This window comes from Streptomyces sp. NPDC048436 (assembly GCF_043200355.1).
Classification (GTDB): domain Bacteria; phylum Actinomycetota; class Actinomycetes; order Streptomycetales; family Streptomycetaceae; genus Streptomyces.
In genome coordinates, this window is sequence record NZ_JBICXP010000009.1 from 1 (window position 1) to 56,583 (window position 56,583).

The window sequence follows — 56,583 nt, forward strand, 5'->3', positions numbered from 1 at the left end:
TTTCCGACTCTATCAGACTCTTTCGTGTCCGATTTCCTCGGTGCCTTTCCGGTTCCCGCTCCTGCCTTTCGGCTTTCGCGTTTCCCTTTCCGGCGAGTCCGACTCTATCAGATCCTTTCGGGCCTGATTCCCAGTCAGCGGGCCTTTGTCTTCCCGGCTGTTGGGCCGTTCCGACGAGTGAGACTTTAGCGGAATCCTCGCTCCCCGGCTAATCGGGGGCGTCCTTTCGAACGCGGATTCCTCATTTCGCAAAAGCGCATGAAAACGAGCAGACGACGGGGCATCGAAGATGACACGGCATCGATCGCTTGAATGGTTGTGCGGAATGGCTGCCCGGGGACCGACCAAGGGTCGACGCTCACGTCGGGCAACTCGGAGAACAGTACGGAGGCGGTCAAGGTGTGTCAACCCGAGTACACGGAGGGCCCTGCGAGCTACTGTAGGAGCCGTGACTACGCATGCGCACACCCAACTGTGGTGGGCCGCCTGACGGCGGCCGTACACACGCATGTACCCAACGGCCGCCGACTCGGCGGCCGTTCTTGTTTCTCCCCCAGGAGGACCCGGAGCCCGGCCGTCGGGCCGGCGGGCCTGACCAGGAGGCGGAGAGATGACGAGGATCTTCAGCGGGATCAAGCCGACGGGGCACCTGACCCTCGGGAACTACCTGGGCGCCCTGCGCCAGTGGGCAGAGGTTGATCAGCACCGGGCGGAGTCGCTGTTCAGCATCGTCGACCTGCACGCCCTGACCGTGGACCACGATCCAGGCCGGGTGCGCAGGCTCAGTCGGCAGGCGGCGACGCTGTTCCTCGCGTCGGGGATCGATCCGGAGCGGGCCGTCGTGTTCGTCCAGAGTCATGTGGATGAGCACGCCCGGCTCTCGTATCTCCTTGAGTGCATCGCGACGGACGGCGAGATGCGGCGGATGATCCAGTACAAGGAGAAGTCCGCGCGGGAGGCCGCGCGGGGCGGCAGTGTGCGGCTTTCGCTGCTCACCTATCCCGTCCTTATGGCGGCGGACATCCTGGCGTACGGGGCGGACGAGGTGCCGGTCGGGGACGACCAGGTCCAGCATGTCGAGCTCACCCGGGATCTGGCGGTGCGGTTCAACCAGCGGTACGGGCACACGTTCGTGGTGCCGCGGGCCACGTTTCCCAAAGTGGCGGCCAAGGTCATGGATCTGCAGGACCCGACGTCGAAGATGGGGAAGTCCGGCGACACCGGGGCCGGGATCGTCTATCTGCTGGACGAGCCGGATGTCGTACGGAAGAAGATCATGCGGGCGGTGACCGACAGCGGGTCCGAGGTCGAGTACGACCGTGAGGCCAAGCCGGGTGTATCGAATCTGCTGGAGATCCTCGCGTCCTGTGAGGGTGGGGATCCCGAGGGCTTGAGCGGTGAGTACGAGACGTACGGGGCCTTGAAGAAGGACACCGCCGATGCCGTGGTGGAGGTGCTGCGGCCCTTGCAGGAGAAGCACAAGGAGCTGGTCGCCGATCCCGCGTATGTGGAGGACGTGTTGCGGCGGGGGGCCGAGCGGGCGCGGGAGATGGCCCGGCCGACGGTGGACACCGCCTATCGCGCCATCGGTCTGCTGCCGCCGGTGAACGAGGCGCGGTAGGCGCGGGGGCTGGTGGTGAGGCGCGAGGCGAAGTGCTGGCGCATCGTGACCTCACTGCCGAAGCCCGCGCGGCGTGCCACTTCGGGCATGGGCAGGTCGGTGCGTTCCAGGAGCTTCTGCGCTGCCGCCAGGCGCTGGTCCAGGAGCCAGCGCAGGGGGGTGGTGCCGGTGGCCGCCGTGAAGTGACGGGCGAAGGTGCGCGCCGACATGCCTGCCCGGGTGGCGAGGCCGGCGACGGTGAGCGGTTCGTGGAGGTGCCGGAGGGCGTATTCGCGTACGGAGGCCAGCGCGTCGGCGTCGCGGTCGGCGTGCGGGGTGGGGTGCTCGATGAACTGGGCCTGGGTGCCGGTGCGGAAGGGGGCGGTGACCATCGAGCGGGCGACGGCCGCCGCCGCTTCGGAGCCGTGGGCCGTGCGGACCAGGTGCAGGCAGAGGTCGATGCCGGCGGCGGTGCCCGCGGCGGTCCAGATGTTGTCGTCCTCGATGAAGAGGGCGTCGGGTTCGACGGTGACGCGGGGGTGATGGGCGCGGAGCAGGTCGACGAGGCCCCAGTGGGTGACCGCGCGGCGGCCGTCGAGGAGGCCTGCCTGGGCGAGGGTGAAGGCGCCGCCGCAGAGTGCCGCGATGGTGGTGCCTCGGGTGTGCGCCTTGCGCAGGGCTTCGAGGACGGGGGCCGGGGCGGGGGTGACGTGGTCGTCGAGGCCGGGGACGACGATCAGGTCGGTGGTCGAGAGGCGGGTCAGCCAGGCGAGGGTTCGGTCGGGGGTGAGGGTGAGGGCGCCGCGCATGGGGACGGGTGCGGGGTCGGCGGCTACGCGGCGGAGGTCGAAGGCGGGTACGCCGCGGTCGGTGCGGTCGGTGCCCCAGACCTCCGTGATGACGGAGACGTCGAAGGCGCGGATGCCGGGGAAGGCGAGCAGGGCGATGCGCTGGGGGGTGGGGGCGAGCGGTGGCTTGGGCACGGTGGCAGTAAACCATCGGTCGATGGCTTTCTTCCCTCTGGGCCGTGGGGAGGTGTGGCGGCAGCATCGTCTTCATGGACATCGCAGAGAACGCAGCGCTGGTGGTCGTGGACGTACAGAAGGGTTTTGAGGAGGAGGGGTTCTGGGGAGCGCGGAACAATCCGGAGGCCGATGAGAACATCGCGTCGCTCATCGACGCCTGGCAGGCCACGGGGCGCCCGGTCGTCTTCGTACGCCATGACTCGTCCCATCCGGCGTCGCCGCTGCGGCTCGGGTATGCGGGGAACGACTTCAAGGAGTACGTCGAGCAGCGGCGCGGGAAGGGCGCGGGGGCGGAGCTGTTCGTGAAGAAGACCGTGAACTCGGCCTTCTACGGGACGCCGGATCTGGACGCGTGGCTGAAGGCGGAGGGGATCTCGCAGTTCGTGGTGGCCGGGATCCAGACGAACATGTGCGCGGAGACGACGGCGCGGATGGGCGGGAACTTGGGGTACCGCGTGCTGTTCGCGCTGGACGCCACGCACACGTTCGACCTTGAGGGGCCGTTCGGCTGGCGGCGCACCGCGGAGGAGCTGGCGCAGGCCTCGGCGGTTTCGCTGCACGGCGGGCGCTTCGCGGAGGTGGTGACCACGGAGGCGGTCGTCGCCGCGGCGGTGGCCGTATAAGGGGCGCGGCCTGTGCGCGCCCCTATGCCCATCGGCGACGGTCAGCTGTTGCCGGAGGCGAGTTCGCGGCTGCGGTCGCGGGCGGCTTCCAGGGCGGCGATGAGGGCTGCTCGTACGCCGTGGTTCTCCAGTTCGCGGATGGCGTTGATGGTGGTGCCGGCCGGGGAGGTGACGTTCTCGCGGAGCTTGACCGGGTGTTCGCCGCTGTCGCGGAGCATCACGGCGGCGCCGATCGCGGCCTGGACGATCAGGTCGTGGGCCTTGTCGCGGGGCAGGCCGAGGAGGATGCCGGCGTCGGTCATGGCCTCGACCAGGTAGTAGAAGTACGCCGGTCCTGAGCCGGAGAGTGCGGTGCAGGCGTCCTGCTGGGTCTCGGGGACGCGCAGGGTCTTGCCGACGGCGCCGAAGATCGCCTCGGCGTGGGCGAGGTGGTCGGCGGTTGCGTGGCTGCCCGCGGAGATGACGGACATGCCTTCGTCCACGAGGACCGGGGTGTTGGGCATGACGCGGACCACGGGGGTGCCATCGGCGAGGCGTTCCTCGATGAAGGAGGTGGGGATGCCTGCGGCGGCGCTGATGACCAGGCGGTCGGGGGCGACGTGCGGGGCGAGCTCGTCCAGGAGGCGGCCCATGTCCTGCGGCTTGACGGCGAGGATGAGGGTGTCGGCCTGCTTGGCGGCTTCGGCGTTGCTGACGGGGTCGACTCCGTAGCGGGTGCGGAGTTCCGCGGCGCGGTCGGAGCGGCGGGTGGTGACCAGGAGATCGGCGGGGGCCCAGCCGGCCCGGATCATTCCGCTGAGGAGGGCTTCGCCGATCTTGCCGGTGCCGAGGACTGCGACGGGCTGGGGCATGGGTGGGTCACCCTCCAGGTGCGGGTCAGCGGGACGTTCTGGTCCGGCCATCCTCGCATTGGCGGGTCAGGCCGTGCGGCGGCGGAGGGTGGCGGCGCCGAGGGCGAGGACGAGTACGGCGCAGGCGGCGACGATGACGGCGTCGCGTACGAAGTCGCCGGTGACGGAGGGGTGGCGGAGGACTTCGTTCATGCCGTCCACGGCGTACGACATGGGCAGGACGTTCGAGATCGCTTCGAGGACCGGCTGCATCTTGTCGCGCGGGGTGAACAGGCCGCACAGGAGCAGCTGGGGGAAGATCACGGCCGGCATGAACTGGACGGCCTGGAACTCGGAGGCCGCGAACGCGGAGACGAAGAGGCCGAGCGCCGTGCCGAGCAGGGCGTCGAGCAGCGCGACCAGGAGCAGCAGCCAGGCGGAGCCGGTGACGTCCAGGCCGAGGACCCAGAGGGCGAGGCCCGTCGCGAGGACGGACTGGACGACGGCGAGGGCGCCGAAGGCGAGGGCGTAGCCCGCGATGAGGTCGCCCTTGGCGAGGGGCATGGCGAGGAGGCGTTCGAGGGTACCGGAGGTGCGTTCGCGGAGGGTGGCGATGGAGGTCACCAGGAACATCGTGATGAGGGGGAAGATGCCGAGGAGCGAGGCGCCGATGGAGTCGAAGGTCTGCGGGCTGCCGTCGAACACGTAGCGCAGGAGCAGCAGCATCACGCAGGGCACCAGGATCATCAGGGCGATGGAGCGCGGGTCGTGGCGGAGCTGGCGCAGGACGCGGGCCGCGGTGGCGAGGGTGCGGTGGGCGTTCATCGGGGGCTCCTGGCGGGGGTCGCACTTCCGGTGTCGCTGTCGCTCTGGGTCGCGTTCGCCTCCTCCACGAGGTGGAGGAAGGCCTCTTCTACGGTTTCGGAGGCGGTGCGGGTGCGCAGGGCCTCCGGGGTGTCGTCGGCGAGGAGTTCGCCCTCGCGCATGAGGAGGAGGCGGTGGCAGCGTTCGGCCTCGTCCATGACGTGCGAGGAGACGAGGATCGTGGTGCCCCGGTCGGCGGCGATGGAGTGGAAGAGGTTCCACAGATCGCGGCGGAGTACGGGGTCGAGGCCGACGGTGGGTTCGTCGAGTACGAGGACTTCCGGCGCCCCGAGGAGGGCCACCGCCAGGGAGACGCGGCTGCGCTGGCCTCCGGAGAGGTTGCCCGCGAGGGAGTCGGCGTGGGCCGTCAGGTCGACGTCGGCGATGGCGTGGGTGACGTGGTCGTGGCGGCGGTGGGCGGCGGCCCCGCGGCCGGGGTCGAGGACGGCGGCGAAGTAGTCGAGGTTCTGCCGGACGGTCAGGTCGTCGTAGACGGATGGATCCTGCGTGACGTAGCCGATGCGGGACCGGAGGCCGGGCGAGCCGGCCGGGTGGCCGAGGACCTTCAGGGTGCCGGTGACTTTGGCCTGGCTGCCGACCACCGCGCGCATCAGGGTGGACTTGCCGCAGCCCGAGGGGCCCAGGAGGCCGGTGATCTGCCCCTTCGGGACGGTGAAGTCCAGGGCGCGGAGGACTGTGCGGGGGCCTCGGATGACGGTGAGGGCCCTCGCCTCGACGGCGGGTGACGTCTCGATATTCATCATGTGATGATTATTGCGCCCAGGGCGCGGAGGACGTCAAGGGCTTGCGTCCCTCCCGGGCCCCTCAGCCCTTCCGGTTCTTCCTGGAGGGATTGCCCGCGCGGCGTGCCGTGCGCTTCGCGTACTGCTCGCGCGCCGCCTCGTACTCCTCGCGGTGGAGCGTCTCCCCCGGGGCCTCGGTGAGGGAGCGGAAGAAGTAGGCGAGGAAGACGCCGACGAAGCCGATGGTCAGGAGGCCGCGCATCGAGGACTGGGACGCCGGGTCGTGGCGGCGGGTGAACCCCTCCCAGGTGCGGCGGAAGGCGATCGCACTGCAGATCGAGAACATGATGAGGACCAGGAAGTTCACGAACGTCCCCACGTCCGCGATCGCCATCCCCTCATACGCGAAACGCAGCACGAAGCAGCCCGCCGCCGCGGCAAGCAGTGAGCCCGCCGCGACACCCACGCGGCGCGCGCCGTAGCCGTTGTCGTGGCCGACCCAGGTCGTGCCGAAGAAGCGGAGGGGCTCGGGCTGCGGGCCGGGGGCCGTCGCGGCTGTCGAGTCCGTGCGGTCGGGGGTGCTGGAATCTGCGCTCACCCGTCGAGTATCGCCCGCGGTGGCCCCGGACCTGACGCACATCGACACCGGGCAGGCGCGCCCTATTCGTCCCCCGCCTTGCCCTGCCGTACCACCCGGCGGCTAGTTTGGGTGGCAGGACAGGCAAACGGGCCCAGGTGGAAATCGGTGCACGGGGGAACGGGGAGGTCGGAGAGTGTCGCTCCGCGGAGGTGACCCAGCTGAGATCGGCGGCTATCCGCTCGAGGCGCGCCTCGGCTCGGGCGGCATGGGCACGGTCTTTCTGGCGCGTACGGCTTCGGGGCGACCCGTGGCCATCAAGCTGATCCACCAGCAGTTCGCCGGGGACGAGGAGTTCCGTATCCGCTTCCGGCAGGAGGTGGCCGCGGCGCGGCGGGTGAGCGGCGCGTTCACCGCCGCCGTGGTCGACGCCGACCCGGAGGCCGAACATCCGTGGATGGCGACCGCCTATATAGAGGGGCACACGCTCGCCCAGCGCATCGCCAAGACGGGCCCGCTGACCGGCGCGGAGCTGCGGATACTCGCCATCGGTCTGACGGAGGCGCTGCGTGACATCCACCGCGCGGGCGTCGTGCACCGTGACCTGAAGCCCTCGAACGTCGTGCTCTCGCCCGAGGGTCCGCGCGTCATCGACTTCGGCATCTCGCGCGCCGCGGACCAGCAGACGCTGACGATGACGGGGCGTGTCATCGGTACGCCGCCCTTCATGTCCCCGGAGCAGTTGCAGGCGCCGCGTGGGGTGGGGCCGCTGTCCGACGTCTTCTCGCTGGGCACGCTGCTGGTGTACGCGGCGACGGGGCAGGGGCCGTTCGACGCGGACAGCCCGTACATGACCGCGTATCAAGTGGTGCACGAGGAGCCGTCGTTGGGCGACGTCCCGACCGCTCTGCGCGCGGTCGTCGAGCCGTGCCTGGAGAAGGATCCCGAAGCGCGCCCCTCCACCGACGAACTCCTCGTACGGCTGCGGGACCTGCCCACCGACCTCGGCGGCACCCCCGCCGGCGGGGTCCACGCGGGCCGCACCCGGGACATGAAAACCCAGCATCACCTCACGACGGCGGACACCCCGCCGCCGACGGCCCTGACCGGCGTCGATACCGGCACCGGCACCGGCGCCGCCATCGGCCGCCGGCTGCGCCGCCGCTGGCGCCCCGTGCTCGCGGCCGCGGTCGCCGTGGCCGCGATCGGCGGCGGTGTCGCGGCGGTGACGTCCGGCGGACCTGATGAGCCGGGCACTGCGGGGAAGGGCGGCGGGAGCGACAAGGGCAGCATCGCCGCCGCGCCGGGTGCCGCGCTGCCGGACGGCTTCGAGCCCTGGCGCAAGACCGTCCGGGGCGGACGCGAGGACATCCCGGACGAGCTGCGCTGTGTCGCGCGCGGCGACGCGCTGTTCTGCGGGGGCGGCGGCGTCGTCGCGACCCGGGTCAGGGCCTCCGACGGCTCGCGCGTCTGGACGGAGAACAGCCCCGGCGTCCCTGTCCAGGGGATGCATCTGGTGGGCGCCACGAACGACACCGTGTTCGGCTACCGTTTCGCCGCCGAGGACGCGCCGGGCGGTCCCGCGACCGAGGTGGTGGCCCTCGACGCGAAGCACGGCACGGAGCTGTGGTTCGTGCCGTCCGGCGCCCAGTCGACGGCCGTCACGGGCCGGACGCGGGACGCCGTGGTGATCGGCTCCAGCGTCATCACGGTCGACGCGTCGAACTCCCGCCTTGAGGCGCGGGACGCGCGCAGCGGCAGTGTCACCTGGAAGACGCCTTTCCCGGCGGGCACGCGGTGCTCCCCGGTTCCGGCGGGTGCGCGGCTCTACGCGATGTGCGCGCCGGGCGCGGAATTGGAGGCCAGTGCGGTGCGCAACCCGACCCTGCACGTGGTCGACCGCGTCAAGGGGACGCTGGGCAAGGCCATCGCGGTCAAGGGTCCCGTCGTGCCGATGGGCGTCGCCGGCGACGCTCTCGTATTCCTGCGGCAGCACATGGAGGGGCCTGCGTCGGCCGGGTACGACGGGGTGGCGCGGGTCTCGTTGACCTCGCCGAAGGTCTCGTACTCACGGTTCGCGAAGACGTACGACGGGACGCCCGGCATGGGCGGCGGGGCCGTCTATCTGAGCGGGCAGACAGGTCTCGTCACGGCGCTGGACCCCGCGACCGGCCGCAAGAAGTGGTCGCGGCAGACGAGCGTGGAGGGCGCGTCGGGTCCTGTGGCGGCAGCCGGGGCGCTGTACTTCAGCTCGGCCAGCGGCCGGGTCGTCGCACTGTCGCCGCGAGACGGCGAGCCCCTGTGGACGACGGATCCCCGGGCCCAGGGCCTGACGGGCGAGTTGGGCGCGAGTCCGCGTGTGACCGTCGCCGGGCGCGCGGTGGTCGTGGCCGCGGCCGGGAACACCCTGTTCGCCTTCGACGCGGCGAAGCCGCCGAAGTCACGCTGAAGCCGCCGAAGTCCGGCTGACGGCCGGGCCTCGACGGCTCCCCTGCGCTCACCCCTGCGCTCAGTTCAGAGGCCTCAGCAGCGCGGCGCCACGTAGCCGTCGCTGCCCGTGCGGACGTACGTGTCGGAGATGTAGCGCCCGCTGCCGATGCGGTCCCACAGCTTCGAGGTGCCGGTGGGTCCGGTGACCGTCTCGCCCGGCTTCTGGCAGTGGATGGTCACCCGGGAGCCCGCCGATACGCGGCCCACCTTGTCGTACGACGTACCCGGTCCTGAGCGGACGTTGACGTCCGCGGCGACGGCGTACGTCTTCGCCGCGGTGGTCTCCACGACCTCCGCGGCCTCCGCGACCTCGGGCACGATGACGTTCTCGCTCATGCTTCTCTCCCCCGTGAAGCGGCGGCTCGGGCCGCCCTTGGCATGTTCGTCACTGGGTGGACGCGTGAGCGAGGTGGGGTGGTTGCGGTGGCCGGGTTCCTTTCCCCGGCCCCGCACCGCCGGAAGCCGGGCGCTAGCCCAGCAGCGACACGTCCCGCACCGCGCCGCGGTCCGCGCTCGTCGCCATCGCCGCGTAGGCGCGCAGCGCCGCGGAGACCTTGCGTTCGCGGGCCTTGGGGGCGTAGACGCCGCCCAGGGCCTCGCGGCGGCGGGTCAGCTCGGCGTCGTCGACGAGGAGTTCGATGCCGCGGTTGGGGATGTCGATGCGGATGCGGTCGCCGTCCTCGACCAGCGCGATCGTGCCGCCGGACGCCGCCTCGGGCGACGCGTGGCCGATCGACAGGCCCGACGTGCCGCCGGAGAAGCGGCCGTCCGTGACCAGGGCGCAGGCCTTGCCCAGGCCGCGGCCCTTCAGGAAGGAGGTGGGGTAGAGCATTTCCTGCATGCCGGGGCCGCCCTTGGGGCCCTCGTAGCGGATGACGACCACGTCGCCTTCCTTGATCTGCTTCTTGAGGATCTTCTCGACGGCGTCCTCCTGCGACTCGCAGACCACCGCGGGACCCTCGAACGTCCAGATCGACTCGTCGACACCGGCCGTCTTCACGACACAGCCGTCCACGGCGAGGTTCCCCTTGAGGACCGCGAGGCCGCCGTCCTCCGAGTACGCGTGGGCCGCGTCCCTGATGCAGCCGCCGGCGGCGTCCGTGTCCAGGGTGTCCCAGCGCTTCGACTGCGAGAAGGCCGTCGCCGAGCGCTCGCAGCCCGGGGCCGCGTACCAGAGGTCGACCGCCTCGTCCGACGGTGAACCGCCGCGCACGTCCCACGTCTCCAGCCAGTCCTTGATGGACGGGGAGTGGACCGTGTGCACGTCCTCGTTCAGGAGGCCCGCGCGGTACAGCTCGCCGAGGATGGCGGGGATGCCGCCGGCGCGGTGCACGTCCTCCATGTAGTACGTGCCGCCGGGCGCGACGTTCGGGGCGACCTTGGCCAGGCAGGGGACACGGCGCGATACGGCGTCCATGTCGGCCAGGGTGTAGTCGAGCTCGGCCTCCTGGGCCGCGGCAAGCAGGTGCAGGATCGTGTTGGTGGAGCCGCCCATGGAGATGTCGAGCGCCATGGCGTTGTCGAAGGCGGCGCGGGTGGCGATGTTGCGCGGCAGGACCGACGCGTCGTCGCCGTCGTAGTAGCGCTTGGCGATCTCGACGACCGTGGCGCCCGCCTTCTCGTACAGCGCCTTGCGGCCGGTGTGCGTGGCGAGCATCGAGCCGTTGCCGGGGAGCGAGAGGCCGATGGCCTCCGTCAGGCAGTTCATGGAGTTGGCCGTGAACATGCCGGAACAGCTGCCACAGGTCGGGCAGGCGTTCTCCTCGATGCGCAGGATGTCCTCGTCCGAGACGCTCTCGTCCACCGCGTCGCTGATCGCGTTGACCAGGTCCAGTTTGCGGACCGTGCCGTCGACCAGGGTGGCCTTGCCGGCCTCCATCGGGCCGCCGGAGACGAAGACCGTCGGGATGTTGAGGCGCAGGGCAGCGTTCAGCATGCCGGGGGTGATCTTGTCGCAGTTGGAGATGCAGATCAGGGCGTCCGCGCAGTGCGCTTCCACCATGTACTCCACCGAGTCGGCGATCAGGTCGCGGGACGGCAGGGAGTACAGCATTCCGCCGTGGCCCATCGCGATGCCGTCGTCCACGGCGATCGTGTTGAACTCGCGCGGGATGGCGCCCGCCGCGGTGATCGCCTCGGAGACGATGCGGCCGACCGGCTGGAGGTGGGTGTGGCCCGGCACGAACTCGGTGAAGGAGTTGGCGACGGCGATGATCGGCTTACGCCCGATGTCCGCGCCGGGTACACCGGAGGCACGCATAAGGGCGCGTGCGCCCGCCATGTTGCGGCCGTGGGTGACTGTGCGGGACCTGAGCTCGGGCATCGTCGCTCGCTCCTTCGGGGATCGGGAGAGACATAAGGATCGACTGTCCTCGAGCGTACGCCGACGCTCCACGATCTGGACAGCGTGTCCGGATGGCGGGACGGCTGTCTCGGTGAGCGGTTCATTCCGGGGGCCGGCTCAGGGGCCGGTCAGATGCCCCTGCACCACCGGCGCGAGCCGCGCGATGATCACCTCCGGGTCGGCCGACGCCAGCGGCTCCACCTGGATCACGTACCGCAGCATCGCCGTGCCCACGAGCTGCGCGGCCGCCAGCTCCGCGCGCAGCTCCGCGTCAGGACGGTCGACGCGGCGGGCCACCCTGCCGAGCAGCTGCGCCACGATGAGGCGGCGGAAGACGGCCGCCGCCGTGTCGTTGTTCACCGCCGAGCGGACGATCGCGAGCAGCGGGACGCGGGTCGCGGGGTTCTCCCAGACGCCGAAGATGAAGCGGGTCAGGCGCTCGCCGACGCCGTCGAGCGGGCCCGCCTCGATCGCCGACGACGCGTCGAGCGCGGGCGCGAAGGCCACCTCGATCGCGGAGGCGAAGACCTGCTCCTTGGTGCCGAAGTAGTGGTGCACCAGCGCCGAGTCCACCCCTGCGGCCTTGGCGATCCCGCGCACGGAGGTTTTCTCGTACCCCCGTGCGGAGAACTCGGCGCGGGCCGCCTCCAGGATGCGGTCCCGCATCGCCGGACCCTCGGCCGACTGCGTACGCGAAGGGCGCCCCCTGCGGCGCGGAGCCGCACCGCCCGGCGCCGGAGCCGTCACGAGCGGGGCACCTGAAGCGCGGACGCCAGATGCAGCCGGGTGTAGGCGAGGGCCTCGGCGAGGTCGGCCTCGCGTTCGGCGCTGGACATCGCGCGGCGCGTGTTGACCTCGATGACGACGTGCCCGTCGAAGCCGGTCGTCGCGAGGCGCTCAAGGAGTTCGGCGCAGGGCTGCGTGCCGCGCCCTGGCACCAGGTGCTCGTCCTTGGCGGAGCCCTTGCCGTCGGCGAGGTGGACGTGGCCGAGGCGGTCGCCCATGCGGTCGATCATCTGCATCGCGTCCGTGCGGGCGGTCGCGGTGTGACTGAGGTCGACCGTGAAGTGGCGGTAGTCGTCCTTGGTGACGTCCCAGTCGGGGGCGTAGGCGAGCATCTCGCGGTCGCGGTAGCGCCACGGGTACATGTTTTCGACGGCGAAGCGGACGTCCGTCTCGTTGGCCATCCGCCAGATGCCCTCGACGAAGGCGTTCGCGTACTGCCGCTGCCAGCGGAAGGGCGGGTGCACGACGACGGTCGACGCGCCCAGCTTCTCGGCGGCGGCCTGCGCGCGCTGGAGCTTGATCCAGGGGTCCGTGGACCAGACGCGCTGCGTGATCAGGAGACAGGGGGCGTGAATGGCGAGGATCGGGATGCGGTGATAGTCGCTGAGTCTGCGCAGCGCCTCGATGTCCTGGCTGACGGGGTCGGTCCAGACCATGACCTCGACACCGTCGTAGCCCAGACGTGCGGCGATCTCGAAGGCCGTCGCCGTCGACTCCGGATAGACCGAGGCCGTCGACAGGGCGACCTTCGCATCCGGGATGCGCACCACTGGTTCTGCCACGAAGGACAGGGTACGGGCCTCGCCCAGGCGCGCGGGAGGTGGTCTCCCCCACACCTGGGCCGTATGTGACGTACGTCTACGCACCGTCGCCCGTGGTGGCCGCCTGGGCCGGCGGAAGGTGGTCGAGGCGGCGCAGGATGACGCCCTCGCGCAGCGCCCACGGGCAGATCTCCAGCGTCTCGACGCCGAAGAGATCCATCGCGCCCTCCGCGACGAGCGCCCCCGCGAGGAGCTGTCCGGCCCGCCCCTCGGAGACTCCGGGCAGCTCGGAGCGTTCCTGCGCCGTCATCGCCGCCAGTTGCGGAACCCAGTCCTCCAGGGATTTCCGCTTCAGCTCACGCTGTACGTAGAGGCCTTCGGCGGAGCGCGCGGCGCCCGCGAGCCTGGCCAGCTGCTTGAACGTCTTCGACGTCGCCACGACGTGGTCCGGTGCGCCGAAGCGGCTGAACTCGCCGACCGTGCGCGCGATCTGGGCGCGCACATGCCGCCGCAGCGCCTTCACGTCGGCCGGGTCCGGCGGGTCCTGGGTGAGCCAGGCGCCGGTCAGCCGGCCCGCGCCGAGCGGCAGGCTGACGGCGGCGTCCGGCTCCTCGTCGATGCCGTACGCGATCTCGAGGGAGCCGCCGCCGATGTCGATGACCAGGAGCTTTCCCGCCGACCAGCCGAACCAGCGGCGGGCGGCGAGGAAGGTCAGGCGGGCCTCTTCGGCGCCGGTGAGGACCTGGAGGTCGACGCCGGTCTCCTCCTTGACCCGGGCGAGGACCTGATCGGCGTTGCTGGCCTCGCGGACCGCGGAGGTCGCGAACGGCGCAAGATCCTCCACGCCCTTGTCCTCCGCCGCCTCCATCGCCTCCCGGACGGTGGCGACCAGGCGGTCGATGCCCTCGGGGCCGATCGCCCCGGCCTCGTCGAGGAGTTGAGCCAGGCGCAGCTCGGCCTTGTGCGAATACGCGGGCAGCGGGCGCGCGCCGGGGTGGGCGTCCACCACCAGCAGGTGCACCGTGTTCGAACCTACGTCGAGGACACCGAGTCTCATGTACGGAACGCTACTGCGCGTACGGCGCCCGCTGGTCCTCGGACCGGGTAGTGCGCGCATACCCTGGAGTCGTGCCAAAGACGAAAAAGGCGAAGACCGACAAAACGAAGCCGAAGACGAAGTCGGGGAAGCCGGGGAAGGCGGGAAAGCCGGAGAAGGCCCTGCCGGACGAGAAGGGCCTCGACTTCGCCCGTGCCTGGGTGGAGTTCCCGGATCCGGCGGACGACGAGCAGGTCTTCCGCTGTGATCTGACATGGCTGACCTCTCGGTGGAGCTGCATCTTCGGCAGTGGCTGCCAGGGCATCCAGGCGGGCCGGGCGGACGACGGCTGCTGCACGCTTGGCGCGCACTTCTCCGACGAGGACGACGAGAAGCGCGTGGCCGAGTCCGTGGCGCGGCTCACGCCGGACGTCTGGCAGCACCACGACATCGGCACGGTGAGCGGCTGGGTGTCGACGGACGAGGACGGCGAGCGCCAGACCCGCCCGTACAACGGCTCCTGCATCTTCCAGAACCGCCCCGGTTTCGCCGGGGGCGCGGGGTGCTCGCTGCACATCCTGGCGCTGAAGGAGGGCCGCGAGCCGCTGGAGACAAAGCCGGACGTCTGCTGGCAGCTGCCGGTCCGGCGGACGTACGAGTGGATCGACCGGCCCGATGACACGCGCATCCTCCAGGTGTCGATCGGGGAGTACGACCGGCGGGGCTGGGGCCCCGGCGGCCACGATCTGCACTGGTGGTGCACGTCGGCGACGTCGGCGCACGGCGCCGGTGACCCGGTGTACGTCTCCTACCGCCCCGAGCTGACGGAGCTGATGGGCAAGGAGGGCTACGACCGGCTCGCCGAGCTGTGCGAGGAGCGGCTTGCTTCGCAGCTTCCGTTGCTCGCGCCGCATCCGGCGGACCCGGCGCGCTAGCAGTTTCCTTTCGCCACCCCGCTCATCCCTCACTCGGGGCTCGGGTCACCGCTGCCGCTCGGCGGCGGTGACGAGTTCCCGGGGTCCGAGGGGGTGGGCGTCGGGTCCGATGGGGTCGGGTCCGGGTCCGGCGGCGTGGGCGTCGGGTCCGGGGTCGAAGGTGTCGGCGTCGGCCTCGGCGGCTTGGTGGTGGGCCTCGGGCCCGGAGTCGTCGGTCGTCCCGAACCGTTTCCGTACCCCTCGATCGAGATGATCGCCCCGGACGGCGCGATGGAGACCCGCGCGCTCCAGTGCCCCACCGGCTCACGGCCGTGGTCGACGTACACGCGGATCGTGAACGTTTCTCCTGGCGCGAGCGTCCCGGACGAGCGGCTGAGGTAGAGCCAGGAGGCTCCCGTGCTCGCCGACCAGCTGACCGGTTCGCCGCCGGACGCCGTCAGTGTGACCAGCGTCGTCCCTCCGCTCGGCCGTGCCTCTACGGTGAGGCGCCCGGCCCCGGTGCCCGAGCGGGACGGGGGCGATCCCGGGGAAATGACCTCTACGGAGACGTCCGGTGAGCGGCTGCCCGCGGTGAAGCGGGGGTCGGGCGGTGTGTGGGCGTTGCCCGCGTTCTCGTAGTCCTCGCGTCTGCGATCGCCGTTCAGGCCGTCGGGGTCACCGGTCTCGCTGGCGCTGACCGAGCGGCCGTCCTGGCCCTCTCCGATCAGGGGCGCTCCCCGGTAGGCGGCCCAGAGGGCGAGCACCGGGGCGGCCACCACGGTGGCGACGACCGTGGTCGTCACGGCACGCGCGCGTAGCCGGTCGCGGCGTGCGGCGTGGTCCTTGGGGTCCATCGGGAATCCGCCCCGGTCGAAGCGCGGACCGCCGCCCCGCGCGCGCGGGACATGCGCCATCGCCCTGTGCACGGCGGCCCGCGGGGCCTCGATGACGGGCAGCGCGGCCGGGGACGCGGCCGTGCCGGGCCAGGCGCCGGAACCCGCGCGCTCGGCGGTGCGGCGGCAGCGGGGGCAGTCGTCGACGTGCCGGACGAGTTCGCGGCGCAGGGCCGTGCCGAGGAGGAGCTGGTTGTCGCCGGTGAGGCGGGCGACGATCGGGCAGGTGCCGGTCTCCACGACGGCGAGCGCGGCCCGGGTGCGCTCGACCTCGCAGGCGGCGGAGGCGAGGAGCTCGCGGGTCCTCGCCACGTCCATGCCGATGACCGCGGCGACTTCCTTGGGGGTCAGCTGGTGGCGCACGGCGAGCTCCAGGGCCTCGCGCTGCTCCGGTGTCGTCCCGGCGGCCTCGGGCCAGGCCAGCTGGGCCAGTTCACGGCGCCGCCGCCGCTCGTCCTCGTCCGGTGGATCGGCGGGCTCGGGCGGCTTCGGGGCGCGGGAGGCGGCTGGGGAGGCGTGCGCGCCCTGGCGTTTGCGCTTGGCGTCGGCGAGGGCGCGCAGGCAGACCCAGCGGGCCAGTGCGTACAGCCAGGGCTTCAGTTCGGCCTCGGTGTCGGGGGCGCGTGAGCCGCGCCGCTCGGCGATGGCGAGTACGTCCCCCAGGGCGGCGGTCGCCGCCTCGTGGTCGCAGAGCACGGACAGGCAGTACGTGAACAGGCCGTCCAGACAGGGCTCATAGCGGGCGGGCGGCGCCTGCGGCACCGAGCGGGGCACAACGCGCTGGCGCGCGTCACGATGCGCCCGGTGTGCGCCGGTTGCTTGCGTGGGGGTTTCCGGCCTGCTGCTCATCACCCGTGCGAAGTTAGGCGGATGATGCCGGGCCCCTCCGCCAACTTGAGCACATTTAATCCTTACGGGTGAACAGATCCCTCAAAAGGGGACAGGAGCCCATGATTCCGTGACGCGCGCCCCCGGCCCGGAGGGGGTCGCCTCCCGCGCCGTCGGTCGTTGTCAGTCCTGCCCGCTACGGTTCGGTTCATGGCCACCCGTACGAAAACCGCCAAAGACCGGCCGTCCTACCGCTGCACCGAATGCGGCTGGCAGACGGCCAAGTGGCTCGGCCGCTGCCCCGAGTGCCAGGCCTGGGGAACGGTCGAGGAGTACGGCGCGCCCGCGGTCCGCACCACGGCCCCCGGCCGGGTCACCTCGTCCGCCCTGCCCATCGGCCAGGTCGACGGCCGCCAGGCCACCGCACGCTCCACCGGAGTCCCCGAGTTCGACCGCGTCCTGGGCGGCGGCCTCGTCCCCGGCGCCGTGGCGCTGCTCGCGGGCGAGCCCGGCGTCGGCAAGTCGACGCTGCTCCTGGACGTCGCGGCGAAGTCGGCGAGCGAGGATCACCGCACCCTGTACGTCACGGGCGAGGAGTCGGCGAGCCAGGTCCGCCTGCGCGCCGACCGCATCAAGGCCATCGACGACCACCTGTACCTCGCGGCGGAGACCGATCTCGCCGCCGTCCTCGGTCACTTGGACGCGGTGAAGCCGTCGCTCCTGATCCTCGACTCGGTCCAGACGATCGCGTCACCGGAGATCGACGGGGCGCCGGGCGGCATGGCCCAGGTCCGCGAGGTGGCGGGCGCGCTGATCCGCGCCTCCAAGGAGCGCGCCATGTCGACGCTCCTGGTCGGCCATGTCACCAAGGACGGCGCGATCGCGGGCCCCCGCCTCCTTGAGCACCTCGTGGACGTCGTCCTGTCCTTCGAGGGCGACCGCCACGCCCGCCTGCGCCTCGTCCGAGGCGTCAAGAACCGCTACGGGACGACGGACGAGGTCGGCTGCTTCGAACTGCACGACGAGGGCATCACCGGCCTCGCCGACCCCAGCGGCCTCTTCCTCACCCGCCGCACGGAGGCCGTCCCCGGCACCTGCCTGACCGTCACGCTCGAAGGCCGCCGCCCCCTGGTGGCCGAGGTCCAGGCGCTCACGGTCGACTCCCAGATCCCCTCCCCCCGCCGCACCACGTCGGGCCTGGAGACCTCCCGCGTCTCGATGATGCTGGCCGTCCTCGAGCAGCGGGGCCGCATCACCGCACTGGGCAAGCGCGACATCTACAGCGCGACGGTCGGTGGCGTGAAGCTCTCCGAGCCGGCGGCCGACCTCGCGATCGCCCTCGCCCTGGCCAGCGCGGCGAGCGACACCCCGCTGCCCAAGAACCTGGTCGCGATCGGCGAGGTGGGCCTGGCGGGCGAGGTCAGACGGGTCACGGGCGTCCAGCGCAGACTGGCCGAGGCGCACCGCCTCGGCTTCACGCACGCCCTCGTCCCGTCCGACCCGGGCAAGATCCCGCCCGGTATGAAAGTCACCGAAGTCGCCGACATGGGGGACGCGCTGCGTGTCCTTCCTAGGTCGCGTCGCAGAGAGGCCCCACGGGAGGAGGAAGACCGCCGGTAGACTTTGCCCTGGTCTCGCCCATCCGTACGAAGTGACGTATGGACCGGGGCTTGGACAACCCGCGACCCGAGGAGTGCAGTGGCAGCCAACGACCGGGCGTCAGCTCCCGGCAAGCCCGGCGGAAGCTCCGCTGCCGAAGGGCTGATGCGCGCCTCCCTGAGCGCGGTCGCGCCCGGTACGGGCCTGCGCGACGGACTCGAGCGCATCCTCCGCGGCAACACCGGAGGACTCATCGTCCTCGGCTGGGACAAGACCGTCGAGTCGATGTGCACGGGCGGCTTCATCCTGGACGTCGAGTTCACGGCGACGCGGCTGCGCGAGCTGTGCAAGCTCGACGGCGGCATCGTCGTCGACAAGGACATCACCAAGATCCTGCGGGCGGGCGTGCAGCTCGTCCCCGACCCGACGATCCCCACCGAGGAGACGGGCACCCGGCACCGCACCGCGGACCGCGTGTCCAAGCAGGTGGGCTTCCCCATCGTCTCCGTCTCCCAGTCCATGCGCCTCATCGCGCTCTACGTGGACGGACAGCGCAAGGTCCTGGAGGACTCGGCGGCGATCCTGTCCCGCGCCAACCAGGCGCTCGCGACCCTGGAGCGCTACAAGCTCCGTCTCGACGAGGTGGCGGGCACGCTGTCGGCCCTGGAGATCGAGGACCTGGTGACGGTCCGCGATGTCACCGCGGTCGCCCAGCGCCTCGAGATGGTGCGCCGCATCGCCACGGAGATCGCCGAGTACGTGGTGGAGCTCGGCACCGACGGCCGTCTCCTCGCCCTCCAGCTGGACGAGTTGATCGCGGGCGTCGAGCCCGAGCGCGAGCTGGTCGTCCGGGACTATGTGCCCGAGCCGACCGCCAAGCGCTCCCGCACGGTGGAGGAGGCGCTCTTCGAACTGGACGCGCTTTCACACGCGGAGCTGCTCGAACTGCCCACGGTGGCCCGCGGCTTGGGCTACACCGGCTCTCCGGAGGCGCTGGACTCCGCCGTCTCCCCGCGGGGCTTCAGGCTCCTGGCGAAGGTGCCGCGGCTGCCCGGCGCCATCATCGACCGCCTGGTCGAGCACTTCGGCGGACTGCAGAAGCTGCTCGCCGCGAGCGTCGATGACCTTCAGACGGTGGACGGGGTGGGCGAGGCGCGGGCCCGCAGCGTCCGCGAGGGGCTCTCCCGCCTCGCGGAGTCGTCGATTCTCGAGCGGTACGTCTAGCCGTCGGCGGGGCGGGGGAACCGCCCCGCGGCGTCAGCCCTCTTCCAGTACGAACGAGGCTCGCGCCGACCCCAGGCCGGGCGACTTGGCCTCGACGAGATACGTCCCCGGCTTGGCGCTGCCCGCCGGAGGCGACGCGCAGTGCGGCTCGCTGCCGCGCCGGTCCCACTGGACGGTGTGCGTGACGCGCCCGTCGCCCGGCACCCGCAGCAACAGGCTCCCGCCACCCGACGGGCAGTCCGCCGAGGACCAGATCTCCTTCTCGCTGTCGGCCTGAGTGATCGTCAGCACCGTTCCCTTGCCGCCGAGATCGACCTTGCAGGCCTTGCCCGCGCTGTTCTGCGCGACGATCTCGAACTTCGGCTTCTCGTCGATCTCGTACGTGTTGTGGACGCTCCGCAGCTTCAACTTCACGTCGCCGCTCACGCAGTTGGGCAGTCGCGAGCCCGCGGGCAGCCCACCGCCACCGCCTCCGCCGCCCTTGGCGTCGTCCGAGCCGCCGCCACCGCCGCCGGAGCCACCCGGGCCGCCCGCGCCGCCGGACCCCTCGGAATCGCCGGAGTCACCGGAGCCGCCGCCCGAACCACCGGAGCCGCCCGAACCGCCGCCGTCCCCGCCCTCGTCGCCCGACTCGTCGCGCCCGCCCGGGTTTTGACTGATGGCGGGCCCGGATTCGGAAGGACCGGGTGTGATGGAGGTGGCGGGTCCCGTACCCGACGGGCCGTCGGCGCCGTTCTTGCCGCCCCCGCCCCCCATGGTCAGCACCCACACGACCAGGAGCGCCATCAGCCCGAACAAGGACAGCAGAATGGCCCTCCGACGCCAGTAGATGGTGGAGGGAAGCGGCCCGACCGGATTGCGCAGAGATCCCACGGCCCAAACCTTACGAGAGATCCGCGCCGTGTCCTGCCCCACCCGCCGCCCAGAGTCACAAAGTTTCCGGATCATCATCTCGGAATGACAGACTCCGCTTCCCGCACCCTGTCTTTCGTCAGGGGGTGTGACCGGACGATCGCCGGGTGTGACGATTCGGGGCTACTCCGTACCGTCCGTAATCATGGACACCATGGACGACGATCTCTATCGCGATGTCACCGACTTCGCCCACGACACCCCTACCTGGTTCCAGCATCTCGCCGAGGTGTGGACGGAACTGGGCCTGCTGCTTTTCGGCGTGCTCTTCATCGTCGCCTGGTGGCGTGCGCGGCGCGGTGACCCCCGTGCCGTCGCGATAGCGGTTCTGGCGCCCCTCGTCACGGCGGTGGCGTACGTGTGCAGCGAGTTGATCAAGTCCGCCATCGACGAGGAGCGCCCGTGCCGGGCCGTCTCCGGGGCGCTCACCTCACTCGTCGAGTGCCCGCCGCACGGCGACTGGTCCTTCCCCAGCAACCACTCGACGATCGCGGGCGCCGCGGCCGTCGGCCTCGCGCTCGCCTGGCCGCGGATCGCCGCGCTCACGCTGCCGATGGCCGTGCTCATGGCGTTCTCGCGGGTCTTCGTGGGCGTGCACTATCCGCATGACGTGCTGGTGGGCCTGGTCCTCGGAGCGGTGCTCGCCTTCATCGTCGTACGAGGAACAACTCGCCCCGTGGCGCGGGTCGTCGAGGCGATGCGTGGGTCGTCGACGGGTGTCGTCAGGTGGTTCGCGGGTCCGGGCGGCCCGACGCCGTACGCGACGTCGCACAGGCGGCCCACGCACCGCCGCTGAAGCACCGCCGCTGAAGCCCGGACTTGTCCGGGCTCAGAACCGGGCTCAGAACCTCACCAGTCCCGCCTCATAGGCGACGATCGCCGCCTGGACGCGGTTCTTGACCCCGAGCCGGTCGAGGACCGCGCTCACATACGCCTTGACCGTGCCCTCGACCAGATGGAGCCGGGCGGCGATCTCCGGATTGGAGAGGCCCTCACCGACGAGCCCGAGCACTTCCCGCTCGCGCGGGGTGAGGGCCGCGGTCCTCGCGCGGGCGTCGGCGCCGCGGCGCACGCTCTGGGCGCCGTAGCCGTCGATGACGTGGCGGGCCACCTTGGGCGAGAGGAACGCGGCGCCGCCCGCCACCGCGCGTACGCCCGCGATGAGTTCGTACGGGTCGCCGGACTTCAGCAGAAAGCCGGTGGCTCCGCCGCTCAGTGCGCGCGCGACGTACGCGTCCTCGGAGAACGTCGTCAGCATCGCGACGGCGACGTCGGGCACCGTCCGGGCGATCTCCTCGCCCGCGGCCAGACCGTCGAGCCCCGGCATGCGGATGTCGAGCAGCGCGACGTCGGGCCGGTGGGCCTGGGCCAGTGCGACGGCCTCCCTGCCGTCACCGGCCTCCGCGACGACCTCGATGTCCTCGCCGGCGCCGAGGATGGCGCGGACGCCCGCGCGGATCATCGCCTCGTCGTCGGCCAGCAGTACGCGGATCACCGCACCCACTCCTTCTCGTGCTCCCGCACCTCGTCACCGACCCCGGCCTTGGGGATCACACTCTTCTCCACGACGGTCCCGTCCCTGAAACAGACCCTGAAGTGCTCGACGGTGACGAAGAGTTCACCGCTGGCGCGGTAGTAGCGGCAGTCGGCGCCTTCGGGGGGCGGGGTCGGGGCGCGCTCCTCGGGCGGGTCACTCGCGGCTCTGTCGGGCAGCAGCCGCTCGGCGTCGGTCTGCGCCTGCCCGATCGCAAGGCGGGCGAAGTCGGCCGGTTCGAGGACGGCGTTCGAGCGTGAGTACGCGTACCAGGCGAAGGCGCCGCCCACGAGCAGGACCCCGGTGGCCACGGCCGCTCCGAAGGCCAGGGCGGTCCGCCGTCTCGCGTAGGCGAGGCCGGAGGCGGGGGGTGCGGGCGGGCGGGGCGTTGGGCTCGGGCTGTCCGTGGGGGCCACCGCGGGGAGCCGTGCCGTGATCCGGAAGCCGTCGCCGTGCGGGCCCGCTTCGAGGGTGCCGCCGAGGTCCTCGATCCTGGCCCGCAGCCCGAGGAGGCCCGAGCCGCCGCCGGGGGCGCCACCCGTGCTCGGCTCCGCCGCGGGGCCGCTGGTGACGACGACGGTTCTCCCGCCCGTATCTGCCGGCGACTCGACCGTGACGGGGGCACCGGGGGCGTGCTTGGCGGCGTTGGTCAGGGCTTCCTGGACGATGCGGTCGGCGGTGGGGGCGGGGGTGACTGTCGAGGCGACGTACCGCACCGCGAGGCCCGACGCTACGGCGCGCTCCACCAGGGCCCTGACGCTCTCGCCCGCCGGGGCGAGCGGGGCCGCCTCGTCGCCTTCGTCCCGCAGCAGCCCGATGATCTCGTGCAGCCGGTCCGTGGCATCCGACGCGGCGACGCGCAGCTCTGCGACGGCGCCGCGGTGCCGTGGTGGCAGATCGGCGGCCACCTGGAGCGCGCCGGCCCGGACCGCGATGAGGCTCAGCTCATGGCCGAGGGAGTCATGCATGTCCTGGGCGATGCGGGCCCGTTCCCGCAGCCGGGCCCGGTCGGCGACGATGCGCTGCTCGCGCTCCAGCTGGGCGGCGCGGGTCCAGCCCGCGGCGGCGAGTTCCCTGCCCTGGCGGAGGTAGCGGCCCGCGAGCCACGGGAAGACCGCACCGAAGAGCAGCGTGCCCATGAGGACGAGCCACTCGACGACGGGGTCGACGCCGCGTACGACGATCTTGGCGGTGCCTGCCAGGGCGGTGACGCCGAAGACAAGCAGGGCGGGCTTGACGCGGGGGGCTCTGCGGCCCATGAGCAGGGCGAACACGGCCAGGGCCGCGCCGTACGAGAGGGTGAAGAGGGAGGGGGCCGTGGCGAGGCCCAGGGCTGCCGCGGCGGCGAAGGCTGCCGGGGGGTGTCTACGCCAGGAGGCTGCTGCCAGGGCGAGGGTGGTAATGCCGGCTGCTTGTTGCCAGGGCGGGGCGGGTTCGTTCAGGCCCAGGTGGGTCACTGTCAGGGCGGGCAGGGACAGGGCTGCCCACAGGAGGGTGTCTGCCCTGCGTTCGCTCTTCACTTCGTTGACGCTACGGGGCAGGGGGGCGGGGGCGCCTCTGCCGATCGTCAGGGGTTGCCCCTCCGGGGGGTGTGGCTGGTTGGCCCGCGGTATCCCCGTGCCGGAAGGGCCTTCCCGCCCACCCGCCCGATTGCCCCGCAGCGTCCTCGTACCGAACAAGCCTTTCCCGCCCACCCGCCCGATTGCCCCGCAACCGCCCAGTGATGACCGAGCCTTGAACGACCAACACGCCCCCCTACCCCCCAGCCTGTCCCAACCCCCGCCACCCCCGTGGCAGGATCGTCATGCCATGACTGCGCCAACGAAGCCCATGCCAATGTCAGACCTCCCCGAGCCCGCCGGCGAGGCCCTGCACAGTCCCGTCATCGCCTGGTTCGACGCGAACGCGCGTGACCTGCCGTGGCGGCGGGACGACGCCGGGCCCTGGGGTGTGATGGTCAGCGAGTTCATGCTGCAGCAGACGCCGGTCAGCCGCGTCCTGCCCGTGTACGAGCAGTGGATCGCCCGCTGGCCGCGCCCCGCCGACCTCGCCAAGGAAGCCCCGGGTGAAGCCGTCCGCGCCTGGGGGCGCCTCGGTTATCCGCGGCGCGCCCTGCGGCTGCACGGCGCCGCGGTGGCCATAACGGAACGGCACGGCGGTGACGTACCGGCCAGGCACGCACAGCTGCTCGCGCTGCCCGGCATCGGCGAGTACACCGCGGCGGCCGTCGCCTCCTTCGCGTACGGCCAGCGGCACGCGGTCCTGGACACGAACGTGCGCCGGGTCTTCGCCCGCGCCGTCACCGGTGCCCAGTACCCGCCGAACGCCACCACGGCCGCCGAACGCAAGCTCGCCCGCGCCCTCCTGCCCGAGGACGAGCGCACCGCGTCACGCTGGGCCGCCGCCTCCATGGAGCTCGGCGCACTCGTCTGCACCGCCAAGAACGAGAACTGCGCCCGCTGCCCCATCGCGGAGCAGTGCGCGTGGCGGACAGCGGGCAAGCCGGCGCACCAGGGCCCCGCGCGCCGCGGCCAGACGTACGCGGGAACGGACCGCCAGGTCCGCGGCAAGCTGCTCGCGGTGCTGCGCGAGGCCGTGGCTCCCGTGCCGCAGGCCACGCTCGACCGGGTGTGGGACGAGCCCGTGCAGCGGGCCCGCGCCCTGGACGGGCTCGTCTCCGACGGCCTCGTCGAACCGCTCCCCGACGGCCTCTACCGCCTGCCCCTCACCTGAAGCACGTCTGAGGTACGGCACCAAATGCCGCGTAACGCCTCAGCTTTACGCCCCGCCTACTTCTGTTACACAACCGACGGAAGGCCGTGCGCCCTCCGGTGGCTGCTCCGCACAGCCTCGTGACAAGCCGTCCGTAGCTTCGTTCCAGTGCCGCACAGAGCGGTCGTTGGTCGGATCGGAGGCGGTTGGGTATGGCGCACGGCGAGGTGCTCGAATTCGAAGAGTACGTCCGCACTCGGCAGGACGCCCTGCTGCGCAGCGCCCGGCGCTTGGTCCCCGACCCCGTCGACGCGCAGGACCTGCTGCAGACCGCGCTCGTGCGGACGTACGGCCGCTGGGACGGCATAGCCGACAAGCGGCTCGCGGACGCCTATCTGCGCCGCGTCATGATCAACACGCGTACGGAGTGGTGGCGGGCCCGCAAGCTCGAAGAGGTCCCCACCGAGCAGCTGCCGGACGCGAGCGTGGAAGACTCCACCGAACAGCACGCGGACCGGGCCCTCCTGATGGACATCATGAAGGTCCTCGCACCCAAGCAGCGCAGCGTCGTCGTGCTGCGACACTGGGAGCAGATGTCCACAGAGGAGACGGCCGCCGCCCTCGGTATGTCAGCGGGAACGGTCAAGAGCACGCTGCACCGGGCGCTCGCCCGGCTCCGCCAGGAGCTGGAGAGCCGGGACCGCGAGGAGCCCGCCACCGGCGTGCTCGAACGTGAGGAGCGGGAGCGTTGCGCGGCCTAAGCACCCGGGTCGGCAGGACGGTCGTCGGCAGGACGGTCAAGGCGGGGGGCACGGCAACGGCCGCGCTCGCCGCCCTCGCCCTTTTGCTCTCGGCCTGCTCGACCGGTGGTTCCGGCGCCCGCGACGAGGGCCCGGCCAACCGGGGCGAGACGGTGGTGTCCCCCTCGGCGTCCCCTTCACCTTCTGCGTCGACGACATCGGCTCCCACGCCGCCGTCGAGCGTCGACGCGGTGAAGCTGATCAAGGACGACCCGAAGGTGAGCGAGACGGTCAAGCGGGACCTGAAGCCCTGTGTCGCGGATGAGTATCCGGTGGACGTGGCGTACGGCAACCTGACCGGAGGATCCGCTTCCGATGTCGTCGTGAACATCATGACCTGCGGCGATGCGGTCGGCACGAGCAGTTATGTGTATCGCGCCGAGGGCAAGAAGTACGAGAATGTCTTCCAGGACGAGGAGCCACCCGTCTACGCGGAGATCGACCGGGGCGACCTGGTGGTCACCAAGCAGGTGTACGAGAAGGGTGATCCGGTGTCGTATCCCTCCGGCGAGGAAGTGATCACGTACCGCTGGTCCTCGAACCACTTCACGGAGACGGACCGCACCCGCAGGCACTACAGCAGCGCGGTGGGCGGCGAGGCTCCCGCCCCCACGGAGAACTGAGAGCACCCGATGGCAGAGCACACCCATGTCCTGTTCGTCGAGGACGACGACGTCATCCGCGAGGCGACGCAGCTCGCCCTCGAACGGGACGGCTTCGTGGTCACCGCGATGCCCGACGGCCTCCTCGGCCTTGAGGCGTTCCGCGCCGACCGCCCTGACATCGCCCTGCTCGACGTGATGGTGCCGGGCCTGGACGGCGTCTCGCTGTGCCGCCGCATCCGCGACGAGTCCACGGTCCCGGTGATCATGCTCTCGGCGCGTGCCGACTCCATCGATGTCGTGCTCGGCCTGGAGGCCGGGGCCGACGACTACGTGACGAAGCCGTTCGACGGGGCGGTCCTGGTGGCCAGGATCCGCGCCGTGCTGCGCCGCTTCGGCCACGCGAGCGGCCCGGACTCGGCGGCGCCCGCCGGCGGCGAGAGCGGCTCGCCGGACGGGGGCGTGCTGCACTTCGGCGATCTGGAGATCGACACGGAGGGCATGGAGGTCCGCAAGGACGGCGCTCCGGTGGCGCTGACGCCGACCGAGATGCGCCTGCTGCTCGAATTCTCCTCCGCGCCCGGCACGGTCCTCTCCCGCGACAAGCTCCTGGAGCGCGTGTGGGACTACGGCTGGGGCGGTGACACCCGCGTCGTCGACGTCCATGTGCAGCGGCTGCGTACGAAGGTGGGTCAGGACCGGATCGAGACGGTCCGGGGCTTCGGCTACAAGCTCAGGGCATGAGCCGGGCCGACGGCATGTCTGAAAACTGTGGCGCGGCGCGTTTCGGGGGACCTATATGAGCAGGGGGACGGTGGTGGCCGCGCTGCGTGCCCGCCTCCGCACGGCGTTCGGCGCACGCCTGCGCACCGGCGTGCGCTGGAAGATCAGTGCGGCGATCGCGCTGGTCGGGGCGCTCGTCGCGGTGGCACTGAGCCTGGTCGTGCACAACGCGGCGCGCGTCTCGATGCTCGACAACGCACGCGACGTACAGGACGAGCGGGTCCTGTTCGCCCAGCGGATCTACGAGTCGTCCGGGCGGACCACGCAGTTCGGCATGAAGGTCGACGACCCGGAGATCCCCAAGGAGCTCCTGGAGAAGGTGCTCGCGGGCCGGCGCGCCACCTACGTGGAGGACCACGACGACGGCGTACCGGACATCTGGGCGGCGGTGCCGCTGAGCGACGGCCACATCCTGTCGCTGCACACCCGCTTCACCGACCGCAGCGCCACCGTCATGAAGGACCTCGACCAGGCCCTGGTCATCGGCTCGATCTCGGTCGTCTTCGGCGGATGCGCGCTCGGCGTGCTCATCGGCGGCCAGCTTTCGCGGCGTCTGCGCAAGGCCGCCACCGCGGCGCAGGAAGTGGCGCAGGGGCGGACGGATGTCAGCGTACGAGAGGCCATCGGCGGAGTCGTACGCGATGAGACCGACGATCTTGCGCGCTCGGTGGACGCGATGGCGGACGCGCTGAAGCAGCGCCTCGAAGCCGAGCGGCGGGTGACGGCGGACATCGCGCACGAGCTGCGTACGCCGGTGACAGGGCTGCTCACGGCGGCCGAGCTGCTCCCGCCCGGCCGCCCGACGGAGCTGGTCAGGGACCGGGCGCAGGCGATGCGCACGCTCGTCGAGGACGTACTCGAAGTGGCCCGCCTCGACAGCGCAGCCGAGCGGGCCGAGCTGCAGGACCTGATGCTCGGCGAGTTCGTGACGCGGCGGATCGCGGTGCTGAACTCGGAGGTGAGCGTGACGGTGGTGCACGAGTCGGAGGTGACGACCGACCCGCGCCGTCTTGAGCGCATCCTGGGCAATCTCCTCGCCAACGCCGCCAAGCACGGGAAGCCGCCGGTCGAGGTGAGCGTCGAGGGCCGCGTGGTGCGGGTCCGCGATCATGGCCCCGGCTTCCCCGCGGGGCTCCTGGAGGAGGGCCCGAGCCGCTTCCGCACCGGCAGCACGGACCGCGCGGGCGTCGGCCACGGCCTGGGCCTGACGATCGCCGCGGGCCAGGCGCGGGTGCTCGGCGCGAGGCTGACGTTCCGCAACGTGACTCCCGCGGGCGCGGGCCCTGACGACCCGGCGGAGGGCGCGGTGGCAGTCCTCTGGCTCCCGGAACACGCCCCTACGAACACGGGCAGCTTCCCGATCCTGCGACTGCCGGACACGCAGAAGCGCCCCTGAAAGGGGCGCGGGGAACTGCGCGACAAGCCACAACGCACCTGCAAGTTACAAGCGACAGCGGGCCCCGGCGCCGTCAAAGACACCGGGACCCGTTCACAGCCAGGCGGACCGCCGGTCCGCCGGTCAGACGGACTCTGCAACCGCAGCCCGCGCCCCAGCCGCATCCTCGGCCCCGGAGTCGGAGCCCTTGGGCTCGGAGTCCTTGGGCCCAGCCCCCCGCAGGGGAACCTCCTTGACGAACAGCGCAGCGACAAGCGCGGCGACCCCGATAACCGCCCCCAGCAGAAACGCCGAGTGCGTACCGGCAGAGACAGCATGCTGATACGCATCCCGCACCGGCGCCGCCAGCTTCGACAGACTGTCCGCGTCCAGCTGCGCCGACTGCTCGGTGACCTTGCCGCCGAGCTCACCGGCGCGCGAGGACATCGTGTCCTCGACCCGGCTGTTGAAGAGCGCCCCCATGATCGCGACGCCGAACGACGAACCGAGCGTACGGAAGAGCGTGGCCGAGGACGACGCGACGCCCATGTCCTTCATCTCGACGCTGTTCTGCGCCACCAGCATGGTGATCTGCATCAGGCAGCCCATGCCCGCGCCGAGCACCGCCATGTAGAGGCCCGAGGTGAACCGCGTGGTGTCGGTGTCCATCTGGGACAGCAGGAAGAGCCCGAGGACCATCAGTACGGTGCCGGCGATCGGGAAGATCTTGTACTTGCCGGTGGACGTGGTGAACCGGCCCGAGAAGAACGAGACGACCATCATCGAGAGCAGCATCGGCAGGAGCAGCAGCCCGGAGTTGGTGGCCGAGGCGCCCTGCACCGCCTGCTGGTAGAGCGGCAGGAACAGCATCGCGCCGAACATCACGAACCCGGTGAGGAAGCCGATCACCGACATCAGGGTGAAGTTGAGGCTGCGGAAGATGTGCAGCGGCAGGATCGGCTCGGCGGCCTTCTTCTGCACGATGACGAAGCTGATGAGCGAGACGACGCCGATCGCGATGAGCTCCATGATCACGGTCGAGGTCCAGGCGTACTCCGTGCCGCCCCAGGTGGTGACGAGCACGAGCGAGCTGATGCCCACGGTCAGCAGGGCCGCGCCGAGGTAGTCGATGCGCCCCTTCGCCTTCTTCTTCGGCAGGTGCAGCACGGCGGTCACCATGGCGAGCGCGACGGCGCCGAGCGGCAGGTTGATGTAGAAGGCCCAGCGCCAGCCGAGGTGGTCGGTGATGGTGCCGCCGACGAGCGGTCCGCCGATCATGGCGATCGCCATGACGCCGGTCATCATGCCCATGTACTTGCCGCGTTCCCGCGGCGTGACGAGCTCACCGATGATCGCCATGACGCCGACCATCAGACCGCCCGCGCCGAGCCCCTGGACGGCACGGAAGCCGATCAGCTGGCCCATGTCCTGCGCCATGCCGCTGAGCACCGAACCGGCCAGGAAGATGACTATGGACGTGAGGAAGACGCCCTTGCGCCCGTACATGTCGCCGAGCTTGCCCCAGATGGGAGTCGAGGCCGCGGTCGCCAGCATGTACGCGGTGACGACCCACGAGAGGTGCTCCATGCCGCCGAGGTCACCGACGATCGTCGGCATCGCGGGGCTCACGATCATGTTGTCGAGCATGGCGAGCAGAATTGTCACCATCAGCGCCATCATCACGACGCGCACGCTGCGCGGCTGTGGCGCTTCCTTCGCCTGGCCCCCCGGCTTTTCCTTGTTCTCCGCGAGCTCCGCCATGTTCCCCACTCCCCAGTTTCCCCGGCCACTTACTGCTACGGACCGCTACTTACTTGCCGCCCGGCAAGCTGACTACACTGAGGGAAACTAGACCCCCAACTAGCCGGGCGTCAAGTAAGTAAATTCGAGTCCAAGCTAAGTCCAAGGATTCGAGCCGAGGGAGCCGAGGAGCACCACCATGGTCACGGGCACAAGCACGGGAACGGGCTCGCACGCGGGCAAGCAGCGTCGCGGGGACACCCGTCAGCGCATCCAGGACGTGGCCCTCGAACTCTTCGCCGAGCAGGGCTACGAGAAGACGTCGCTACGCGAGATCGCGGAGCGCCTTGAGGTCACGAAGGCGGCGCTGTACTACCACTTCAAGACCAAGGAAGACATCCTGACCAGCATCTTCGAGGACCTGACCAGGCCCATCGACGAGCTGATGGAGTGGGGCAAGGAGCAGCCGCGCACGCTGGAGACCAAGCGGACGATCCTGACCCGCTACAGCGAGATCCTCAAGGACGCGTCCCTGCTCTTCCGCTTCATGCAGGAGAACCAGGCGGCGATGCGCGACCTGAAGACGGGCGAGACCTTCAAGGACCGCATGCTCGGGCTCCTGGACATCCTCAGGGAGCCGGGTACGCCGATGACCGCGCAGGTGCGCTGCTTCAGCGCGCTGTTCACGATGCACGGCGGGATGTTCGTGCTCAGGGACGCCGAAGGCGACCCCGAGGAGAAGCGCAAGGCCATCCTGGAGGTCGCCATCGATCTGGTGACACGGGCGCACGAAGACGCCTGATACGTCGCCTGACGCGTCGGGTCAGACGTTGACACCGTTGGAGCGCAGGAACGCGACGGGGTCGACGGCCGAGCCGTAGTTCGGGGTCGTGCGGATCTCGAAGTGCAGGTGCGGGCCGCTGGAGTTTCCGGTGTTGCCGGAGGCGGCGATGTGCTGGCCCGTGCCGACCGTCTGGCCGACGCGCACGTCGATCTTGGACAGGTGCGCGTACTGCGAGAAGGTGCCGTTGTCGTGCTTGATCACGATGGCATTGCCGTACGCGGGACCGTCACCGGCGCCGTTGCCGCCGGCCTTGACGACGGTGCCGTTGTGCACGGCCTCGACGGAGGTGCCGATCGACACCGCGAAGTCCTGGCCGGAGTGCTTGCTGGACCACATGTTGCCGCCGAGCCCGAAGGACGCGGAGAGCGTGTACTTGTCGACCGGGTCCTGCCAGGAGACGGCCTTCTTGGCGGCGGCCTGCTGAGCCTTGCTCGCGGCCTTGGCCTGCGCGGTGGCCTGCGCCGATATGGAGCCGGCGGAGACGCCGGGCAGCGCGCCGCTCTTGGTGCTGTCGGCGGCGGCGACCCCGGATCCGAGCACTGCCGAGGCACCGACACCGATGGCGGCGGCGGTGAGGACGGCGGTGCGCGTGCGGAGCAGGGACAGGCCGGTCTGGTGGAACGTGGCGCGCTTCGACATGGCGGATGACCTCCGGGATGGGGAGCGTGTACGTGGCACCGCATGTCGCTGCGTGGCACGTGGGACACAAAGGGACCCGGCACACACGCTTCGCTGCGTTCCGCCGGGGCCTCACCTTGGTAACCCGCACCCACCCCACCGCTCAAACCCCCCATCTACTACCGAAAGCCGTAGCAAACCACCCCTCTTTCGCCCTCTTGACACCGACAAATCCCGACAATCCCCCCTTCAACTACTTGCCGGATTTAAGCACCAGAGGATGGTTTAACCCCACTTCGAGAAGCCCCCTCGCCCCAGCACGGGCCCACCCCGGCCGTCCGACCCCCCGACGAGCACAAGGTCCCGAAGGTTGCGGACCAAAGGTCCCGCACTCCCCTGCGGGCGCCTCCACTATTCCCCCTAGTACCGGACATAACGCCTGTGCGTCATGTCACCGAGCGGCAAGATCCTCGGTGGCCACAATGTGACGGGCACTACGCTGCGCCCCATGGATCCCGCGGTCATAGGCGCCCGCCTTGCGTCGAGTGTGGTCACCCCGCTGATCAAGAAACTCTTCGTACGGGAAGGCCCGGGCGCAGGCCTGGTGGAGCACCCCGTGCGGCTTTCCGGCCTCGTGTCGTTCCGCGGCGAAAAACGGAACCTGACTGACAAGGACCTCGCGAAGCTGGCGGCGGAACTCGTCCGCCAGGCGGTACGGGCCTCCGGCGAGCGCGCCGTCCCCGCCGACGAGGAGGAGGCCGTCGCCCACGCCCTGGCCCGCACGCTGCACGCGCTTGGCGACCTCACCCTCACCGACGTCGAGGCCGTCGAGCTCGGCCACAACGCCCTGGCCCTGCGCCTGCGCCGGGCAAGCGGCAGCCCGGACCGGGACTTATCGAGGGACGCGGCCCACTTCTACGACCACCTGCTCGACACGGCCTGCCTGCACATCCTGAACTTCTTCACGCAGCGCTCCGCCTTCATCGCCCGGACCCTGGTGGAACAGAGCCGCAGGCAGGCCGACCTGATCGCCAAGATCGACGAACTGATCGCCCGCCATCCCCTTCCCGGGGCGGAGGACGTGGCGTTCGAGCAGCGGTATCTCGCGTACGTGGCGAAGAAGCACGGGAAGCTGACGATCTTCGGGATCGACCTGGCGAACTCGCCGGGGCGGTGGCCGTTGGATGCGGCGTATATGTCGCTGGAGGCGACGGCTTCCGGGGCGCACTGGAGGGACTCCATTCAGGCGGCTGCCTTGTCGCCCGCCGTCCATGCGGCATTGGGCGAGGACCGCGGCCGACCCCGCCACGCCACCGTGCTCGACGAGGAGACGGAGGCCGAGGCAGCCTCCAGAGCCGCAGGGCCCGAGCCCCTCACGGCAGTTCCCACTCCCAGCCCCGCGAGGCAGGCGACCCACAGAGCCGCGGAATCCGCTCACATCCGAGCGGCTGCCGCGCCCAGCCCCATCCCTGCCGATCAAGCCCTGGACACCCACGACCGCGTCCTCCTGCGCGGCGAGGCCGGCTCCGGCAAGACCACCCTCATCCAGTGGCTGGCGGTGAGCGCCGCGCGCACCGCCCCGGACGACGACCACATGACGTACCTCTACGACCGCATCCCCTACGTCCTCCCCCTGCGCACCCTCACCCGGCACGGCGAGCGCCTCCCTGCCCCCAAAGACTTCCTCTCCGCCGTCGACTCCCCGCTCGCCGGTACGCAACCCAGGGGCTGGGAGTCCCGCGTCCTGACGGCGGGGCGTGCCCTGGTCCTGGTGGACGGCATCGATGAGATCCCCGAGGCCGAGCGCTCCCGCACCCGTGCCTGGCTGAGCGACCTGATCGACGCATACCCCGGCAACCGATGGCTGGTCACCTCCCGCCCCTCGGCCGTACGCGAGGACTGGCTCGCCGAAGAGGACTTCACCGAACTCACGCTCTCCCCGATGAGTCGCGCGGACGCGACGGCGTTCATCAGCCGCTGGCACGTTGCGGCACGAACGGGTGCGGCGGACGAGGACGCCGCACTCGTCTCGTACGAGGACCAGCTCCTCGACGCGGTGCACGCGAAGCCCGACCTCGGCCGCCTGGCCACCAACCCCCTGATGTGCGGCCTGATCTGCGCGCTACACCGCGATCGAAGGGGCTTCCTCCCCCTCGGGCGCAAGGACCTCTACACGGCGGCCCTGTCCATGCTTCTGATCCGCCGTGACCGCGAACGGCACATGGACGTACCGGAGCTACGGGAAGAGCCGCAGCTGCAACTCCTCCAACGCCTTGCCTACTGGCTGATCCGCAACGGCCGTACGACCATGGACCGTTCGCGGGCCGAGGCGATCATCGCGGACGCGCTTCCTTCGGTGCCGGAAGTGGCGGCGCTCGGGGATGCGAAGGCGGTCTTCGAGCACTTCCTCCACCGCAGTGGCCTCCTCCGTGAACCCGGCCCTGGCACCGTCGATTTCATCCACCGCACGTTCCAGGACTTCCTGGGGGCACGGGCGGCGGTCGACGAGGGTGACTTCGGCGTACTGGCGCGCCATGGGGCGGACGACCAGTGGGAAGACGTCATCCGCATGGCCGTGGCGCACGCCCGCCCGCGCGAACGGGTTGAACTCTTCGGCGAGTTGCTGGCCTTCGGGGACGCCCACGCCGACGAACAGGCGCGGGTCCGCGTGCATCTACTCGCGGCGGCCTGCCTGGAACACGCGGCCGAGCTGCCGCCCGCCGTACGGGAGCAGGTGCGGCGACGCCTGGCCGAGGTGATTCCGCCACGCAGTCCGGAGGCCGCCCGCGAGCTCGCGGCGGTCGGGCCCATGGTCCTGGACCTGCTGCCAGGCCCGGAGGGACTGAGCGAGCAGGAGGCGGGCCACGTCGCGGTCACCGCGACGAGCATTCCGTCGGACGCCGCGATCCCCTTCCTCGCACGCTTCGCACGCCACCCCGCGCTCGCCGTGCACAGCCAGCTGATGTGGGGGTGGAGCCGCTACGACTGCCGCAGGTACGCGGAACAGGTCATCACGCAACTCAACGACGGCGAAACGTACTTCACCATCCGCAGCACGGACCAGATCATGGAACTCGAACGGTTGGGCATCCGCCCAAAGCTCCTGGACATCCGAGAGACGGTCTCTCCCGCAGCCGCCTCCCGCCTGCTCACGGCCTGTGTCCCCACGTTCCTCTCACTGAGGGTGCCGCCTGCGCGCCTCACTCCGGAGGCCCTCCACGCACTGCGTGAACTGGACCAGCTGCGCCTCGTCCACATCAACGAGCCCTGGAGCCTCAGCCTGATCCCGGTCGAGGCCCCGCTTCGCACCCTGGGACTGCTCGACTCCGCCCCCGCCGCTGACGACGTACGAAGCATGGACAGGTGGCCGCAGCTGGAGTGGGTCATCTTCGGTGACACGGACGGCCCCGTCGCACCCTCACTCTGGGCGGCCCTCACACGCCTCCCCCGCCTCGTCCGGCTTGACATGACATCCAGCAATCTCGCCCACGCACCGACCGGGCTCACGCTGCCCGGCCTGACGGAGCTGTCCCTGCTGCACGAGGGCACCGACTGGGCGTCGGCGGCATCCCACGTCACGAGGCTCTGCCCACACATCACGCACCTCTCCGTGTACGTACCTGCTGGCCAGGAGGCCACCGTCGCGCCCTTGGTGCACCTGTCCGCCCTGAGGCACCTGACGATCACCCCCTCCCAGTTCTCCGACCTCGACGCCCTCCCCTCACACATCGAGGTCCACGCCCCAGCTGACCCCGCCGTCACCGATTGAACTGAAACCACACCCCCTTCCCACCCCCGGTAGGCGTCACCCCACACACATCCGACAACGCGGTCACGAGAAACAGCCCCCGCCCGCCTTCATCCTCGGCGGAAGCCCGCCGGGGCGAGGGAAGTTGAGGGTTCCCGTCGTACACGGCAACGCGTACGTGGGTCGCGGCGACGGCCGCTCTCAGATGTACGTCCCCCTTGGTGTACCGGTGGACATTGGTCACCAGCTCCGAGGTACAGAGCGCGGCGGCGTCGGCGAGGTGGTCGAGGCCCAGGGTTTCCAGTGCACTGCGTACGAAGTCACGGCAGATCTTGGGAGAGGTGGCGCTGGCTGGGGCGAACAGAGTGTAGGTGTGCGGGAGTTCGGCCTCGTGGTCGGCCGCGGGGTCATGCACGGGTACGCCCATAAGACGCCTCCAAGGCGTGCGTCGGGGGTTCGCTGATCGCCTGGCCGCAGTGGCCTACCACCCCTCGCGAGCAAGTCGCCGTCCGGCACGGGAACTTGGGTCGGGCAGTGCGCTTCTGCGGTCAGGCATGGGGGTGCGATTGCTTTCGACAGCGAGGCTTCCACCATCAGCGTGTGAGCGTCGCGACACTCAACGTAGCCAGCAATGTGCCACTAGTGCAACCCAGTTGCCTCGATCGGTGGATCCTCTGCCGCTGACGCGGCAAACTGAGGCCGAACTCCCTGGAGGTCCACCCTTGGCACTGCGGCAGCACATCACCGAGCGCCAGCGAAGGCTCGGCATCGAGCTACGGAAACTGCGCGAAAACGCGGGGCTCAATCTCATCGAGGCAGCAGCACTGATCAACCTGGGGCGCCCGCACCTGACCCATATCGAGGCTGCCCGGACCGGTATCTCCACGGAACGACTCCGCGCCCTCGTCGGCAATTACGGGTGCACTAGTGGCCCGTACGTCGATGAGCTTGTCCGCATGGCCGAGAGCAATGGCAAGGGGTGGTGGTCCGAGTACCGTAAGGCGCTCCCCCAGCAGGTTCTCGACCTGGCGGAACTGGAGGACCGCGCGACGGACATCGCAAGCTACGAGACGCTGCTCATCCCCGGGTTGCTCCAGACAGAGCCATACATGCGCACACTGTTCCGCAGCGCCCGACCCGACGCCACGCGCGCCGAGATCGACACCCTCGTGGCGTTCCGCCTCGCGCGCCAGCGGATCCTCTCCGGAGAACGCGCGCCGCAGTTGCGTGCCGTCATCCACGAAGCTGCCCTGCGTATGGTCGTCGGCGACCCACACATCATGCGCGGGCAGCTGGCCCACCTGGTCGACGTCGCCGCCAATCCGCAGGTGAGCATCCAAGTTCTGCCCTTCGACCAGGGGACGCAGGCTTGGCGAAGCGCACCGTTCCTGCTCATCGCCCCCGGGGTACCCGAGCTGGAGACTGTCTTTGTCGAGCACCCCTCCGCAGGCCTGACCCTGCATGACGCCGACGCTGTGCGCCAGTACCAAGGGACGATCACCGCCCTGGCCCAAAGCGCACTGCCCGCGCTCGTCCGCGAGGAAACCTCAGCCCTTCGCGAGGAGCCCGACTCCTGGGGGCTCGTCCAGCACATCCTGTACACCCATACCGGAGGAGCCCGATGACCGAACTCAGCTGGCAGAAATCGACCTTCAGCGAAGGCGCGGGCGCAAACTGCGTCTACCTCGCCGCAGCCCCGACCACTGGGGTCATCCACCTCCAGGAGAGCGACACCCCGGAGACAACCCTCACCACAACCCCCGCCGCCCTCGCAGCCCTGATACGCACCCTCACCCGGGGCTCCGCTGACCTGCGGCGCTGATACCGGGGGAGGCCCGCCCCGCCACCCATTCAGGTGAACCAGCACCAACTCCGCACCCACACACGTCACTTACGCAAGTCTCGGCCCATGCACCAAGGTCGTGGCCCGCCTCGCCGTCGACCTGAAGACCACGTTCCCGAACCAGCGCGGCTTCTCCCGAAGCAACCTGATGTACATGCACAAGATGGCCCGCACCTGGCCAGAACCAATTGTCCAACAGCCTGTTGGACAATTGCCCTGGGGCGGATTCGCCTTCGTAGGCCGTCAGTACCCCGTGGTCATCGGCGGTGACGAGTTCCGTATCGACCTGCTCTTCTACCACCTGAAGCTGCACCGCTACTTCGTCTTCGAGCTGAAGACGAAGGACGTGCGCCCCGAGCACGTCGGCAAGCTCACTTCTACGTCAGCGTGGTCGATCAGCTGGTACGCGACCCGCAACGCGACGACGCGACCATCAGCTTCCTCATCGGAGCCCGCCACAACAAGACGTCCGTACAGCTTGCCCTCGACGCCAGCAGGAACCCGATGGCCGTCACGTCCTACTCGACGCTCAACCCTGCCGACCGTGAGCTGGTGCCCACGGAGGAGGACCTGTCACGCGTGGTCCAGGAAGCCATCGACAGTGTCGAATCCTGATGCGGGCCACGGAATAGCTCGCGCCCGCAGGCGAGTTGGGCCTCACATGACAGACACACGCTTCGACCCGCACACGCTGCTCGCGGAGAGCAGCCTCGGCGTACTCGCCACCATCAAGGCCGACGGCCGGCCCCAGCTCTCCCCCGTCATGCCCTCGTACGACAGGGACGCCGGCGTCATCCGCGTATCGACCACCGGGAAGACCGCCAAGGTCGCGAACCTGCGGCGCGACCCCCGCGCCTCCCTGGAGGTGACCAGCACCGACGGCCGCGCCTGGGCCACCGTCGAAGGCACCGTCACCCTCATCGGGCCCGGTACCGACCCGCAAGGACCCGAGGTCCAGGCCCTGGTGGATTACTACCGGGCGGCGGCCGGTGAGCACCCCGACTGGGATGAGTACCGGAAGGTCATGGTGGACGACCGCCGGGTGTTGATCGTTATGGCGGTGGAGAAGGTGTACGGGGCGCGGCTCGGCTGACACGTCGCTTCCGAGGGGGCGGTAGCGGGGTGCAGAAAAATTCCACGCCACGCCATGGAGGAGCCGAGCCTGGTGGAATTTTCTTGCAACCCGCCCCCGCAGGCCCTCCCGGGGGAGCGGCAACGCTTCGGGGCAGATAGGGCTCAACCCGGCGTCAGGCGCACCGCGTTCACCTACGCTTGGCCCTCCACGGCACGACACGCGCTATCCCACCCGCAGGGACCCCCTATGGCCATGGAGCCCGTTGTCCGCATCCCCTCGCCCTCCGCCGCGCCCCTCGTACAACGGCTCATCCGCACGCCTCCCCCGCAGCCGCCCACCGCCCCGGAACTGATCGCCGCCCTCACCACCTGGCGCGGCCCCGACGCCCCGGCCACCCCGGACGACGTCCACCGCGTCGCCGCCGACTTCGCCCACATCGCCGCGGAGACGCACAGCGCCCCGGCCGCCGAACTCAACGCCGTCGTCGACGTGTTGAGCCGGACTCTCCTCGCCGTGGGTGAGCTCGATCTCAGCGATGTCGATGCCGTGCGGCTTGGGCCGCAGGATTACGCCCGGCGGCTGCGCGGTGCCGTGCAGGGGGCCGACCGTGCCCTCTCGCCCGGTGCTGCCGGGTTCCACGATGAGCTGCTCGTCGCCGTATGCCTGCACCTTCTGTATTACTTTGTGCGTCGTTCGCCGTACATCCAGCTCCACATGGCTGAGCGCGCCAGCCGCATCCGCCAGCTCATCGACCTCAATGACGCCGAGGCCGCGGCCCGCCAGCCCGAACGGTCCCAGGAGGACCGGGACTTCGAAGCCGCGTACGCCGAAGAAGTCGTACGCCAGCACGGCTGGCTGACCATCGTCGGCGTCGACTTCGCCAACGCGCCCGACCGCTGGCCCCTTGAGGACACCTACCTCAGCCTGGAGGCAGAGGAGAGCAGCGGCAGCGGTGTGCCCGGTGAGCCGCGGACCGTGCTGCTCGCGGACCGGGCGCTTGAGGGGCACGAGCGGGTGCTGCTGCGCGGTGTGGCGGGCTCGGGGAAGACGACCCTCGTCCAGTGGCTCGCGGTGGCCGCGGCGCGCGCGGGTGCCCGCGTGCCCTTCGTGCTGCCCGTACGCCGCTTCGCCCGCGAAGGCTTTCCCGCGCCGGACGACTTCCTGAACGCCATGAGCCACCCCCTGGCCGACCGGGCGCCGGAGGGCTGGGTCGTCCGCACCCTTCTCGCCGGGCGCGCCATGCTCCTGGTCGACGGGATCGACGAGGCCCCGGAAGCCACCCGCGGCGAGCTGCGCGACCAGCTCCGCCGCCTGCTGCGCGTCTTCTCCGGCAACGGCTGCCTGGTGACCTCCCGCCCCTCCGCCGTCGAGGACGGATGGCTCGCCCAGGAGCGCCTCGCCGAGGAGGGGTTCAAGGAGCTGTCCCTTGCGTCCATGTCGCGTGATCAGGTCACGCGTTTCATCCGGGACTGGCACGCGGCGGCTATGAGCGACGAGCAGTGCAAGGAGCAGCGGGACCGCGACGAGCTGCGGGAGTACGAACAGCGCCTGCTGCACTCCGTCCGCATCTACCGCGAGCTGCGCCAGCTCGCCACCAACCCCCTGATGTGCGGCCTGATATGCGCACTCAACCGCGACCGCTCCGGCTCCCTCCCCAAAGGCCGCAAGGAGCTGTACGACGCCGCCCTGGAAATGCTGCTCCAGCGCCGCGACCCCGAGCGTGAGGTGCTTTACGCCGACGACGTACACCTCCAGCAAGGACCCCGGGAGCTGCTCCTGCGCAAGCTCGCCCACGCCATGGTGGAGGAAGGAGTGTCCGAGCTGCCGCGCCGGCGCGTGGTCGACATCCTGGACGGCGCCCTGCCCGCCATTCCCTCCGCGCGCGCGGAGGGCGACGGCGAGAAGATCTTCCGGCATTTGCTGCACCGCACCGGGCTGCTCCGCGAACAGGCCGGCCTCTCGGTGGACTTCATCCACCGCACCTTCCAGGACTATCTGGCAGCCAAGGAGATCGTGGCCCGCGGCGAGTTCCACACCCTCGTCGAGCACGCGCACCGCGCCGAGTGGGAAGAGGTCATCCGCATGGCCGCCGCCCACGCCAGGCCCGAGGAGTGCGCCGGCTTCCTTGAGCGGCTCCTTGCCGCCGCCCCGAACCTCCGCCGCCCGCACGTGAACCACCGGCGCCTGATGGCCGCGGCCTGCCTTGAGCACGTCACCGAGCTGGACCCGGCGGTGCGCCAGCTCGTGCACGACCGCACCAAGAACCTTCTGCGTCCCACGACCGAACTCGCCGCCCGCAGCCTCGGCTGGGTCGGCCCCATCGTCCTGGAGCAGCTGCCGGACCCCGAGGAAGTGCCGAGCGACCAGCAGGCACTGCTCCTCGCGATCACGGCGACCCGCGTCCAGGACGACGCCGCCATCGACTACCTCGCCCGCATGCGCCACCGCACGGCGCTCTCCCTGCGGGCCGAACTGGCCCGGCCCTGGCGGTACTTCGACACAGAGCGGTACGCCGACGAGGTCATCGCCCATCTCGACCCGCTCGGCCTGTACTTCCCCGTCTCCGACACCGCGGAGCTCGCGGCGCTGCGGAGCCTCGGCGGGCGGCCATGGATCCAGGTGGTCGGCGTCATGCGCACCGAGGAGCTCCTTGACGGCCTGGCGCACGAGCAGCTGACCCACCTGTGGTTCACCGCCGAGCCGGCCGACCCGGACATGACCTGGCTCTCCCGCTTCCCGAACCTCAGCGTGCTCCGCGTCAATCCACGCCTGCCCCGCCTGAGGAACGTACCGGAGGGGATCACCATCACGGCGTAGACGGGATGCGAAAAAGGGGCTGCCCCGGACCGTAAAGAAACGGTCCGGGGCAGCCCCCGCACTGCTGTACTGCGGGCCGGAGGCTTACGCCTCCTTGCTCAGGTTCGGCCCAGCGCCACCGGCGGCCTGCTCGATCGGCGGGACGTCCGGGAGCGCCGCCTTCTCCTCGCCACGGAAGGTGAACTTGGCTTCTTCGCCCTCACCCTCCGCGCCGACGACCACGATGTGGCCGGGACGGAGCTCGCCGAAGAGGATCTTCTCCGACAGGATGTCCTCGATCTCGCGCTGGATCGTCCGGCGCAGCGGCCGGGCGCCCATCACGGGGTCGTAACCCTTCTTGGCGAGCAGCTTCTTCGCGTCACCGCTGAGCTCGATGCCCATGTCGCGGTCCTTGAGACGCTCGTCCACCTTGTCGGTCATGAGGTCGACGATCTGGATGATGTCTTCCTCGGTGAGCTGGTGGAAGACCACCGTGTCGTCGACACGGTTCAGGAACTCCGGGCGGAAGTGCTGCTTCAGCTCGTCGTTGACCTTGGTCTTCATGCGCTCGTAGTTCGTCTTGACGTCACCCGCGGCGGCGAATCCGAGGTTGAAGCCCTTGGAGATGTCACGCGTGCCGAGGTTGGTCGTCATGATGATGACCGTGTTCTTGAAGTCCACGACCCGGCCCTGGGAGTCGGTCAGACGACCGTCCTCCAGGATCTGAAGGAGCGAGTTGAAGATATCCGGGTGGGCCTTCTCGACCTCGTCGAAGAGGACGACCGAGAACGGCTTGCGGCGGACCTTCTCCGTCAGCTGACCGCCCTCTTCGTAACCGACATATCCGGGCGGCGAACCGAAGAGACGCGAGACCGTGTGCTTCTCGCTGAACTCCGACATGTCGAGGGAGATCAGGGCGTCCTCGTCACCGAAGAGGAATTCGGCGAGCGTCTTGGAAAGCTCCGTCTTACCGACACCGGACGGGCCGGCGAAGATGAACGAGCCACCGGGACGCTTCGGGTCCTTCAGACCCGCACGCGTACGACGGATCGCCTGGGAAAGCGCCTTGATGGCGTCCTTCTGGCCGATGACCCGCTTGTGGAGCTCGTCCTCCATACGGAGCAGACGCGAGGACTCCTCCTCGGTCAGCTTGAAGACCGGAATGCCCGTCGCCGTGGCGAGGACCTCGGCGATGAGCTCGCCGTCGACCTCGGCGACGACGTCCATGTCGCCGGCCTTCCACTCCTTCTCGCGCTTGGCCTTCGCCGCGAGCAGCTGCTTCTCCTTGTCGCGGAGAGACGCCGCCTTCTCGAAGTCCTGGGAGTCGATGGCCGACTCCTTGTCGCGACGCACGCCCGCGATCTTCTCGTCGAACTCGCGGAGGTCCGGCGGCGCGGTCATCCGGCGGATACGCATCCGGGAGCCGGCCTCGTCGATCAGGTCGATCGCCTTGTCCGGCAGGAAGCGGTCCGAGATGTACCGGTCGGCCAGGGTGGCGGCCTGGACCAGCGCCTCGTCCGTGATGGAGACCCTGTGGTGGGCCTCGTAACGGTCGCGCAGACCCTTGAGGATCTCGATGGTGTGCGGCAGCGACGGCTCCGCGACCTGGATGGGCTGGAAGCGGCGCTCAAGGGCCGCGTCCTTCTCCAGGTGCTTGCGGTACTCGTCCAGCGTCGTGGCACCGATGGTCTGGAGCTCACCACGGGCCAGCATCGGCTTGAGGATGCTCGCCGCGTCGATCGCACCCTCGGCGGCGCCCGCACCCACCAGGGTGTGGAGCTCGTCGATGAACAGGATGATGTCGCCGCGGGTGCGGATCTCCTTGAGGACCTTCTTCAGGCGCTCCTCGAAGTCACCGCGGTAGCGCGAACCGGCGACAAGCGCGCCCAGGTCCAGGGTGTAGAGGTGCTTGTCCTTGAGGGTCTCGGGCACCTCGCCCTTGACGATGGCCTGCGCCAGGCCCTCGACGACGGCGGTCTTGCCGACGCCGGGCTCGCCGATGAGCACGGGGTTGTTCTTCGTACGCCGGGACAGCACCTGCATGACCCGCTCGATCTCCTTCTCGCGCCCGATGACCGGGTCGAGCTTGGACTCACGAGCGGCCTGGGTGAGATTCCGGCCGAACTGGTCGAGCACCAGGGACGTGGAAGGCGTGCCCTCCGCAGGACCGCCACTGGCGCCGGCGGTCTCCTTGCCCTGATAGCCGGAGAGCAGCTGGATGACCTGCTGCCGCACCCGGTTGAGATCGGCGCCCAGCTTCACGAGGACCTGGGCTGCGACGCCCTCGCCCTCGCGGATCAGGCCGAGCAGGATGTGCTCCGTGCCGATGTAGTTGTGGCCCAGCTGAAGGGCCTCGCGGAGCGAAAGCTCCAGGACCTTCTTGGCACGGGGGGTGAAGGGGATGTGCCCGGACGGGGCCTGCTGGCCCTGACCGATGATCTCCTCCACCTGCTGGCGGACCGCCTCGAGCGAAATCCCGAGGCTCTCCAGGGCCTTAGCGGCGACACCCTCGCCCTCATGGATCAAGCCCAGGAGGATGTGCTCGGTGCCGATGTAGTTGTGGTTGAGCATCCGGGCTTCTTCCTGAGCCAGGACGACAACCCGCCGCGCGCGGTCGGTGAACCTCTCGAACATCGTTAATCGCTCCTCAGAGCGGTCAGGCAGTAAGGGGGCTGTCCCCTCCCTGTCCTTCCGCAGCTTAGTCCCGCAAGCGGGGACCGCTCATTCCAACTGCCGACACCCGGCCGAGAACAAGAGGTGCCTCCTGACCCCGAACGCCGACAACTGCTCCAACCCGATGGTGCGAGACGATGTTCCCGCAGGCCAAGCACTTACCCTCACCACCACTACGCCGATGGCGAACGTGAGACGGCCTCGCGCGTGTGTCGCCCCTCCCCACTAGGGATGTCTTACCCGCAAGGACTGACACTCCATGCGGCGCACGCCGGTTCCCTCCGCTACGGGCGAACACCCTTGCGCCGCCAAGCGCGCCTTCACGCCCTCATCGCGGACACCCTGTGCATCCAGAGTGCCACGCTGCGTAACCCGAGGGGCGTTCGGGCGGTTGCTCTTTGCATGGCCTTCACCGTTCCCCAGCCCCGCGAACCGGCCGAGCCGAGCGATCCGGTCCGCCGGTGGAGCGATCCGGTGCGCCAGTGGTACGAGAACAAGCTCGGCTGGGCGACGGAGCAGCTCCGCCCAGGGCTTCCGGTCCGGCTCCTGACGGGGCTCCGCTTCGACGTACTGCAGCTTCCCGCCGAAGCGGGCTTCGCCGCCCTGCGGCATCTGGGGCCGAAGGCTCCGGTGGCGCTGCGAGGGGAAACGATGCGGCTCTTCGTGGCCGCGGGGAGCGCCGACGAGCTTCCGGGGCTCCTCGACTGGCTGGAGTGGGGCGGCATCCCGCTGGACCTCACGGCCGTCGGTGCGGGTGGACGGATCGACGCGCCCACTCCTCCGGGGTGGCCCGGCTCCCGGGGGGCCGCCGTGTGGCTGCGGCCCCCAGAGCCCGGGTGCGAGGTGGAGCCGACGCTGCCGGCACTGCCTTCCCTGTACTGCGTGGGGGGTGGCACGGTGCCCCACAGCGACCCCGCCGTGGGCTCCGGTCTCGTACGACTGGTGGACACGGCGGCAACTCAGTGCCACCGGGTCCGGTTGCGACGTCCGAGTCGTCAGCCGTTGGCCTTCTCGTAGGCCTCGCGAATGGACGCGGGGACGCGGCCGCGGTCGTTGACCTCGAAACCGTTGTCCTTGGCCCAGGCACGGATGGCCGCGGTGTCCTGACCGCCGCCCGTGGCAGCGGCACGCGCTTTGCCGCGCCCGCTCGAACCGCGGCCACCGGTGCGACGACCGCCCTTGAGGTACGGCTCAAGAAGACCGCGGAGCTTGTCCGCGTTCGACGTGGTGAGGTCGATCTCGTACGACTTGCCGTCCAGCGCAAACGTCACGGTCTCGTCAGCCTCGCCACCGTCGAGGTCATCGACAAGAAGGACCTGAACCTTCTGTGCCACCGGATTTCCTTTCATCGATAACTTAGGGCTGGATCGCACGGCGTGAGCCGCCGAATCTCCGCCCCCTGTTATATGCAGTACTGCAGTACGTCGGAAAGCAAACCGCTTTTGCTGGGAAAACACAAACCCCTGGGAGAGACCGGAGAGCTCGAGAACCCAGGAAACATGCGCGTTTCGGACATAGGGAACCCGGGCAGCGGGCAGCCCGGAATACCGGCGACGATCACAGATGCAGAAGCATCCGGCTGTTGCCCAAGGTGTTCGGTTTCACTCGTTCGAGGCCGAGGAACTCCGCGACGCCCTCGTCTTTGGAACGAAGCAGCTCGCTGTAGACATCTCCGTCGACAGGCGTCTCACCGATCTCCACGAAGCCGTGCTTCGCGAAGAAGTCGACTTCGAAGGTGAGACAGAAAACCCGCCGCACTCCGAGCCAGCGGGCGGTCTGCAGCAACTTCCCCAACACCTGATGACCCACTCCGGCGCCCTTGACGTCGGGGTTCACCGCGAGTGTGCGTACTTCCGCGAGGTCTTCCCACATCACGTGCAGGGCGCCGCAGCCGACGACCTCGGCGTTGTCGTCGCGTTCCGCCACCCAGAACTCCTGGATGGACTCGTAAAGCGCGACGGTCGCTTTGTCGAGCAGGATCCCCTGACGCGCGTAGGAGTCGAGGAGGTTGCGTACGACCGGCACATCGGCTGTGCGCGCCCGGCGTACGGAGACTGCTTTAGCGCTGAGTTCAGGGGGTTCTGCTGGCATGACCGGACGCTATCGCTCTGCTTGTGCCGTCGCCTCGCCGGGGTTCTCCGGGGGTTGAGCGGCCGGGGCCACGATCCGCATCGCGTCACTGAGCGCTTCGCGCTGTTCCTGCGACATCATGCCGAAGAACGCGACGAGAGCGGCGGCGGGGTTGTCGCTCTGCGACCATGCTTCGTTCATCAGTGCGGCGGCGTAGGCGGCCCGAGTGGAGACCGCCTCATATCGATAGGCGCGGCCTTCCGCTTCACGGCGCACCCAGCCCTTCTGATGGAGATTGTCCAAAACGGTCATGACGGTGGTGTACGCGATGGACCGTTCCTGCTGAAGGTCTTCCAGGACTTCCCGAACGGTCACGGGGCGGTTCCACTTCCACACCCGTGTCATGACTGAGTCTTCGAGTTCTCCCAAGGGGCGAGGCACACCAGAACAATAGTGGGAGAAGTCACTAATGCCGTGACGGACGTGGCGGAGGCGGCATTTCCCCAACAAAAAGGGCGTACGACCCGGAATGTGAGCGAGTCGTACGCCAAGGGTGTGCGGTCGGTGACCTCAGGTCACCGGGGTGATCGGTCCTGGTCAGGCCCTGGGGGTCTGCCGGGCGCCTTCGGCTCGGGTGATCGCGGCGTCGACTGCCGCGTCCTCCTTGCTCTTGTTGGCGCCGCCCTGGGTCTTCACGATCGTCACGATGAGACCGATGAAGAACACGGCCATCACTACGGGGGGCAGGAGCGCGGAGACATAGTCCATGCCCCCCAGAGTAGCTAGCCCGCGACGAGCTGGTGCGCCGGGTCCGCCGGTCGTGCCGGTTCCGCGGGGCGGCGCTTGGGCGGGAAGACCTCGGCCGGGGTCGGCACGGGGCGGGGCCGCTCGGGTGCGGCGGGTGGTCTGGGCGGGGCGGCCGGCGTCCTGGGCCTTGGCGCCTCCCGGTCACCGGCCTCGTCCCGCCCGCCGGGGAGGGCGTGCAGGTGCGTGCGCGAGGCGGGGACGAGGGGGCGGGACGCCGGGACGACCGTGGCGCGGCGACCCGAGAGGCGGGCGCGTACGGCTTGTTCGGCGACAGCTCGGCAGCGTTCGAGCAGGGCGGCGGCGTCCGGGTTGCCGCGCAGGGCGCGCAACGCGGCGAGGTCGTCGGCGCCCGGCTGGTAGCCGGAGCCGAGGACGTCCTCCAGGAGCGCGAGGTAGCCGCTCGCGGTGCCGGGCAGGGCCGCCCGGTAGCGGGCGAGGTCGGCCAGCAGGAAGGCGCGGAGCCGGGCGCCCTCGCGCGCCGCCTCGTCGACCGAGTCGGCGAGACGGAGGCAGTCGCGGACGTCTTCGTCGGAGACGGGGCTGGGATGCAGGGCGAGGGCCAGAGCGCGGCGGAGCACACGCAGCTCCTCCGCACCGAAGGCCATGCCGCCGCGGGATCCGTATGGCGTGGGCATGGACTGACGATACGTGTTAAACGGACAAAATCCGCTTAACGCCAATCTGTGGCGTGGTGAGCCCACGCGCCTCCGGTCACTCCGAGCGGCGGCGGAAGGTCGCGAAGACGACCGCTCCTACGCCGAGGAGCGCGGCAGCGCCCGCCGCGATCCAGGGCAGGATTCCGGCGCCCGCGGCAGCCATCGGGCGGGGAGTGGGGTCGTCGGATCCCTTGGCGACGCCGATCGCCGCCTTGTTGTTGGACGGGACGGGGTCGCTGCTCTCGGAATCGGTGTCTTCGGGACGGTCGGTGCCTTCGGAGCGGTCGGTGTCCGCGGGGCGCACCTGGACCGTTCCCCTGACGTCTTCGACGTCCTCTTCGTAGCGGACCTCGAAGTGGAAGTACTGGTCGTCTCCGGGCTCCTGCCAGCCGGAGTCGGAGCAGAGATAGCGCCGGTGACCCGCCTGGAAGGGCTCGCGCTTGTCGTTCTCGTACGTGAAGCAGTCGCCGCCCGACCTGTCGTCCGGCGCCGCGTCGGGCTGTACGTGGGCCGTCGCCACCACGCCCTTGGGGAGCGTCACCTCTACGTAGAGGGCCGGTTTCCACGATGGGCGGGCGACAAGGGCCGGTCCCCCGTTGCGCAGACCGAAGGTGAGTTCGCGGGTCGCGCCCTTCTTGCCGGGCTTCAGGGTGTCGCCCAGGGCGCTGATGTCCGCCGTGTTCCGGGCCACGTACCGCACCACGTGCTCCCTCGCGAAGTCCGCGCCCCGGCCCGTCGCGGGGACGAGGCCGAGCTCCGGGCCACGCCCCGCGTCGCCTCCGACGCTCCTGTCCTGCTCCGCAGGAACGGCCTCAGCGGAGTACTTCGCCCAGGTGTGCAGGGCCTCCGCGGCGAGCGACCCCGGCAGCGGCGAAGCCAGGGCCACGGTCTCGCCGGGACGTACCGCCCGCGTGAAGTAACAGGTGGCTTCGGAGTCGTACTCCCCGTAATGGCCCAGCCGGTAGCGGCAGTTGCTGTACTGCCCGGCGAGCTGCACGCCCGCGTCGCCTGCAACCGTGAGGGCGATCTGCTCGGTCCGCAGGTCACCGGTGTTGCGCAGCACTACGGGGAACCCGATGTCCTGCCCGGGCTTCAGGCCCTCCTTGCGCGGGAGTTGGGCTACCTCCAGCTCGGGGGCCCCGACCGTGACGCGGGAGGTGAGCGTGCTGTCGGTGACGCGGTCGCCGGTCAGTGTGTAGCGGACGGTGCCGGACGCTCCGGGCGCGGTGCCTTCGAGTGCGGTGAGGGAGAAGGACTTGTCGGGGGTGCGCAGGTACGTGTCGAAGCCGCAGGTGATGACCGCCCCTTCGGCCGTGCACAGCTTGTTCGTGAGCTTGACGGCCGCGATGCCCTTGAGCCCGCTCGCGTCGATGACGAACTTGAGGTTCCGGGGCTTGGGGAGGGATTGCGCGCCGTCGTAGAACTCGACGCGGGGGTCCTGCGAGACGGCGGTGTTCGTGCGGGGCAGGGATATGTGGGTGGCGGCCTGAATCTTGGACCAGACCTTGGTGGGCTTTTCCGGGGGCTGGTCGGTGGGTCTGGGGGTGGGGTCCGGGGTGGGTTGGGCCGGCGCCTGGGCGGCGGACAGTGGAGCCGCGGCCAGCGCCGTGGACGGCACGGCAACCGTCGGTAGCGCCAGTGCCGTGGCCGCCACCGCAGCCCACAGTCGTCCCTTACGCCTCATTCGCCCCAGCCCGTCCGAACCCCGTACCCGACCCGTCCCTGCGCAGACCCTTGTATGGGGCGGAGGGTTGTGCGCGCAAGCCCCGCTCGTGAGCCGTCAGTTATGAGCCGTCCGCCGTGGCCGGACGGCCCCGCTCGGGGAGCGGAGGCGGGGCCGGACGCTCAACTCCGGGAGACGTTCCGCTCGTATACGAGGCGCAGTCCGATGAGGGTCAGCCACGGCTCGTGCTCGTCGATGACCGTGGCCTCGCCGAGCACCATGGGCGCGAGGCCGCCCGTCGCGATGACCGTCACGTCGTCGGGGTCGCCGCCAGGACCCGCGAGCTCGCGGGCCATGCGCTGCACGACGCCGTCGACCTGGCCCGCGAAGCCGTACAGGATGCCCGACTGCATGGCCTCGACGGTGTTCTTGCCGATGACACTGCGCGGCCGAGCCAGCTCGATCTTGCGGAGCTGGGCGCCCCGTACGCCGAGGGCCTCGACGGAGATCTCGATGCCGGGGGCGATCACGCCACCGGTGTACTCCCCGCGCGCGGAGACCGCGTCGAACGTCGTCGCCGTACCGAAGTCGACGACGATGGCGGGCCCTCCGTAGAGCTCGACCGCCGCGACCGCGTTGATGATGCGGTCGGCGCCGACCTCCTTGGGGTTGTCCATGAGGATCGGTACGCCGGTCTTGATGCCGGGCTCCACGAGGACGGCGGGCACGTCTCCGTAGTAGCGACGGGTGACTTCGCGCAGCTCGTGCAGGACGGAGGGGACGGTGGAGCAGATGGCGATGCCGTCGATGCCGTCGCCCAGCTCATCCCCGAGGAGCGGGTGCATGCCCATCAACCCGTTGAGCAGTACGGCGAGTTCGTCGGCGGTGCGGCGGGCCTCGGTGGAGATGCGCCAGTGCTCGACGATCTCCTCGCCGTCGAACAGGCCGAGGACGGTGTGGGTGTTTCCGACGTCGATGGTCAGCAGCATGTCGTCGTCACTCCGCCCCGTCAGAGAGCGCGCGCAGGTCGAGACCGATGTCGAGGATCGGCGAGGAGTGGGTGAGGGCGCCCACCGCGAGGTAGTCGACGCCTGTCTCGGCGTACGCGCGTGCGTTCTCCAGGGTGAGGCGGCCGGAGGACTCCAGGATCGCGCGGCCGTCCACGATGGCCACGGCCTCCTCGGTCTCGATCGGCGTGAAGTTGTCCAGGAGGATCAGGTCGGCGCCCGCGTCCACGACCTCGCGCAGCTGGTGCAAGGTGTCGACCTCGACCTCGACGGCCAGCTCGGGGAACGCCTCACGGACGGCCTTGAAGGCCTGCTCCACGCCTCCGGCGGCCACGACGTGGTTGTCCTTCACCAGGGCCGCGTCGGAGAGCGACATGCGGTGGTTCACGCCGCCGCCCATGCGCACCGCGTACTTCTCCAGGGCGCGGAGCCCCGCGGTCGTCTTGCGGGTGTCGCGGACCTTGGCCTTCGTGCCGTCGAGTGCGTCGGCCCACGCGCGCGTGGCCGTCGCCACGCCGGAGAGGCGGCACAGGAGGTTGAGGGCGCTGCGCTCGGCGGTGAGCAGGTCGCGGGTGCGGGTGGTGACGCTGAGCAGCACCTCGCCCGCCTCCACCTGATCGCCGTCCTCGACGTGCCGCTCGACCTCGAACGTGTCCGTGCAGACAAGGGAGATGACGGCTTCGGCGATGCGCAGACCCGCGACCGTGCCGGCCTCGCGGGCGGTGAAGTCACCGGTGGCGACGGCCTCTTCGGGGATGGTGGCGACGGAGGTGACGTCCACGCCGCCGTCCAGGTCCTCCTCGATCGCCATGTGCGCGATGTCCTCGACCTGCACGGGGTCGAGCCCCGCGTCGGTCAGGAGCTGCGCGAGAGCGGGGTCGAGGCCGCACTCCAGGGGGTCGTACGCGTCGTCTCCGCCACAGCCGCAGGCGTCGCCGCAGCCGCCGCCGGCGGGGGCGAGAGGGAGGTCGTCGGGGGTGCTCACGGTCACTTCTCCTGGGGGCTTGTCGTCGGGGGGAAGTCTGCGGTCTCGGTCGTCTTCAGGGCCAGGGTCCGGTCCGCGTTGAGGCGTACGACGATGTGGCGGCGCCAGGTCGCGTCGTCGCGGTCGGCGTGGTCCTCGCGCCAGTGGCAGCCGCGGGTCTCCTCGCGGCGCTGCGCGGCGGCCACCAGGACGCGCGCGACGCACAGGAGGTTGGTGGCCTCCCAGGTGTCGACGCCGGGCTCGGCGGTCTTGCCGTCCTCGGCGAGCGCGCCCGCGGCCTCGGCGTGGATGCGGGCGAGCCGGGCCGCGGCCTCGGAGAGGGAGTCGGCGGACCTGAGCACTCCGGCGCCTTCGGTCATCACGCGCTGGATGACGAAGCGGGCCTCGGGGGGCAGCAGGGGGTGCGCGGGGGTGTCGGGGTGGGAGACCGGGGCGGGCACGCGCGCGTGGAGGGCGTTCTCCGGGTGCCCGTTCTCCGGGTGCTCGTTCTCCTGGTGCTCGTTCTCCGCGTGCCGTGAAGCGATGTCCGCGGCGATGCGCTCGGCGTAGACCAGGCCCTCCAGAAGGGAGTTGGAGGCCAGGCGGTTCGCTCCGTGCACGCCGGTGCAGGCGACCTCGCCGCAGGCGTACAGGCCCGGGACCGTGGTGCGGCCGTGCGGGTCGGTGCGGACGCCTCCGGAGGCGTGGTGCGCGGCCGGGGAGATGGGGATGGGCTCCGTCACCGGGTCGATGCCGTGGGCGCGGCAGGCGGCGAGGATCGTCGGGAAGCGGTTCTCCCACATCTCGGCGCCGAAGTGCCGTGCGTCCAGGTACATGTGCTCGGCGCCCAGTTCCTGCATGCGCCGGATGATGCCCTTGGCGACGACGTCCCGGGGGGCGAGCTCCGCGAGCTCGTGCTGCCCGACCATGAAGCGCACGCCGTCCGCGTCCACGAGGTGGGCGCCTTCGCCGCGCACCGCCTCGGAGACCAGCGGCTGCTGGCCCTCCGCGTCGGCGCCCAGGAAGAGCACGGTGGGGTGGAACTGCACGAATTCCAGGTCGCTGACCTCGGCGCCCGCGCGCAGGGCGAGCGCGACGCCGTCGCCCGTCGACACGGACGGGTTCGTGGTCGCCGAGAAGACCTGGCCCATGCCGCCGGTGGCGAGGACGACCGCGGGGGCGTGGACCGCGCCCACGCCGTCGTGCTGGCCCTCTCCCATGACGTGCAGGGAGACACCGGCGGTGCGTCCGTCGGCATCCGTGAGGAGGTCCAGTACGAGGGCGTTCTCCACAGTCGGTATGGACTGCGAACGCACCGCCTCGACCAGGGCGCGGGAGATCTCCGCGCCGGTCGCGTCGCCGCCCGCGTGTGCGATGCGGCGGCGGTGGTGGCCGCCCTCGCGGGTCAGCTCGATGGCGCCTTCGGGTCCCGTGTCGAAGTGGGCGCCGGTCTCGATGAGGCGGCGCACGGCGTCGGGGCCCTCGGTGACCAGGATGCGCACGGCTTCCTCGTCGCACAGGCCCGCGCCCGCCACGAGGGTGTCGTCCAGGTGCTGTTCGGGGGTGTCGCCCTCGCCGAGGGCCGCGGCGACGCCGCCCTGGGCCCAGCGCGTGGAGCCGTCGTCCAGGCGGGCCTTGGTGACCACGACGGTCTTCAGGCCCGCCGCCGAGCAGCGCAGGGCGGTGGTCAGCCCGGCCACTCCGGAGCCGACGACGACGATGTCGGCTTCCAGGGACCAGCCGGGGGCGGGGGCATGCAGCCGTATTCCGGTGGCACTCATGAGGTGGCTCCGAACGTGAGCGGGATGTTGTCGATCAGCCGGGTCGCGCCGACCTTGGCCGCCACGGCGAGGACCGCCTCGCCGGTGTGGCCGGGCTGTACGTCGGTGAAGTCGGCCGGGTCGACAAGGGCCAGATAGTCGAGCTCCAGCGGGGGCCGGCTGCGCGCGGCCTCGTCGAGGACCTGCCGGGCCGCGGCGCGGACGGCCGCGGGGCCGCCGGGGACGGACGGCGTGACGGACTGGGCGACCGCGTGGGCGTCGGCCGCGGCGCGGGACTCCCCCAGGGCGTTCAGGGCGTCGGCGCGCGCGTGCGTGGCGGGGGCGGAGGCCGCCCGTGCGTGGAGGGCCTCTTGGGCGGCGTGCCGGTCGCGGCCCGCGAAGAGGGCCTGGGAGAGGGCGAGGGCGGTGCGCCGCTCGGCCGGGGACAGGTAGCGGTTGCGGCTGGAGAGGGCCAGGCCGTCGTCCTCGCGCACGGTGGGTACGCCGACGATCTCGACGCCGAAGTTCAGGTCCCGCACCATGCGGCGGATGAGGGCAAGCTGCTGGGCGTCCTTCTGGCCGAACAGGGCCGTGTCGGGCCGCGTGAGGTGCAGCATCTTGGCGACGACGGTGAGCATGCCGTCGAAGTGCCCGGGGCGCGTGGCTCCTTCGAGGAGCGTGCCCATGGGTCCTGCGCTGACCCGGACCTGTGGTTCGCCGCCCGGGTAGACCTCGTCCACGGCAGGGGCGAACACGAAGTCCGCGCCTTCCTGTTCGGCGATCTTGACGTCGGCTTCCAGAGTGCGCGGGTAGCGGTCGAGGTCCTCGCCCGCGCCGAACTGGAGGGGGTTCACGAAGACCGTGACCACGACTTCGCCCTCGTCGCCCGCGATGCGGCGTGCGGTGCGGATCAGCGTGGCGTGGCCTTCGTGCAGGGCGCCCATGGTCATGACGACGACGCGGCGGCCCGTATCCGCGCGCGTGCGCAGCGGTTCGGCGGTGTGCACGACGTTGGTCATCGGCTTCCTCCCTCGGCGCCGCCGGTCCCGCTTCCGCCGTTGGCCAGGACGCCCAGGAGGTCCTCGGCGAGCTCGGGCTTGAGCAGTCCGTGGGCGAGCGCGCGGTCGGCTGTCGCGCGGGCCATCGCCAGATATCCGGCGACGGTCTGCGGAGCGTGCTTGCGCAGCTCGGCGACGTGGGCGGCGACCGTGCCCGCGTCCCCGCGCGCGACGGGTCCCGTGAGGGCGGCGTCGCCGGACCGCAGGGCGTTGTCCAGGGCGGCGCCGAGCAGCGGGCCGAGCATCCGGTCGGGGGCTTCCACGCCCGCGTCCCGGAGCAGGTCCATGGACTCGGCGACCAGCGTGACCAGGTGGTTCGCGCCGAGCGCGAGCGCCGCGTGGTAGAGCGGCCGGGACTCCTCGGCGATCCACTCGGGCTCGCCGCCCATCTCGATGACCAGCGCCTCCGCGGCGAGCCGCAGCTCGTCGGGGGCGGTCACACCGAAGGAGCAGCCGGCCAGGCGCTGTACGTCGACGGGGGTGCCGGTGAACGTCATGGCGGGGTGCAGCGCGAGCGGCAGGGCGCCGGCGCGCAGCGCGGGCTCCAGGATCTTCGTGCCGTACCGCCCCGAGGTGTGCACCATGAGCTGGCCGGGGCGGACCGCGCCGGTCTCGGCGAGGCCCTCGACGAGACCGGGCAGGGCGTCGTCGGGCACGGTCAGGAGGACGAGGTCGGCACGCTCCAGGACCTGCGCGGGCGTGACGAGGGGGACGTCGGGCAGCAGGAGCGCCGCCCGTCGTACGGACGCGTCGGAGACTCCGGACGCGGCGACCGGGCGGTGCCCGGCGAGCTGGAGCGCCGCGGCGAGCGCGGCGCCTACCCGGCCCGCTCCCACGACGCCCACCGTGAGCCTCGCGGGGCGGTCCCGCGGCTCTGGCTGATGAGGTGCGTTCACGTGATGACGCCTTCCCGTTCCAGTCCGCTCGGGGTACCGGACGATTTCTCGTCATGTTAACGCGATTGGCCCGCGCCGCGTCCTCGGCTGTCCACAGGCTGTGGGTATTCGTATGACCGGCGGCCGATCGCACGCCATGCTCGGGGAATGACTTCACATGACGGATCCGAGGTACACGACGGAGCCGAGGTGAGCGAGCAGGACCGGTCGGCCGCCCGCCGCCGGGCCGCCGCCCTCGGCGCCACCCGCATTCTGCACCGCTGGTCCGCGCACCTCCCGCTCACCGCGCGACTCTCGGCACTGGCGGACGCCGCCTCCGAGGTGGTGGGCCCGGACGAGCCCATCGACATCTACGGCAACGCCGTCGTCGCCCGCCTTGAGGACGAGGTCGCGCTGCTGCTGGGCAAGGAAGCCGCCGCCTTCTTCCCGACCGGAACGATGGCCCAGCAGGTCGCCCTGCGCTGCTGGGCGGGCCGCATGGGCAACGCGACCGTCGCCCTGCACCCGAAGGCCCACCCCGAAGTGCACGAGGGGGGCGCCCTCTCCGTGGTGAGCGGTCTGCGCACCGTGTATCCGACGCGGGAACCGCGGCTGCCCACGGCCGAGGAAGTGCGGGACTTCGACGAGCCCTTCGGGACGCTGATGCTCGAACTGCCGCTCCGGGACGCCGGTTTCGTCCTGCCGTCCTGGGAGGAGCTCGAAGAGATCGTGGAAGCGGCCCGCGAACGCGACGCCGTCGTGCACATCGACGGTGCGCGCCTGTGGGAGTGCACGCCCCACTTCGGGCGTTCCCTCGCGGAGATCGCCGACCTCGCGGACACCGTGTACGTGTCGTTCTACAAGTCGCTCGACGGCCTGAGCGGCGCCGTGCTCGCGGGCCCGCGCACCCTCGTCGACGAGGCGAAAACCTGGCGCCACCGTTACGGCGGCCAGCTCTTCCAGCAGTTCCCGGCCGCCGTCGCCGCGCTGCTCGGCCTGAAGAACACCCTTCCCCGGCTGCCGGATTACGTCGCCCACGCGCGCGTGGTGGCCGAAGCGCTGCGCGAGGGGTTCGCGGCCGCCGGGGTCCCCTGGTCGCGCGTGCACCCTGAGCAGCCGCACACCCATCAGTTCCAGGTCTGGCTGCCGTACGACTCCGAGGTCCTGACCGAGGCGGCGCTCGGGCAGGCCGAGGAGACCAAGACCCAGTTGTTCGGCCGCTGGTTCCCGGACGGGCCGCCCGGCCTCTCGGTCACGGAGGTCACCGTGACCGAGGCGGGCCTGGAGTGGACGGCCGGCGACGTCAATGATGCGGTCGCGGAATTCGTACGGCGGATCCCCGGCTGAACGAGCCGGGCCTCCGGTGCGGGCGCCCGGCGCGGGCGATCCTGGCCAGCGCGGCCCGGATCCGTCCGTGGGCGGGGCGTTCCTCGATGACGGCACGGAAGCGGCCGTAGTCGCGCACCTCGCGGATGACCTGCCAGTCGTCGCGGCCGGGGGCGGGCGGGGTCGGCGTGCCGTGCTGGGCGGCGCGGTAGCTGTCGAGCAGGTACTGCTGGGTGATGCTCATGATGGTTCGCCTCTCATGACAAATGGTACTTATCGGGCATCCTTGGGTCGACGGGAAGCAGAGTCGGCGCAAGGGGGCTGGTTTCCGGTCCGGCGGCGACGCTGCCGTGCGGCCCGGTCAACGCGGGCTTTCCGGCCCGGTCACCACAGACTGCGCCCGCCGTCACGCCCCCGTCGCGCCAATTGACAGGGGCCGTCAATCGGCGGACGGGATGTCAGTGGCGCGGTGCACGATGGGTCCATGAGCGTGCACATCGAGATCGCGGGCCTGCCGCAGGAGCGGATCTTCTTCGACCCTTCGCCCTTGGCGGAGCTGGGCGTTGCCCTGCACGCGCTGGCCGAGCCCGGACACCATCCGGGCATGCACGGCTGGGCCACCGCGACCACCGCCTGCCTCAAGCCGGACCTCGCCGACCGGCTGCACGAGGCGGACTTCCTGTGGCGGAACACCTTCTCGGACGTGTTCATGCCGTTCGCCGGGCTGGTCGACGGTGACGGCAGGCCGGGGGCGACGCTCGCCGAGGAACTGGACCTTCTCGACCGCCTGGACGACGAGCGATTCGTCATGGCGGCCCTGGAGTTCACCTGCGGCACGACGTACAACGAAGGCGGTCCCTCACCGCTCACCGACCCGGTCCGGGGTGCACGCGCCCTGGAGCTGGCCGCCACGCGCGGCAATCGCCAACTGGACTTCGCCAAGCGGCTCCTGACCGACCCGCAGGTCGTCCGTGCCTGGCTGCGCCGCCTCCTTGAGGACTGTGACGAGGCGTTCTTCGCGGACACCTGGCGGCGGGTGCGCGTGCAACTGGCCGCCGACGCACGGCACAAGACCGAGATACTGCGCCACAAGGGCCTCGCCGAGGTGCTGGCCTCGGTGTCGGCGGCGCTCTCGGTGGACGAGGACGGCCGCCGCATCACCGCCGACAAGCTCGTGCCGGGCGCCGCTACCGCCCTGGACCACA

Annotated in this window: 51 protein-coding genes and 1 pseudogene (1 of these 52 only partly in view); 22 read left to right on the top strand and 30 right to left on the bottom strand. The window is 70.6% G+C overall.

Annotation, left to right across the window (positions count from 1 at the left end; all coding sequences use genetic code 11):
- Positions 1-610: 610 nt before the first annotated feature.
- Positions 611-1,621 carry a tryptophan--tRNA ligase gene (trpS, locus tag ACGFX9_RS27680; RefSeq protein ID WP_393477598.1) on the top strand — a complete coding sequence of 337 codons (1,011 nt, stop codon included), beginning with the start codon at positions 611-613 and terminating at the stop codon, positions 1,619-1,621.
- Here the strand turns inward: trpS and ACGFX9_RS27685 are convergent.
- The gene (locus ACGFX9_RS27685; RefSeq protein ID WP_393477600.1) at positions 1,576-2,583 is read right to left on the bottom strand and encodes a GlxA family transcriptional regulator; all 1,008 of its coding nucleotides are present in this window, start codon (positions 2,581-2,583) and stop codon (positions 1,576-1,578) included. The two genes, trpS and ACGFX9_RS27685, sit on opposite strands and share 46 nt — an antisense overlap.
- A gap of 74 nt (positions 2,584-2,657) precedes the next feature.
- On the opposite strand from ACGFX9_RS27685, the gene ACGFX9_RS27690 reads away from it, so the two are divergent.
- Positions 2,658-3,248 (top strand): cysteine hydrolase family protein, encoded by a 591-nt coding sequence (locus ACGFX9_RS27690; protein WP_393477603.1) that lies wholly within the window; start codon positions 2,658-2,660, stop codon positions 3,246-3,248.
- A 41-nt stretch (positions 3,249-3,289) separates the two neighbouring features.
- Here ACGFX9_RS27690 and proC read toward each other — a convergent pair whose 3' ends face one another.
- The 4 genes from proC to ACGFX9_RS27710 form a co-directional block, all read right to left on the bottom strand.
- Positions 3,290-4,099: a pyrroline-5-carboxylate reductase gene (gene proC / locus ACGFX9_RS27695; protein WP_393477606.1), complete on the bottom strand. Its 810-nt coding sequence runs from the start codon at positions 4,097-4,099 to the stop codon at positions 3,290-3,292.
- 66 nt (positions 4,100-4,165) lie between these two features.
- On the bottom strand, positions 4,166-4,903 hold the full coding sequence (locus ACGFX9_RS27700; RefSeq protein WP_393477610.1) for an ABC transporter permease: 738 nt from the start codon (positions 4,901-4,903) through the stop codon (positions 4,166-4,168).
- The gene (locus ACGFX9_RS27705) at positions 4,900-5,706 is read right to left on the bottom strand and encodes an ABC transporter ATP-binding protein (protein WP_393477614.1); all 807 of its coding nucleotides are present in this window, start codon (positions 5,704-5,706) and stop codon (positions 4,900-4,902) included. The genes ACGFX9_RS27700 and ACGFX9_RS27705 overlap by 4 nt, the downstream gene beginning before the upstream one ends.
- A gap of 61 nt (positions 5,707-5,767) precedes the next feature.
- Positions 5,768-6,283: an EamA/RhaT family transporter gene (locus ACGFX9_RS27710; protein ID WP_393477619.1), complete on the bottom strand. Its 516-nt coding sequence runs from the start codon at positions 6,281-6,283 to the stop codon at positions 5,768-5,770.
- A gap of 175 nt (positions 6,284-6,458) precedes the next feature.
- Between ACGFX9_RS27710 and ACGFX9_RS27715 the strand changes: the two genes are divergently transcribed.
- Positions 6,459-8,711 (top strand): PQQ-binding-like beta-propeller repeat protein, encoded by a 2,253-nt coding sequence (locus tag ACGFX9_RS27715; protein ID WP_393477623.1) that lies wholly within the window; start codon positions 6,459-6,461, stop codon positions 8,709-8,711.
- A gap of 74 nt (positions 8,712-8,785) precedes the next feature.
- Here the strand turns inward: ACGFX9_RS27715 and ACGFX9_RS27720 are convergent, their stop codons facing one another.
- From ACGFX9_RS27720 to ACGFX9_RS27740, 5 genes are all read right to left on the bottom strand, one after another.
- Positions 8,786-9,088 carry an SH3 domain-containing protein gene (locus tag ACGFX9_RS27720; protein WP_393477628.1) on the bottom strand — a complete coding sequence of 101 codons (303 nt, stop codon included), beginning with the start codon at positions 9,086-9,088 and terminating at the stop codon, positions 8,786-8,788.
- A 133-nt stretch (positions 9,089-9,221) separates the two neighbouring features.
- A complete protein-coding gene (gene ilvD, locus ACGFX9_RS27725; RefSeq protein ID WP_393477632.1) occupies positions 9,222-11,075 on the bottom strand; it encodes a dihydroxy-acid dehydratase in 1,854 nt (617 codons plus the stop codon).
- A gap of 138 nt (positions 11,076-11,213) precedes the next feature.
- Positions 11,214-11,762, bottom strand: coding sequence for a TetR family transcriptional regulator (locus ACGFX9_RS27730; RefSeq protein WP_393477636.1), 549 nt, complete (start codon positions 11,760-11,762; stop codon positions 11,214-11,216).
- 77 nt (positions 11,763-11,839) lie between these two features.
- Complete coding sequence (locus ACGFX9_RS27735; RefSeq protein ID WP_393477640.1) at positions 11,840-12,664, bottom strand: sugar phosphate isomerase/epimerase family protein; 825 nt, start codon at positions 12,662-12,664, stop codon at positions 11,840-11,842.
- 76 nt (positions 12,665-12,740) lie between these two features.
- The gene (locus ACGFX9_RS27740; protein ID WP_393477644.1) at positions 12,741-13,700 is read right to left on the bottom strand and encodes a Ppx/GppA family phosphatase; all 960 of its coding nucleotides are present in this window, start codon (positions 13,698-13,700) and stop codon (positions 12,741-12,743) included.
- Positions 13,701-13,771: 71 nt separating this feature from the next.
- On the opposite strand from ACGFX9_RS27740, the gene ACGFX9_RS27745 reads away from it, so the two are divergent.
- Positions 13,772-14,614, top strand: a complete 843-nt coding sequence (locus ACGFX9_RS27745) for a hypothetical protein (RefSeq protein WP_393477649.1) — start codon at positions 13,772-13,774, stop codon at positions 14,612-14,614.
- A gap of 29 nt (positions 14,615-14,643) precedes the next feature.
- Here the strand turns inward: ACGFX9_RS27745 and ACGFX9_RS27750 are convergent, their stop codons facing one another.
- The gene (locus tag ACGFX9_RS27750; protein ID WP_393477655.1) at positions 14,644-16,335 is read right to left on the bottom strand and encodes a hypothetical protein; all 1,692 of its coding nucleotides are present in this window, start codon (positions 16,333-16,335) and stop codon (positions 14,644-14,646) included.
- A 189-nt stretch (positions 16,336-16,524) separates the two neighbouring features.
- Here ACGFX9_RS27750 and radA point away from each other — a divergent pair, with 189 nt between their 5' ends.
- Both radA and disA read left to right on the top strand, forming a co-directional pair.
- Positions 16,525-17,934 carry a DNA repair protein RadA gene (gene radA, locus ACGFX9_RS27755; protein WP_393477661.1) on the top strand — a complete coding sequence of 470 codons (1,410 nt, stop codon included), beginning with the start codon at positions 16,525-16,527 and terminating at the stop codon, positions 17,932-17,934.
- Positions 17,935-18,012: 78 nt separating this feature from the next.
- Positions 18,013-19,137 (top strand): DNA integrity scanning diadenylate cyclase DisA, encoded by a 1,125-nt coding sequence (gene disA / locus ACGFX9_RS27760; RefSeq protein WP_393477666.1) that lies wholly within the window; start codon positions 18,013-18,015, stop codon positions 19,135-19,137.
- Positions 19,138-19,170: 33 nt separating this feature from the next.
- On the opposite strand, the gene ACGFX9_RS27765 is transcribed toward disA, so the two are convergent.
- Entirely contained in the window at positions 19,171-20,010 is an 840-nt protein-coding gene (locus tag ACGFX9_RS27765; RefSeq protein WP_393477671.1) for a hypothetical protein, read from the bottom strand.
- Positions 20,011-20,194: 184 nt separating this feature from the next.
- Here ACGFX9_RS27765 and ACGFX9_RS27770 point away from each other — a divergent pair, with 184 nt between their 5' ends.
- A complete protein-coding gene (locus tag ACGFX9_RS27770; protein WP_393477677.1) occupies positions 20,195-20,845 on the top strand; it encodes a phosphatase PAP2 family protein in 651 nt (216 codons plus the stop codon).
- Between the two features lie 45 nt (positions 20,846-20,890).
- On the opposite strand, the gene ACGFX9_RS27775 is transcribed toward ACGFX9_RS27770, so the two are convergent.
- Together ACGFX9_RS27775 and ACGFX9_RS27780 are read right to left on the bottom strand one after the other, a co-directional pair.
- Positions 20,891-21,544: a response regulator gene (locus ACGFX9_RS27775; RefSeq protein WP_393477683.1), complete on the bottom strand. Its 654-nt coding sequence runs from the start codon at positions 21,542-21,544 to the stop codon at positions 20,891-20,893.
- Positions 21,541-23,103 (bottom strand): sensor histidine kinase, encoded by a 1,563-nt coding sequence (locus ACGFX9_RS27780; protein WP_393477688.1) that lies wholly within the window; start codon positions 23,101-23,103, stop codon positions 21,541-21,543. Before ACGFX9_RS27780 ends, ACGFX9_RS27775 begins: the two co-directional genes overlap by 4 nt.
- A gap of 289 nt (positions 23,104-23,392) precedes the next feature.
- On the opposite strand from ACGFX9_RS27780, the gene ACGFX9_RS27785 reads away from it, so the two are divergent.
- The 5 genes from ACGFX9_RS27785 (at position 23,393) to cseC (ending at position 27,876) form a co-directional block, all read left to right on the top strand.
- Positions 23,393-24,316, top strand: a complete 924-nt coding sequence (locus ACGFX9_RS27785) for an A/G-specific adenine glycosylase (RefSeq protein WP_393477693.1) — start codon at positions 23,393-23,395, stop codon at positions 24,314-24,316.
- A gap of 191 nt (positions 24,317-24,507) precedes the next feature.
- Entirely contained in the window at positions 24,508-25,056 is a 549-nt protein-coding gene (locus ACGFX9_RS27790; RefSeq protein WP_393477698.1) for a SigE family RNA polymerase sigma factor, read from the top strand.
- A complete protein-coding gene (locus ACGFX9_RS27795) occupies positions 25,044-25,718 on the top strand; it encodes a hypothetical protein (protein WP_393477704.1) in 675 nt (224 codons plus the stop codon). The genes ACGFX9_RS27790 and ACGFX9_RS27795 overlap by 13 nt, the downstream gene beginning before the upstream one ends.
- 9 nt (positions 25,719-25,727) lie before the next feature.
- Complete coding sequence (gene cseB / locus ACGFX9_RS27800; RefSeq protein WP_393477707.1) at positions 25,728-26,441, top strand: two-component system response regulator CseB; 714 nt, start codon at positions 25,728-25,730, stop codon at positions 26,439-26,441.
- 55 nt (positions 26,442-26,496) lie between these two features.
- A complete protein-coding gene (gene cseC / locus ACGFX9_RS27805) occupies positions 26,497-27,876 on the top strand; it encodes a two-component system sensor histidine kinase CseC (protein ID WP_393477709.1) in 1,380 nt (459 codons plus the stop codon).
- 123 nt (positions 27,877-27,999) lie between these two features.
- On the opposite strand, the gene ACGFX9_RS27810 is transcribed toward cseC, so the two are convergent.
- A complete protein-coding gene (locus ACGFX9_RS27810) occupies positions 28,000-29,616 on the bottom strand; it encodes an MDR family MFS transporter (RefSeq protein ID WP_393477712.1) in 1,617 nt (538 codons plus the stop codon).
- Between the two features lie 178 nt (positions 29,617-29,794).
- Between ACGFX9_RS27810 and ACGFX9_RS27815 the strand changes: the two genes are divergently transcribed.
- Positions 29,795-30,397, top strand: coding sequence for a TetR/AcrR family transcriptional regulator (locus ACGFX9_RS27815; protein ID WP_393477715.1), 603 nt, complete (start codon positions 29,795-29,797; stop codon positions 30,395-30,397).
- Positions 30,398-30,418: 21 nt separating this feature from the next.
- Here ACGFX9_RS27815 and ACGFX9_RS27820 read toward each other — a convergent pair whose 3' ends face one another.
- Positions 30,419-31,078: a M23 family metallopeptidase gene (locus ACGFX9_RS27820; RefSeq protein WP_393477718.1), complete on the bottom strand. Its 660-nt coding sequence runs from the start codon at positions 31,076-31,078 to the stop codon at positions 30,419-30,421.
- Positions 31,079-31,565: 487 nt separating this feature from the next.
- On the opposite strand from ACGFX9_RS27820, the gene ACGFX9_RS27825 reads away from it, so the two are divergent.
- The gene (locus ACGFX9_RS27825) at positions 31,566-34,826 is read left to right on the top strand and encodes an NACHT domain-containing protein (RefSeq protein WP_393477720.1); all 3,261 of its coding nucleotides are present in this window, start codon (positions 31,566-31,568) and stop codon (positions 34,824-34,826) included.
- Here the strand turns inward: ACGFX9_RS27825 and ACGFX9_RS27830 are convergent.
- Entirely contained in the window at positions 34,816-35,232 is a 417-nt protein-coding gene (locus ACGFX9_RS27830) for an ATP-binding protein (protein ID WP_393477723.1), read from the bottom strand. The two genes, ACGFX9_RS27825 and ACGFX9_RS27830, sit on opposite strands and share 11 nt — an antisense overlap.
- Before the next feature lie 295 nt (positions 35,233-35,527).
- On the opposite strand from ACGFX9_RS27830, the gene ACGFX9_RS27835 reads away from it, so the two are divergent.
- The 5 genes and pseudogenes from ACGFX9_RS27835 (at position 35,528) to ACGFX9_RS27855 (ending at position 40,540) form a co-directional block, all read left to right on the top strand.
- Positions 35,528-36,430 (top strand): helix-turn-helix transcriptional regulator, encoded by a 903-nt coding sequence (locus ACGFX9_RS27835; RefSeq protein ID WP_393477726.1) that lies wholly within the window; start codon positions 35,528-35,530, stop codon positions 36,428-36,430.
- Positions 36,427-36,627: a DUF397 domain-containing protein gene (locus ACGFX9_RS27840; RefSeq protein ID WP_393477731.1), complete on the top strand. Its 201-nt coding sequence runs from the start codon at positions 36,427-36,429 to the stop codon at positions 36,625-36,627. Before ACGFX9_RS27835 ends, ACGFX9_RS27840 begins: the two co-directional genes overlap by 4 nt.
- A 100-nt stretch (positions 36,628-36,727) precedes the next feature.
- Positions 36,728-37,263 (top strand): annotated as a pseudogene (locus tag ACGFX9_RS27845) (PDDEXK nuclease domain-containing protein).
- A 46-nt stretch (positions 37,264-37,309) separates the two neighbouring features.
- Positions 37,310-37,741 carry a PPOX class F420-dependent oxidoreductase gene (locus tag ACGFX9_RS27850; protein WP_393477736.1) on the top strand — a complete coding sequence of 144 codons (432 nt, stop codon included), beginning with the start codon at positions 37,310-37,312 and terminating at the stop codon, positions 37,739-37,741.
- A 234-nt stretch (positions 37,742-37,975) separates the two neighbouring features.
- Positions 37,976-40,540, top strand: coding sequence for an NACHT domain-containing protein (locus ACGFX9_RS27855; RefSeq protein ID WP_393477741.1), 2,565 nt, complete (start codon positions 37,976-37,978; stop codon positions 40,538-40,540).
- An 84-nt stretch (positions 40,541-40,624) separates the two neighbouring features.
- On the opposite strand, the gene ACGFX9_RS27860 is transcribed toward ACGFX9_RS27855, so the two are convergent.
- Positions 40,625-43,153 carry an ATP-dependent Clp protease ATP-binding subunit gene (locus ACGFX9_RS27860; RefSeq protein ID WP_393477747.1) on the bottom strand — a complete coding sequence of 843 codons (2,529 nt, stop codon included), beginning with the start codon at positions 43,151-43,153 and terminating at the stop codon, positions 40,625-40,627.
- A 441-nt stretch (positions 43,154-43,594) separates the two neighbouring features.
- Here ACGFX9_RS27860 and ACGFX9_RS27865 point away from each other — a divergent pair, with 441 nt between their 5' ends.
- The gene (locus ACGFX9_RS27865; protein WP_393477752.1) at positions 43,595-44,209 is read left to right on the top strand and encodes an SCO3374 family protein; all 615 of its coding nucleotides are present in this window, start codon (positions 43,595-43,597) and stop codon (positions 44,207-44,209) included.
- Here ACGFX9_RS27865 and ACGFX9_RS27870 read toward each other — a convergent pair.
- From ACGFX9_RS27870 to ACGFX9_RS27920, 11 genes are all read right to left on the bottom strand, one after another.
- Positions 44,188-44,526: an Lsr2 family protein gene (locus tag ACGFX9_RS27870; protein ID WP_393477757.1), complete on the bottom strand. Its 339-nt coding sequence runs from the start codon at positions 44,524-44,526 to the stop codon at positions 44,188-44,190. The genes ACGFX9_RS27865 and ACGFX9_RS27870 overlap by 22 nt on opposite strands.
- A 223-nt stretch (positions 44,527-44,749) precedes the next feature.
- On the bottom strand, positions 44,750-45,283 hold the full coding sequence (locus ACGFX9_RS27875) for an amino-acid N-acetyltransferase (RefSeq protein ID WP_160506416.1): 534 nt from the start codon (positions 45,281-45,283) through the stop codon (positions 44,750-44,752).
- 9 nt (positions 45,284-45,292) lie between these two features.
- Complete coding sequence (locus ACGFX9_RS27880) at positions 45,293-45,703, bottom strand: BlaI/MecI/CopY family transcriptional regulator (RefSeq protein WP_393477761.1); 411 nt, start codon at positions 45,701-45,703, stop codon at positions 45,293-45,295.
- 156 nt (positions 45,704-45,859) lie between these two features.
- The gene (locus ACGFX9_RS27885; protein ID WP_393477767.1) at positions 45,860-46,030 is read right to left on the bottom strand and encodes a hypothetical protein; all 171 of its coding nucleotides are present in this window, start codon (positions 46,028-46,030) and stop codon (positions 45,860-45,862) included.
- 14 nt (positions 46,031-46,044) lie between these two features.
- Positions 46,045-46,674, bottom strand: coding sequence for a hypothetical protein (locus ACGFX9_RS27890; protein ID WP_393478600.1), 630 nt, complete (start codon positions 46,672-46,674; stop codon positions 46,045-46,047).
- Positions 46,675-46,780: 106 nt separating this feature from the next.
- Entirely contained in the window at positions 46,781-48,379 is a 1,599-nt protein-coding gene (locus ACGFX9_RS27895; RefSeq protein WP_393477772.1) for a hypothetical protein, read from the bottom strand.
- 191 nt (positions 48,380-48,570) lie between these two features.
- Positions 48,571-49,377 (bottom strand): type III pantothenate kinase, encoded by an 807-nt coding sequence (locus ACGFX9_RS27900; protein WP_363210616.1) that lies wholly within the window; start codon positions 49,375-49,377, stop codon positions 48,571-48,573.
- A gap of 7 nt (positions 49,378-49,384) precedes the next feature.
- Positions 49,385-50,380 (bottom strand): carboxylating nicotinate-nucleotide diphosphorylase, encoded by a 996-nt coding sequence (gene nadC / locus ACGFX9_RS27905; RefSeq protein WP_393477776.1) that lies wholly within the window; start codon positions 50,378-50,380, stop codon positions 49,385-49,387.
- A gap of 2 nt (positions 50,381-50,382) precedes the next feature.
- Positions 50,383-52,140: an L-aspartate oxidase gene (locus tag ACGFX9_RS27910; protein ID WP_393477780.1), complete on the bottom strand. Its 1,758-nt coding sequence runs from the start codon at positions 52,138-52,140 to the stop codon at positions 50,383-50,385.
- Entirely contained in the window at positions 52,137-53,138 is a 1,002-nt protein-coding gene (gene panC, locus ACGFX9_RS27915) for a pantoate--beta-alanine ligase (RefSeq protein ID WP_393477785.1), read from the bottom strand. The genes ACGFX9_RS27910 and panC overlap by 4 nt, the downstream gene beginning before the upstream one ends.
- Entirely contained in the window at positions 53,135-54,073 is a 939-nt protein-coding gene (locus ACGFX9_RS27920; protein ID WP_393477790.1) for a Rossmann-like and DUF2520 domain-containing protein, read from the bottom strand. The genes panC and ACGFX9_RS27920 overlap by 4 nt, the downstream gene beginning before the upstream one ends.
- Positions 54,074-54,220: 147 nt before the next feature.
- On the opposite strand from ACGFX9_RS27920, the gene ACGFX9_RS27925 reads away from it, so the two are divergent.
- Complete coding sequence (locus ACGFX9_RS27925; RefSeq protein WP_393477794.1) at positions 54,221-55,399, top strand: threonine aldolase family protein; 1,179 nt, start codon at positions 54,221-54,223, stop codon at positions 55,397-55,399.
- On the opposite strand, the gene ACGFX9_RS27930 is transcribed toward ACGFX9_RS27925, so the two are convergent.
- Positions 55,356-55,622 (bottom strand): hypothetical protein, encoded by a 267-nt coding sequence (locus tag ACGFX9_RS27930; protein WP_393477798.1) that lies wholly within the window; start codon positions 55,620-55,622, stop codon positions 55,356-55,358. The genes ACGFX9_RS27925 and ACGFX9_RS27930 overlap by 44 nt on opposite strands.
- Before the next feature lie 246 nt (positions 55,623-55,868).
- Here ACGFX9_RS27930 and ACGFX9_RS27935 point away from each other — a divergent pair, with 246 nt between their 5' ends.
- Positions 55,869-56,583, top strand: partial view of a DUF5937 family protein gene (locus tag ACGFX9_RS27935; RefSeq protein WP_393478603.1) — the 5' portion only. It continues 398 nt past the right edge of the window; 715 of the gene's 1,113 nt are visible here — the first part of the coding sequence; it begins with the start codon at positions 55,869-55,871; its stop codon lies off the right edge, out of view.

Coding starts and splice junctions, on each gene's coding strand:
- trpS (WP_393477598.1), top strand. CDS start 611: ATGACGAGGATCTTCAGCGGGATCAAGCCGACGGGGCACCTGACCCTC.
- ACGFX9_RS27690 (WP_393477603.1), top strand. CDS start 2,658: ATGGACATCGCAGAGAACGCAGCGCTGGTGGTCGTGGACGTACAGAAG.
- proC (WP_393477606.1), bottom strand. CDS start 4,099: ATGCCCCAGCCCGTCGCAGTCCTCGGCACCGGCAAGATCGGCGAAGCC.
- ACGFX9_RS27700 (WP_393477610.1), bottom strand. CDS start 4,903: ATGAACGCCCACCGCACCCTCGCCACCGCGGCCCGCGTCCTGCGCCAG.
- ACGFX9_RS27705 (WP_393477614.1), bottom strand. CDS start 5,706: ATGATGAATATCGAGACGTCACCCGCCGTCGAGGCGAGGGCCCTCACC.
- ACGFX9_RS27720 (WP_393477628.1), bottom strand. CDS start 9,088: ATGAGCGAGAACGTCATCGTGCCCGAGGTCGCGGAGGCCGCGGAGGTC.
- ilvD (WP_393477632.1), bottom strand. CDS start 11,075: ATGCCCGAGCTCAGGTCCCGCACAGTCACCCACGGCCGCAACATGGCG.
- ACGFX9_RS27730 (WP_393477636.1), bottom strand. CDS start 11,762: ATGCGGGACCGCATCCTGGAGGCGGCCCGCGCCGAGTTCTCCGCACGG.
- ACGFX9_RS27740 (WP_393477644.1), bottom strand. CDS start 13,700: ATGAGACTCGGTGTCCTCGACGTAGGTTCGAACACGGTGCACCTGCTG.
- ACGFX9_RS27750 (WP_393477655.1), bottom strand. CDS start 16,335: ATGAGCAGCAGGCCGGAAACCCCCACGCAAGCAACCGGCGCACACCGG.
- radA (WP_393477661.1), top strand. CDS start 16,525: ATGGCCACCCGTACGAAAACCGCCAAAGACCGGCCGTCCTACCGCTGC.
- ACGFX9_RS27770 (WP_393477677.1), top strand. CDS start 20,195: ATGGACACCATGGACGACGATCTCTATCGCGATGTCACCGACTTCGCC.
- ACGFX9_RS27785 (WP_393477693.1), top strand. CDS start 23,393: ATGACTGCGCCAACGAAGCCCATGCCAATGTCAGACCTCCCCGAGCCC.
- ACGFX9_RS27790 (WP_393477698.1), top strand. CDS start 24,508: ATGGCGCACGGCGAGGTGCTCGAATTCGAAGAGTACGTCCGCACTCGG.
- cseB (WP_393477707.1), top strand. CDS start 25,728: ATGGCAGAGCACACCCATGTCCTGTTCGTCGAGGACGACGACGTCATC.
- cseC (WP_393477709.1), top strand. CDS start 26,497: ATGAGCAGGGGGACGGTGGTGGCCGCGCTGCGTGCCCGCCTCCGCACG.
- ACGFX9_RS27810 (WP_393477712.1), bottom strand. CDS start 29,616: ATGGCGGAGCTCGCGGAGAACAAGGAAAAGCCGGGGGGCCAGGCGAAG.
- ACGFX9_RS27815 (WP_393477715.1), top strand. CDS start 29,795: ATGGTCACGGGCACAAGCACGGGAACGGGCTCGCACGCGGGCAAGCAG.
- ACGFX9_RS27820 (WP_393477718.1), bottom strand. CDS start 31,078: ATGTCGAAGCGCGCCACGTTCCACCAGACCGGCCTGTCCCTGCTCCGC.
- ACGFX9_RS27825 (WP_393477720.1), top strand. CDS start 31,566: ATGGATCCCGCGGTCATAGGCGCCCGCCTTGCGTCGAGTGTGGTCACC.
- ACGFX9_RS27830 (WP_393477723.1), bottom strand. CDS start 35,232: ATGGGCGTACCCGTGCATGACCCCGCGGCCGACCACGAGGCCGAACTC.
- ACGFX9_RS27840 (WP_393477731.1), top strand. CDS start 36,427: ATGACCGAACTCAGCTGGCAGAAATCGACCTTCAGCGAAGGCGCGGGC.
- ACGFX9_RS27850 (WP_393477736.1), top strand. CDS start 37,310: ATGACAGACACACGCTTCGACCCGCACACGCTGCTCGCGGAGAGCAGC.
- ACGFX9_RS27855 (WP_393477741.1), top strand. CDS start 37,976: ATGGAGCCCGTTGTCCGCATCCCCTCGCCCTCCGCCGCGCCCCTCGTA.
- ACGFX9_RS27860 (WP_393477747.1), bottom strand. CDS start 43,153: ATGTTCGAGAGGTTCACCGACCGCGCGCGGCGGGTTGTCGTCCTGGCT.
- ACGFX9_RS27865 (WP_393477752.1), top strand. CDS start 43,595: ATGGCCTTCACCGTTCCCCAGCCCCGCGAACCGGCCGAGCCGAGCGAT.
- ACGFX9_RS27875 (WP_160506416.1), bottom strand. CDS start 45,283: ATGCCAGCAGAACCCCCTGAACTCAGCGCTAAAGCAGTCTCCGTACGC.
- ACGFX9_RS27885 (WP_393477767.1), bottom strand. CDS start 46,030: ATGGACTATGTCTCCGCGCTCCTGCCCCCCGTAGTGATGGCCGTGTTC.
- ACGFX9_RS27890 (WP_393478600.1), bottom strand. CDS start 46,674: ATGGCCTTCGGTGCGGAGGAGCTGCGTGTGCTCCGCCGCGCTCTGGCC.
- ACGFX9_RS27900 (WP_363210616.1), bottom strand. CDS start 49,377: ATGCTGCTGACCATCGACGTCGGAAACACCCACACCGTCCTCGGCCTG.
- ACGFX9_RS27910 (WP_393477780.1), bottom strand. CDS start 52,140: ATGAGTGCCACCGGAATACGGCTGCATGCCCCCGCCCCCGGCTGGTCC.
- panC (WP_393477785.1), bottom strand. CDS start 53,138: ATGACCAACGTCGTGCACACCGCCGAACCGCTGCGCACGCGCGCGGAT.
- ACGFX9_RS27925 (WP_393477794.1), top strand. CDS start 54,221: ATGACTTCACATGACGGATCCGAGGTACACGACGGAGCCGAGGTGAGC.
- ACGFX9_RS27930 (WP_393477798.1), bottom strand. CDS start 55,622: ATGAGCATCACCCAGCAGTACCTGCTCGACAGCTACCGCGCCGCCCAG.